The sequence below is a fragment of the Acinetobacter terrestris genome (genome assembly GCF_004331155.1).
Taxonomy (GTDB): Bacteria; Pseudomonadota; Gammaproteobacteria; order Pseudomonadales; family Moraxellaceae; genus Acinetobacter; species Acinetobacter terrestris.
On record NZ_SJNZ01000027.1, the window covers coordinates 1 to 48,043 of the forward strand.

General features: G+C 42.5%; 43 protein-coding genes and 1 riboswitch. Of the genes, 16 read left to right on the forward strand and 27 right to left on the reverse strand.

The annotated features are described in order from the left end of the window. The 3 genes from E0H81_RS13240 to E0H81_RS13250 form a co-directional block, all read right to left on the reverse strand. Positions 1–288 (reverse strand): aldehyde dehydrogenase family protein (locus E0H81_RS13240; protein ID WP_131319532.1); only part of this gene is annotated, 288 nt, incomplete at its 3' end. Between the two features lie 10 nt (positions 289–298). Continuing rightward, positions 299–1,297, reverse strand: a complete 999-nt coding sequence (gene araD1, locus E0H81_RS13245; RefSeq protein ID WP_131319534.1) for an AraD1 family protein — start codon at positions 1,295–1,297, stop codon at positions 299–301. A 12-nt stretch (positions 1,298–1,309) separates the two neighbouring features. Beyond that, positions 1,310–2,614, reverse strand: coding sequence for an MFS transporter (locus tag E0H81_RS13250; RefSeq protein WP_205677726.1), 1,305 nt, complete (start codon positions 2,612–2,614; stop codon positions 1,310–1,312). Positions 2,615–2,781: 167 nt separating this feature from the next. On the opposite strand from E0H81_RS13250, the gene E0H81_RS13255 reads away from it, so the two are divergent. The 3 genes from E0H81_RS13255 (at position 2,782) to E0H81_RS13265 (ending at position 6,305) form a co-directional block, all read left to right on the forward strand. Further along, positions 2,782–4,515 carry an IlvD/Edd family dehydratase gene (locus E0H81_RS13255; protein WP_131319536.1) on the forward strand — a complete coding sequence of 578 codons (1,734 nt, stop codon included), beginning with the start codon at positions 2,782–2,784 and terminating at the stop codon, positions 4,513–4,515. An 80-nt stretch (positions 4,516–4,595) separates the two neighbouring features. Beyond that, complete coding sequence (locus E0H81_RS13260; protein WP_131319538.1) at positions 4,596–5,312, forward strand: FadR/GntR family transcriptional regulator; 717 nt, start codon at positions 4,596–4,598, stop codon at positions 5,310–5,312. Between the two features lie 42 nt (positions 5,313–5,354). Beyond that, positions 5,355–6,305 (forward strand): D-2-hydroxyacid dehydrogenase, encoded by a 951-nt coding sequence (locus E0H81_RS13265; protein WP_131319540.1) that lies wholly within the window; start codon positions 5,355–5,357, stop codon positions 6,303–6,305. Positions 6,306–6,706: 401 nt separating this feature from the next. On the opposite strand, the gene E0H81_RS13270 is transcribed toward E0H81_RS13265, so the two are convergent. Genes E0H81_RS13270 through E0H81_RS13280 form a run of 3 tightly spaced genes read right to left on the reverse strand, consistent with a single transcriptional unit; the run spans position 6,707 to position 9,853 of the window. Further along, the gene (locus tag E0H81_RS13270; protein WP_131269022.1) at positions 6,707–7,414 is read right to left on the reverse strand and encodes an ABC transporter ATP-binding protein; all 708 of its coding nucleotides are present in this window, start codon (positions 7,412–7,414) and stop codon (positions 6,707–6,709) included. Continuing rightward, complete coding sequence (locus tag E0H81_RS13275) at positions 7,407–8,630, reverse strand: ABC transporter permease (RefSeq protein WP_131269023.1); 1,224 nt, start codon at positions 8,628–8,630, stop codon at positions 7,407–7,409. The genes E0H81_RS13270 and E0H81_RS13275 overlap by 8 nt, the downstream gene beginning before the upstream one ends. Continuing rightward, positions 8,627–9,853 carry an efflux RND transporter periplasmic adaptor subunit gene (locus E0H81_RS13280; protein ID WP_131319542.1) on the reverse strand — a complete coding sequence of 409 codons (1,227 nt, stop codon included), beginning with the start codon at positions 9,851–9,853 and terminating at the stop codon, positions 8,627–8,629. The genes E0H81_RS13275 and E0H81_RS13280 overlap by 4 nt, the downstream gene beginning before the upstream one ends. A 376-nt stretch (positions 9,854–10,229) precedes the next feature. On the opposite strand from E0H81_RS13280, the gene E0H81_RS13285 reads away from it, so the two are divergent. From E0H81_RS13285 to E0H81_RS13305, 5 genes are all read left to right on the forward strand, one after another. Then, on the forward strand, positions 10,230–11,174 hold the full coding sequence (locus tag E0H81_RS13285) for an ABC transporter permease (RefSeq protein ID WP_131319544.1): 945 nt from the start codon (positions 10,230–10,232) through the stop codon (positions 11,172–11,174). Then, entirely contained in the window at positions 11,174–12,067 is an 894-nt protein-coding gene (locus tag E0H81_RS13290) for an ABC transporter ATP-binding protein (RefSeq protein ID WP_131319546.1), read from the forward strand. Before E0H81_RS13285 ends, E0H81_RS13290 begins: the two co-directional genes overlap by 1 nt. Before the next feature lie 71 nt (positions 12,068–12,138). Continuing rightward, on the forward strand, positions 12,139–13,146 hold the full coding sequence (locus E0H81_RS13295; protein WP_131319548.1) for an isopenicillin N synthase family dioxygenase: 1,008 nt from the start codon (positions 12,139–12,141) through the stop codon (positions 13,144–13,146). Continuing rightward, positions 13,143–14,030: a hypothetical protein gene (locus E0H81_RS13300; RefSeq protein WP_131319550.1), complete on the forward strand. Its 888-nt coding sequence runs from the start codon at positions 13,143–13,145 to the stop codon at positions 14,028–14,030. Before E0H81_RS13295 ends, E0H81_RS13300 begins: the two co-directional genes overlap by 4 nt. Before the next feature lie 7 nt (positions 14,031–14,037). Then, positions 14,038–14,367: a DMT family transporter gene (locus E0H81_RS13305; RefSeq protein WP_131319552.1), complete on the forward strand. Its 330-nt coding sequence runs from the start codon at positions 14,038–14,040 to the stop codon at positions 14,365–14,367. A gap of 111 nt (positions 14,368–14,478) precedes the next feature. On the opposite strand, the gene E0H81_RS13310 is transcribed toward E0H81_RS13305, so the two are convergent. Then, positions 14,479–14,868 (reverse strand): hypothetical protein, encoded by a 390-nt coding sequence (locus E0H81_RS13310; RefSeq protein WP_131319554.1) that lies wholly within the window; start codon positions 14,866–14,868, stop codon positions 14,479–14,481. 94 nt (positions 14,869–14,962) lie between these two features. Between E0H81_RS13310 and E0H81_RS13315 the strand changes: the two genes are divergently transcribed. Continuing rightward, on the forward strand, positions 14,963–16,390 hold the full coding sequence (locus E0H81_RS13315; protein WP_131319556.1) for an aminotransferase-like domain-containing protein: 1,428 nt from the start codon (positions 14,963–14,965) through the stop codon (positions 16,388–16,390). Between the two features lie 275 nt (positions 16,391–16,665). On the opposite strand, the gene E0H81_RS13320 is transcribed toward E0H81_RS13315, so the two are convergent. The 3 genes from E0H81_RS13320 to E0H81_RS13330 are packed head-to-tail and all read right to left on the reverse strand — an operon-like array spanning position 16,666 to position 19,949. Next, positions 16,666–17,688 (reverse strand): ABC transporter substrate-binding protein, encoded by a 1,023-nt coding sequence (locus E0H81_RS13320; protein ID WP_131319558.1) that lies wholly within the window; start codon positions 17,686–17,688, stop codon positions 16,666–16,668. Continuing rightward, positions 17,685–19,496: an allophanate hydrolase gene (atzF, locus tag E0H81_RS13325; protein ID WP_131319560.1), complete on the reverse strand. Its 1,812-nt coding sequence runs from the start codon at positions 19,494–19,496 to the stop codon at positions 17,685–17,687. The genes E0H81_RS13320 and atzF overlap by 4 nt, the downstream gene beginning before the upstream one ends. A gap of 12 nt (positions 19,497–19,508) precedes the next feature. Then, positions 19,509–19,949, reverse strand: coding sequence for a CopG family ribbon-helix-helix protein (locus tag E0H81_RS13330; protein ID WP_131269032.1), 441 nt, complete (start codon positions 19,947–19,949; stop codon positions 19,509–19,511). A 293-nt stretch (positions 19,950–20,242) separates the two neighbouring features. Between E0H81_RS13330 and E0H81_RS13335 the strand changes: the two genes are divergently transcribed. Beyond that, complete coding sequence (locus tag E0H81_RS13335) at positions 20,243–21,325, forward strand: zinc-binding metallopeptidase family protein (protein WP_131319562.1); 1,083 nt, start codon at positions 20,243–20,245, stop codon at positions 21,323–21,325. 632 nt (positions 21,326–21,957) lie between these two features. After that, positions 21,958–23,853 carry an AAA family ATPase gene (locus E0H81_RS13340; protein WP_131319564.1) on the forward strand — a complete coding sequence of 632 codons (1,896 nt, stop codon included), beginning with the start codon at positions 21,958–21,960 and terminating at the stop codon, positions 23,851–23,853. 43 nt (positions 23,854–23,896) lie between these two features. Here E0H81_RS13340 and uca read toward each other — a convergent pair whose 3' ends face one another. The 10 genes from uca to E0H81_RS13390 all read right to left on the reverse strand — a co-directional run bounded on the left by uca (position 23,897) and on the right by E0H81_RS13390 (position 38,030). Continuing rightward, a complete protein-coding gene (gene uca, locus E0H81_RS13345) occupies positions 23,897–27,508 on the reverse strand; it encodes an urea carboxylase (protein ID WP_131319602.1) in 3,612 nt (1,203 codons plus the stop codon). Between the two features lie 16 nt (positions 27,509–27,524). Continuing rightward, positions 27,525–28,178 (reverse strand): urea amidolyase associated protein UAAP2, encoded by a 654-nt coding sequence (locus E0H81_RS13350; protein WP_131319566.1) that lies wholly within the window; start codon positions 28,176–28,178, stop codon positions 27,525–27,527. Between the two features lie 16 nt (positions 28,179–28,194). Beyond that, positions 28,195–28,935, reverse strand: a complete 741-nt coding sequence (locus tag E0H81_RS13355) for an urea amidolyase associated protein UAAP1 (protein ID WP_131269085.1) — start codon at positions 28,933–28,935, stop codon at positions 28,195–28,197. A 28-nt stretch (positions 28,936–28,963) separates the two neighbouring features. Next, a riboswitch (guanidine-I (ykkC/yxkD leader) is annotated at positions 28,964–29,088 on the reverse strand. 433 nt (positions 29,089–29,521) lie between these two features. After that, complete coding sequence (locus E0H81_RS13360) at positions 29,522–30,895, reverse strand: amidohydrolase family protein (protein WP_131319568.1); 1,374 nt, start codon at positions 30,893–30,895, stop codon at positions 29,522–29,524. Positions 30,896–30,940: 45 nt separating this feature from the next. After that, the gene (locus E0H81_RS13365; RefSeq protein ID WP_131319570.1) at positions 30,941–31,861 is read right to left on the reverse strand and encodes an ABC transporter permease; all 921 of its coding nucleotides are present in this window, start codon (positions 31,859–31,861) and stop codon (positions 30,941–30,943) included. Between the two features lie 33 nt (positions 31,862–31,894). Continuing rightward, on the reverse strand, positions 31,895–32,989 hold the full coding sequence (locus tag E0H81_RS13370) for an ABC transporter permease (RefSeq protein WP_131319572.1): 1,095 nt from the start codon (positions 32,987–32,989) through the stop codon (positions 31,895–31,897). Positions 32,990–33,028: 39 nt separating this feature from the next. After that, entirely contained in the window at positions 33,029–34,630 is a 1,602-nt protein-coding gene (locus E0H81_RS13375) for an ABC transporter ATP-binding protein (RefSeq protein WP_171458598.1), read from the reverse strand. Between the two features lie 123 nt (positions 34,631–34,753). Next, entirely contained in the window at positions 34,754–35,854 is a 1,101-nt protein-coding gene (locus tag E0H81_RS13380) for a BMP family ABC transporter substrate-binding protein (RefSeq protein WP_131319574.1), read from the reverse strand. A gap of 413 nt (positions 35,855–36,267) precedes the next feature. Then, positions 36,268–36,753: a nucleoside deaminase gene (locus E0H81_RS13385; protein ID WP_131319576.1), complete on the reverse strand. Its 486-nt coding sequence runs from the start codon at positions 36,751–36,753 to the stop codon at positions 36,268–36,270. 221 nt (positions 36,754–36,974) lie between these two features. Beyond that, positions 36,975–38,030, reverse strand: a complete 1,056-nt coding sequence (locus tag E0H81_RS13390; RefSeq protein WP_131319578.1) for a Rieske 2Fe-2S domain-containing protein — start codon at positions 38,028–38,030, stop codon at positions 36,975–36,977. A 278-nt stretch (positions 38,031–38,308) separates the two neighbouring features. On the opposite strand from E0H81_RS13390, the gene E0H81_RS13395 reads away from it, so the two are divergent. Both E0H81_RS13395 and E0H81_RS16015 read left to right on the forward strand, forming a co-directional pair. Continuing rightward, complete coding sequence (locus tag E0H81_RS13395; protein WP_131319580.1) at positions 38,309–39,241, forward strand: LysR family transcriptional regulator; 933 nt, start codon at positions 38,309–38,311, stop codon at positions 39,239–39,241. A 60-nt stretch (positions 39,242–39,301) separates the two neighbouring features. Beyond that, positions 39,302–39,517, forward strand: a complete 216-nt coding sequence (locus E0H81_RS16015) for a hypothetical protein (RefSeq protein ID WP_205677727.1) — start codon at positions 39,302–39,304, stop codon at positions 39,515–39,517. A gap of 3 nt (positions 39,518–39,520) precedes the next feature. Here E0H81_RS16015 and E0H81_RS13405 read toward each other — a convergent pair whose 3' ends face one another. Then, positions 39,521–40,408, reverse strand: coding sequence for an EamA family transporter (locus tag E0H81_RS13405; RefSeq protein ID WP_131319582.1), 888 nt, complete (start codon positions 40,406–40,408; stop codon positions 39,521–39,523). Positions 40,409–40,571: 163 nt separating this feature from the next. After that, positions 40,572–41,729: an FAD-dependent urate hydroxylase HpxO gene (gene hpxO, locus E0H81_RS13410; RefSeq protein WP_131319584.1), complete on the reverse strand. Its 1,158-nt coding sequence runs from the start codon at positions 41,727–41,729 to the stop codon at positions 40,572–40,574. Between the two features lie 208 nt (positions 41,730–41,937). On the opposite strand from hpxO, the gene alc reads away from it, so the two are divergent. Further along, positions 41,938–42,942: an allantoicase gene (gene alc / locus E0H81_RS13415; protein WP_131319586.1), complete on the forward strand. Its 1,005-nt coding sequence runs from the start codon at positions 41,938–41,940 to the stop codon at positions 42,940–42,942. A gap of 14 nt (positions 42,943–42,956) precedes the next feature. Continuing rightward, the gene (locus tag E0H81_RS13420; protein WP_131319588.1) at positions 42,957–43,454 is read left to right on the forward strand and encodes an ureidoglycolate lyase; all 498 of its coding nucleotides are present in this window, start codon (positions 42,957–42,959) and stop codon (positions 43,452–43,454) included. Positions 43,455–43,511: 57 nt separating this feature from the next. Here the strand turns inward: E0H81_RS13420 and E0H81_RS13425 are convergent, their stop codons facing one another. From E0H81_RS13425 to uraD, 4 genes are all read right to left on the reverse strand, one after another. Continuing rightward, positions 43,512–44,231 (reverse strand): outer membrane protein OmpK, encoded by a 720-nt coding sequence (locus E0H81_RS13425; RefSeq protein ID WP_131319590.1) that lies wholly within the window; start codon positions 44,229–44,231, stop codon positions 43,512–43,514. A 129-nt stretch (positions 44,232–44,360) separates the two neighbouring features. Next, positions 44,361–45,719 (reverse strand): nucleobase:cation symporter-2 family protein, encoded by a 1,359-nt coding sequence (locus E0H81_RS13430; RefSeq protein WP_131319592.1) that lies wholly within the window; start codon positions 45,717–45,719, stop codon positions 44,361–44,363. 32 nt (positions 45,720–45,751) lie between these two features. After that, positions 45,752–46,072: a hydroxyisourate hydrolase gene (uraH, locus tag E0H81_RS13435; protein WP_131319594.1), complete on the reverse strand. Its 321-nt coding sequence runs from the start codon at positions 46,070–46,072 to the stop codon at positions 45,752–45,754. Then, on the reverse strand, positions 46,069–46,572 hold the full coding sequence (gene uraD, locus E0H81_RS13440; RefSeq protein ID WP_131319596.1) for a 2-oxo-4-hydroxy-4-carboxy-5-ureidoimidazoline decarboxylase: 504 nt from the start codon (positions 46,570–46,572) through the stop codon (positions 46,069–46,071). Before uraD ends, uraH begins: the two co-directional genes overlap by 4 nt. Before the next feature lie 424 nt (positions 46,573–46,996). On the opposite strand from uraD, the gene E0H81_RS13445 reads away from it, so the two are divergent. Further along, entirely contained in the window at positions 46,997–47,731 is a 735-nt protein-coding gene (locus E0H81_RS13445) for a DUF6973 domain-containing protein (RefSeq protein ID WP_131319598.1), read from the forward strand. A gap of 71 nt (positions 47,732–47,802) precedes the next feature. Here the strand turns inward: E0H81_RS13445 and E0H81_RS13450 are convergent. Further along, a partial coding sequence (locus tag E0H81_RS13450; RefSeq protein WP_153905093.1) for an IS3 family transposase occupies positions 47,803–48,043 on the reverse strand: 241 nt, incomplete at its 5' end.

The following is a 48,043-nucleotide window of genomic DNA, read 5'->3' on the forward strand; positions in this document are numbered from 1 at the left end:
TGCAAGGGGTAAGGCAGTTTCCTGAGAAATAATATTCAGGAAATCCTCACCAAGCGCATCCAGTTCATCTGCAATCGCTTCTAAAAACAGAGCGCGCTGTTCAGGGGATGTATGGCGATAGCTTTTAAAAGCCTGGCTGGCTGCTTCACAAGCCTGATTCACTTCTTGCTCTGTGGCTTGATGAAATTCATAAGCCAATGCTTCACCTGTCGTTGCATTAAAGCTTTGCAGCAACTTGTTCCCTTGTGCGCTGCGTGAGCCAGCAATAAAGTTTTGTCCAATGACCATGTTATATTCCTTAAAGTGTAATTACTGCACCGATCGGTAATTCAGGTTGAGTATTTGCAAGTTTATTTTTCAGAGGATGACCAAATTCTTTTATTTCAATTTCAAATTCATCGCCCACTTGTGCTTGCATACCATCGGCAAAGGACAAAGTAGCGGTACCGAAGTAATGAATATGGACATCACCAGGTTTTAGGAACTGTTGATATTTAAAATGGTGATATTCAAGATTACTCAAGCTGTGACACATATTGTCTTCACCTGATAAAAATTCTTTTTCCCAAATCACTTCGCCATTGCGACGTAAACGACTTGTCCCTACCAAATGTTCTGGAAGTTTACCTGTGCGTAGCTCGGGACCATAACTGCAAAAACGTAATTTGGAATGTGCAAGGTATAGATAGTTACGACGCTCCATAACGTGATCTGAATATTCATTTCCAAGCGCAAAACCAATACGATATGGCTTTAAATCTGGACCAATGACATATAAACCGGCAATTTCAGGTTCTTCTCCACCATCTTCTGCAAAAGGAGGTAGAGGTAATTCCATACCAGGACGCACAACGATTGAACCATCGCCTTTATAAAACCATTCTGGTTGTGCGCCAATTTGGCCTTCTGAAGGTTTCCCTTTTTCAATACCCCATTGGAACATACGCATAGTATCAGTGACTGATGCTGTATCATTTAAGTTTTGCTGATGCATTTTATCTCGTGCAGAAGCAGAACCTAAATGTGTTAAACCTGTACCAGAAATAAAGCAATGTGCTGTATCAGGATGATCTAATGGTGGAAGAACTTTAAGATTTGAAAGTAGTTCTTGATAATCATAAGTTTCATCAGCATATCCCAAGTGTTGAACTTGTTGTTCTAAGCTAAATTTATTTTGAATTGCCATTAAGGCTAAATCCCGAACTGTCTCAACTTCATTTACACGTTTAACAATATTATTTTCTATAATACCAACAGCTCGTTGTTCAGCAGTATTTTCAAACTGGATTACATTCATCAGGAATTCCTTTTACGATTGTTCACTAACATTCAATTTTTGAGATTTGTTTCTTTCTAATTTTGAATATACGAAATAAGTCAAAATTAGACCGAAGACCATAACTACAGATAAGAAGTACAGACCTGCGGCCATATTGCCTGTGTATTCTTTTAACAAGCCGATTCCATAGGGTCCAAGATAACCCCCTAAATTTCCAACTGAATTAATTAGTGCAATTCCTGCCGCTGCACTTGCACCTGTCAAGAAGCGCCCTGGAAGTGTCCAGAAAACTGCAGTAGTAGAAAATAAACAGAATGCAACAATTGATAATGCAGCCAACTGCATCACAGGAGAATGCAACCATGCACTTAAAAACATGGCACAAGCACCAACCGCATAAAGGAAGCCTAGATGTCCATAACGGTCATTTAAACGGTCAGTACTACGCGGAATAATTAATAGACCGATAATGCCGAACACATAGGGAATGCTTGATAAAAAGCCGACTTGCAAATCACTACCTCCACCAAACTGTTTGATGATGGTAGGAAGCCATAAATTTAAACCATAGATGCTTAGAGTCACAGGCAAATAATAAAGTGCAAGGGTTAATACACGTTTATCTTTTAAAGCATGTAAAGGATTCGCATGTCGAGTCTGTTCATACTCAGATTCATCTTTTATTAATTCATTTTTTAACCAATTTTTTTGTTGATCTGTTAACCAATTAACTTTATTAATATCATCTGGTAAGTATAAATATGTCGGTAGGGCAAGGATAACTGCAGGCAAACCTACTGCAATAAATAACCACTGCCAACCGTGCATATTTGCAACACCATCCATGCCGAGTAATGCTCCCGCCAATGGACCTGCAACCATCATCGCAATCGGCTGAGAAAGTACGAACATTCCCATGATTTTTCCACGATGACGCACTGGATACCATTGAGTAATTAAATACAAAACACCAGGAAAGAAACCTGCTTCAGCCACACCCAGTAAGAATCTTAATGCATAAAAACTTTTGGGCCCCTCGATCAATGCCATTGCCATGGTGATTAGACCCCATGTTAATAAAATTCGAGTGAACCACTTCCGTGCTCCAAATTTATCTAAAAGCAAATTACTTGGAACTTCAAACAGGAAATAACCAATGAAGAATAAACCTGCTCCAAGCCCATAGGCTGCATCACCTATTCCTACATCAGCACCCATATGTAAATGAGCGAAACCGACTGCAGCACGGTCAATATAAGCCACTAGATAAAGTATGACTAATGCGGGGATGAGTTTATGAGTAACCGTCCGTATAACATCCTTTTCGAAATCCATATTCGACTCCACTTTCCATTTAATTCTTAGCATCATGCTATAGGAGAAATTTTATAAAATATAAGATATAGTAATACTATTTAAATTTCAAACGCTTTTAAAAGCAATTTATTTGGTGTATTTTACTTGTTAATATTTAAATAGTAATACTATATAGGGATATAGGCATGTCGAAAAAGAAAGCTTTACGTTCAGCAGCTTGGTTTGGAACTACAGATAAAAATGGATTTATGTATCGTAGTTGGATGAAAAACCAAGGAATTCCAGATCATGAATTCGATGGAAGACCAATTATTGGTATTTGTAATACTTGGTCAGAATTGACCCCATGTAATGCACATTTCCGCAAAATTGCCGAACATGTAAAGAAAGGAGTTTTAGAAGCAGGAGGTTTTCCTGTTGAATTTCCTGTGTTTTCAAATGGTGAATCAAACTTACGTCCTACAGCAATGTTGACTCGCAACTTAGCCAGCATGGATGTAGAAGAAGCTATTCGCGGTAATCCAATCGATGGGGTCGTTTTATTGACTGGATGTGATAAAACCACTCCGGCTTTACTTATGGGTGCAGCAAGTTGTGATGTTCCAGCGATTGTAGTTACTGGTGGTCCAATGCTAAATGGTAAACACAAAGGTAAAGACATTGGTGCAGGTACGATCGTTTGGCAAATGCATGAAGAATTAAAAGCAGGAAAAATTGATCTTAACGATTTTTTATCTGCAGAAGCCGGTATGTCCCGTTCAGCAGGTACATGTAATACGATGGGTACTGCCTCAACCATGGCATGTATGGCTGAAGCATTAGGCACTTCTTTACCTCATAATGCAGCTATTCCAGCAGTAGATTCACGTCGTTATGTCTTGGCACATTTATCAGGCATGCGTATTGTTGATATGGTGAAAGAAAACCTTACCCTATCTAAAATTTTAACTAAAGAAGCCTTTGAAAATGCAATTAAAGTGAATGCTGCTATTGGCGGGTCAACCAATGCGGTGATTCATTTAAAAGCGATTGCTGGACGTATTGGGGTGAATTTGGAACTTGATGACTGGAATCGTGTCGGCCGAGGGATGCCAACCATTGTAGATTTGCAACCATCTGGTCGCTTCCTGATGGAAGAATTCTATTATAGCGGTGGTCTGCCAGCAGTTTTACGCCGTATGGGGGAAAATAACTTATTACCTCATCCTCAAGCACTGACTGTCAATGGTCAATCGATTTGGGAAAATTGTCAAAACTCTCCTATTTATAATGATGAAGTCATCCGCCAAATTGATAATCCACTTCGTCAAGATGGTGGTATGTGTATTTTACGCGGTAATTTGGCACCTAAAGGTGCAGTACTTAAACCTTCAGCAGCTTCTCCAGAATTAATGAAACACCGCGGTCGTGCTGTCGTTTTTGAAAACTTTGATGATTATAAAGCTCGTATTGCTGATCCAAATTTGGATGTAGATGAAACTTGTATTCTTGTATTGAAGAATGCAGGTCCTAAAGGTTATCCAGGCATGGCTGAGGTTGGAAATATGGGCTTGCCACCAAAAATTTTAGAAAAAGGTATTACGGATATGGTGCGTATTTCTGATGCACGTATGAGTGGCACTGCTTACGGAACAGTTGTATTGCATGTCGCACCTGAAGCAATGGCAGGTGGTCCGTTAGGCGCTGTAAAAAATGGTGACTTTATTGAACTTGATGCCTATGCGGGTAAATTACATCTAGATGTAAGTGATGAAGAATTACAACAGCGTTTAGCAAACTTAGAAGCACCTCCTGCACCTAACTTTATAGGTGGATATCGTCAACTTTATGTTGACCATGTCTTACAAGCAGATGAAGGTTGTGACTTTGATTTTCTTGTCGGGTGTCGCGGATCGGAAGTCCCACGTCATTCTCACTAAGTTGCTAAAAAATAGATGATCTTGTGAAATCATAAGGTCATCTATACCATACTAAGGTCAAATGTGATTAATTGCAGAATATGAGTAACGCCGACTATAAAAATCCTGTTCCAAGTAAAAGCCAACATGCGCTGATTGTTCAACAATTGGGCTTAAAAATCGTATCTGGTGAAATTCCAGAAAACGAAAAATTACCCTCAGAGGCTGAGTTGTGCGAGGAGTATCAGGTTAGTCGTCCAGTTTTCCGTGAAGCGATACGTGTTTTAAATGCCAAAGGATTAACATATTCCCGGCCACGTATTGGTACCGTGGTTCGTCCTAAAGAAGAATGGTATTTACTCGATCCTGATGTTTTATTTTGGTTAATCCAGACGACTCCTGAAAATGAATTCTTTAAAACTTTATCTACTGTGCGTCGTGTGCTAGAACCAGAACTCGCATATATTGCAGCGAGTACAGCTACAGAAGACGATATACAAAATATAAAGAATGCTTATGAAGGTATGGAAAAAGCCAAAAATGTAGAAGAATTTATGCAGCCTGATATTCAATTTCACCTGGCCATCGCAAAAGCAACACATAATGATTTACTAGCTTATATGTCGAAAATGTTGGTATTGCCTTTACAGCAATCCATAAAGGTCACCAGTTTACGCCCTAATTTGCAAGGTCATTCATTACCGCGCCACAAAGCGATTTTAACTGCAATAGAAAACAAAGATCCCCTATCTGCAAGACACGCTTCTTTAGTGCAATTAGATGACACCAAAATGGCTTATGACTTAATCAAAAAATAAGTTTAAGTCCCTCTTTTTAATTTTATTTAGATATATAGATTTATGAAAACTTTGAAAATTACGTGCGCTGAAAAAGGTGTATTAATTAATAAAGCATTTAGCTTTGATTTCCCAGTGGAATACACTGAGTATGAACAACTAAGTCAACAGCAATTTTATCATCAAGTCAGGGATCAAGATGTCATTATTATTAGTGATTTAAAAGTAGATGAACAAATTCTAGAAAATAATCCAAATCTTAAATTATTGGCATTATGTTCTACAGGCTATGATCATGTAAACGTAGATTTACTTAAATCAAAGAATGTGAAGATTTGCAATATTCGTGGCTATGCCGGGGATGCTGTTGCAGAACATGCTTTTATCTTAATGATGAATCTGATTAAAAATTTTGGTGTTCAACTCAATGCTGTGCAAAGTAGGGCTTGGTCTGAAGGATCAGTATCATTTTACTTAGCAGCCCCAATGCGTGAATTAAACAATAAAACGTTAGCAATTTTGGGTAAAGGAGAAATTGGTAAAGCTTTAGCAGAGAAAGCCCAAGCATTTGGAATGAATGTAATTTTCAGTGAACGTAAAAATGCTGAAAAATGTCGAGAAGGATATGTACCATTTGAGCAAGCAATCCAACAAGCCGATATACTTTCATTACATTGTGAATTAAATGATGAAACACGTGGCATGATTGATCAAAATGTTCTGAAGCAAATGAAGAAAGACAGTATTCTGATTAATGTCGGACGCGGTGGCTTGGTGAATAATCAAGACGTTGTTCAAGCCTTAAAAAATAATGAAATTGCCGGTTTTGGTGCAGATGTTCTGGATCAAGAGCCTCCTGCTCAAGATCATCCATTACTTAACATAAATCATCCCAATGTGATGATCACAGCTCATATAGCTTGGGCAACAGATGAAGCCCAAGAAAGACTATTTTCAATTATAGAGAGCAATATTAATCAAAATATTAAAGGCCATTCGCAAAATCTAATTTAAAATAGAGTCTGTAGAAATTTGTGGGCAACGAAATACCATGGGTTCACCAAATAGATATCCGCCACCGTACAAGGTTTAATATAAAACTATGAATAAAGTGTTTACGGCCGACCCCTAATATAGCAATTAGTACGAACCTGAAAGTTATAGCTGTACTGGCGGACGAAAAAAAATTGTTGAACTCCCGGTACACGATGAAGTGGGAATTAAGCTGTAAAACTTTAAGCTCTTAGAAGGATTCAAACGAGTTGGCCAATCATCCTATATGCAGCAAATCCGCTGACTTTAATTCGTGCCAGCTCCTTAATAAAGTGTGTATTTACCTGCCCGATAACTTAAACAGCAATAAAGTGATCACTTCCGCGCGCTTATCCCTGAGCATTGAAAATGACACATAGGGTTTAATTATTAAGCGAATCACTTTGAATGCGGCCATCTACTAAATTGATAGTGCGATCACAGGTCGCGGACAGGCGTGGATCATGCGTGACCAGCAGTACAGCACAATCACGTTCGCGATGTACTTTACGGAACAGCTCAAACATTTCAGCAGCGGTCTGGGTATCCAGGTTGCCTGTAGGTTCATCGGCTAACAGTAATGCAGGCTCAGTAATCAATGCCCGGGCAATGGCCACCCGCTGTTGCTGCCCACCCGAAAGTTCATTCGGTTTACGGTCAGCGAACTTTTCCAGTCCCACCGCAGCCAGTAATTCACGCGCTCGATCTAGAGCTTGCGTATCGGGCTTGCCCCGGGTCAGCATCAATGGCATGAGCACGTTATTTAAGGCGGTAAAGGCCTGGATAAGGTAGTGAAACTGAAACACAAAACCGATACTGTTGCCGCGTAGCGCGGTGCGTCTGGTATCATCCATACTACTTGTAGGCTGACCCAGTAAATAAAGCTCGCCGCTGCTGGGTTTATCCAGCAAACCCAGAATATTCAACAGGGTACTTTTACCCGAACCAGACGGACCAATCAGCGCAGCAAAGTCGTTGCGCTCAATACACATATCAATCCCATGTAATATTTCCACCTCATTGGGCTGACCAATATTATAAGATTTACGCAGTGCTTCCAGACGTAGCACTTCTTGAGACTGATCAGACATGACGAATCGCCTCCACTGGATCGAGTGCGGCTGCCCGGCGCGAGGGTACAGCTGCAGCCAGCACGCCAGTCAGTGTAGCCAGTAACACTGCCAGCATCACCAACTTTATAGAAACAGGAATATAAAACAAGCCTGGGCCAAAACTATTAAACACCCAGACCAGCACATAGCTGGCCGCACTGCCTAGAATCGAACCGAGCAAGCCAAATATTGCGCCCTGAAATAAGAAAACTCTTAAAATTTGCGATTGGGTCGCGCCCGTCGCGCGCAAAATGCCAATTTCCCGGGTACGCTGCACCACACTGACCGACATGACGCTGGCTATTCCAAAGGCCACTGAAATCGCCACAAAGACAATAATCATATTGGTCGACAGACTCTGCGCTGTAATCGCATTCATGAGCTGGGCATTGGTTTCAATCCAGCTTTCGGCTTTGAGTGAGGTCAAGCGTCCAATCTGTGCAGCAATGTCATCTGCCTCAAAAATATCTGCGATGGTCAGGTCAATCACCGTGACTCCGCCCGGCAAACTGAGCAGCGATTGTGCCTGTTTCAGGTCCAGATAGACGTAGCGCGCATCCAGTTCGCGTACTCCCAGTTCAAATATTCCGGAGATATTGACCACTGCACTGTTTTCCTGACCGGTATCCAGTCGTAACTTACTCCCGACCTGTACCCCCAGATCTTTGGCCAGCTGGCTGCCAATCAGAACATCGTCAGCACCGACGCGTAACTGGCCACTCTGCAAATATTCTTTTAGCGGAATGATCTGTTGATAACGCTCTAAATTAATACCGACTAAGGCTACCGATTCGACTGCATCACCGCGTTGCACAAAGGCAGGCCCAGACACGACGGGTGAAACAGCAGTCAATATGGGTAACTGGTCCAAGGTCTCGGTAATCTGCTGCCAGTTATTGATCGAGCGCAGCCGCTGTGCCCGTTTATCTTCCTGCAGCAACTGTACAGTGCCGGCTGCAGGCCGCACAACCTGGTTCACCTCATCCGGTGACAGCAAACGGATATGCGCCTGTGTGCCCAAAGTACGCTCGACGATATTTGACTGCAAGCCTTGAATTAAAGCGCTAATAAACACGATTACAGCCACGCCCACTGCGACACCCACAGTGATCATGATGGACTGCGCACGGCCCTCGCGCAAAAAACTGATCGCGATCGTCCACTCTGTCCAAAGCCGCCCAAAAAAGTTTTTCAATCGAATTTCACCGGTAATTCATTTTTGCTGGCTGTATCATCCGCTGGATGATTCAATGCTGTTTTTTGAAGTTTTAAGCGTACCCGCACTCCATCTTTTAATGAAGATTCGGCATTAGCCAGTACTTGGTCGCCCTGACTCAAACCTGAAACCACTTCCGACATGGCCAGACCACGTAGACCTAAGGTGACTGGCTGATGCTGTATTTTTCCATCACGCACCAGCAGCACTACGGCCTTATTGCCTTTGATGCTGCTTAAAGCATCATTGGGAATGGTTAATGCTCGCTCACGTCTGCCCGTTTCGACATTTACCGACACCGTCATATCTTGACGCAGAAAATCTGGCACGGGATCAACCGTTAATCTCACCTCTACCGTCCCGCGCTGTGGATCGATACTCGGTGCAATAAAATTAATACGGGCGGGAAAAGACTGGTCAGGGTACGAATCGGCAATCACGGCTGCATTTTGCTGCAAGGCAAGCCGGGATAAGTTTCTTTCATCCAGCGGCACCCGAATTTCGGTATTGCCATTCAGTGCAATGGTAAATAAGGTCCGGCCGGGCTGGATCAGATCGCCCGGCTCCACATCGCGGGTCAGCACCGTACCTGCAACACCAGCACGTATTTTTGTTTTGGCCAGCTGGGCCTGTGCTGCGACAAGCTGTTCGCGAAGCTTCGCTTCCTCGACTTGACCTGGGGCCAGTGCGGCTGCTTTTAAGCGTGTTGACTCAAAATTATTACGCGCGACTCGTTCCGCTTCTACCGCCTGTTCTATTTCTTCAGCCGACAGTATCCCGGCTTCTGCATTACGTCTACGCGCTGCTTCCCGGCTGGCCTGTTCCAGTTGCGCTTTGGCACTGGCCAATTCTGCCGCTGCCTGTGGACGTCTGCTGCTTGCCAGTTCGGTCAGTGCAACTTCAGCTTGCCGCACCTGGGCAAGCAGTTCATCCGATTTCAGCACCACTAGCAGGTCACCTGGTGAAACCTGATCCCCTTCCTGTACCAGTCGCTCAAGGACCACACCGGTAATTTCACTGCCCACCTGCGCACGTGATACTGTCGCTACTCGTCCAGTTGCCACCACGGTTTGCACCAGAGGCGTCGATGCAATGCGATAACCTGTCAACAGCGGTCCCTGCCACCATCGAAACAGAGCAAATCCCGCTGCAAGTATGAGCAGTACGATAATAATCACAGATTTATAGCGAGCAACGCGCAATGAGCCTCTCCAGTTCAGTTTAAAAGCATCATACTGCAATTGGCAGAGCAGCTGTATTTCTATTGTTTTATACTTTGATAAAAACCTACAATTCTCTAATCCGTTTTGCAGCGTTTTGTAGCCTGTTAAGTTTAGACCCTAATCCAGCAGATTCCAGTCTCAGGATAAATTTTTGCTAAAGGCTGGTTTAGTGGACTGGAGAGCAGGATAAATTGATAAAGCTTGAGAAGCCATTTTTAGAGGTATTGATATCTTTTATTCAATGCTCAATCAAAGCATCAATTAAAATAGCGCAGCAATTAAATTAATATTCTGGCATTCATTTTGCTTAACAATATTACGTTTTATGAAAATAGTAATATTGGGGCAAATATAGATGAGTTATGTTGCAAAAGAACTCAGTCAAAGGAACAAGCTTTTACTCGGCTTATCATCTTTCCTGATCCCTATTCTGATTTGGTGTGCAGTCAGCTATTTGCCTTTTATTTGGCATCCACAAGTACAGATTACCCATTCAGGCAGCGTGACCTATTTACAAGCCGAGAGCCGCGTCGATAGAAATACCTTCTATCGTGAAGCGCAAAATGCCGTGAATGCCGGACTGGTCCCGCCACAAGGCAAATTGGTGAATCCGATTTATTTACCTGCCCCGCATGAAGTTGCCACAGCCTTAGTCACTGCCTTTGTTACACCACCGGTACAAGCGGATGCACCCTGGTTTCACCAAAGCTTATGGCACAGTATTAAAATTGTCTTTACGGCTTTTTTCATTGCCTCTCTGGTCGGTATTCCTTTAGGCATTTTATGTGGTTTTTCATCAAGCATTTCGCAGCTGACCGAACCCTTTGTTGAGTTTTTCCGTTATTTGCCTGCACCCGCCTTTGGTGCTTTGGCGGTTGCCATTTTAGGGATCAATGATGCACCAAAAATTGCCATCATTGTGATTGGGACGCTGTTTCAACAAATTTTGATTATTGCCAATACCACTCGGATGGTCGATCGTGGCCTGATTGAAGCCGGATACACCTTAGGCACCAATAAACTCAAAAGTCTATTTCACGTGGTCATTCCTGCTGCATTACCCGATATTTACCGAGATTTACGCGTGCTTTTGGGCTGGGCCTGGACCTACCTGATTGTATCTGAGCTGATTGGCACAACTTCAGGGATCACCTGGTTTATTACTCAACAAGCGCGTTATCAAAACTTTGACAATGTCTATGCAGCAATTTTGATTATTGGTGTGATTGGACTGTTATGCGATGTAATTTTAATGAAACTCGGGCAACACATGTTTAAGTGGAAAGCAGGAGCAAAATAATGACAACAGAATTAAAGCCAGAAGCATTTGATGCACAGCAGTATTTTGAGCGCATCTATGCTCGCCCGGTCATTTTAGAAGCAAAAAAACTCAGCCAAGTGTTTGGAACAGGCAAAGCGCAGCGCACCGTTTTAAATCAACTGGATTTAAAAATTCACAAGCGCGAATTTATTTGTGTGATTGGACCATCGGGCTGTGGCAAATCGACCTTTAGCCGGGTCGTGGCCGGACTTGATGGCTACAGCAGTGGCGAGATTCTAGTCGATGGCCAGCCGATTCATGGCCCGAGTCCAGAGCGCGGTATGGTCTTTCAAGGCTACACTCTATTTCCATGGAAAACGGTTAAAGAAAATGTGATGTTTGGCCCCAAAATGAAGGGGCAAAGTCATGCCAGTGCCGAAGCGCATGCGCGTGAATGGATCAACATTATTGGCTTAGAAAAATACGAAAACCATTATCCGAATGAGCTATCGGGTGGGATGAAACAACGTGTTGCGATTGCCCGCGCATTGGTCAATGAACCAAAGATTCTACTGATGGATGAACCTTTTGGTGCATTAGATCCACATACACGACAAAAAATGCAGCGACACTTGATGGACTTATGGCAAAACATTGATATCACCATTATTTTTGTCACTCATGATATGGATGAAGCAATTTTACTGGCCGATCGGATTGTGGCGTTAAAGGCCAATCCGGGTGAAATTAAAGAAATTATCGAAGTTGATTTACCACGCCCTCGTTCGCCGGAGCTGTTACTCACCCCAGAATTTAAACGCTTACGTGAACGGGTCGATTTTCTGGTCCATGCACAAGAAGACGAACTTGATCCTGCGCTGGAAGATCTACCGGTTATTCCACGCATGACCAAAGTCAGCACGACAAAATAAATTTTAAGGCTTGTGGGACGACCCAGAGGTTTTCAAGCTGTGTTGGACGACCAACAATTGAGGTGATTGCGATGCAAACGCACTATGTACTCCCCCTTGTTGATATATCAAAACTGCAAAGTTCTGCACGCTCCGATCGGCTTAAAGTCGCGTCAGCTCTGGATAAAGCCTGTAAAGACACCGGTTTTTTATATTTAACGGGTGAACAGTTTAATTTTGAATATGCTCAAGATTTAATTCAGGTCACCAAAGCGTATTTTGAGCAAGATCTTGCGCTTAAAATGCAGCGTTATATTGGCTTATCCAAAAACCATAGCGGTTATGTACCGGTTGGAGAAGAACAGTTTTCTGGACAGAGTTATGATTTAAAGGAAGCCTTTGATGTCAATTATGATTATCAAGGTGCAAAAACTGACTGTCCACTACTCGGGCCTACCCTTTGGCCCGATAATGCCCAATTTAAGTGCATCGTGAGTCAGTATTACCAGCATTTACGGGGTATTAGCCAACAGATTTTCCGCAGTTTTGCTTTAGCATTGGGTGTCAATGAAGATTTCTTTGATGCCAAAATTACTGATGCGCCGAGCCAGTTGCGCTTAATTCATTATCCCTACAATCCCGAGATCAAGGATGCCGCAGGAATTGGGGCGCATACCGATTATGAGTGCTTTACCTTGCTTTTACCGACGGCGCCGGGTTTACAAGTATTGAATAAACAAGGTGAATGGCTGGATATTCCGCTCATTGAAAATACCCTGGTGATGAATATTGGCGACATGATGGAAATTTTGTCCAATGGTAAATATTTGGCCACCAAGCATCGGGTTAAAAAAGTCGGTGAAGAGCGTTATTCCTTCCCGCTGTTTTGTGCCTGCAATTACGACACCGTGATTGAGCCTATTGTGGAAACAGATGTTCCTCGATATTCCGCTTTAATTGGGGGTGAGCATTTATTTAATCAAACGGCGCAAACCTTTCAATATTTAAAGCAACGGATTGCATCGGGCGAACTGATATTAAAAAATGCAGTACCGCTGTCTTCATTCGGTTTAGATGAAATAGCGGAGGGAACGGCATGAACCTGTTCGACGTTCTCCAGAAAATCCCCGAAAGCCAAACCACTGCTGGCCCGATCCCATCTTACTTGTATGGTGCATTCAGACGGAAGAGTATTAGTTTTTTTAATGGCCTGACAGATGAAGATAGCATTGTGTATTGGTTTCAATCGCGCAGTTTCACCATCGATTTACGCTTAAAACATCGTACCGAAACACCTGCACATGAACGTCAGGGCTGGATTGGCAACACGCTTTGGGATGCCGAGCAAGCATTGCTTTCATGGCAGGTTGCTGACACTGCAAATTACCAGAACCATGTGCAATGGCCTGAGCCAGCAAAACTGCATGCCATCGGTAACTGTATTTTGGAGTTTTCACCCAGCAATGTATATGTGGAAGACTGGCGTCAGCAAGTCCATTCAGGTCTGTATTTAGGCCTTCGATTAAAAATGGCAGTTGATGTTGAACATGGCGAACAGCTGAAAATGGATGGCGGCTTGATTATCTGTGATCGACACGTAGCCTATACACTGACGCGTTTACCGGAAATACAAAATCTCGTGAGTCATTTGGATCTAGCTGCAGAGGGTCTGGAAACCCATATGATTGAACAGATTGAAAGCTTTGAAGTATCTATAGGCACTGATGGTCACACGAAATCTTATTCAACCTCATCTGAGCAAAGCGATCAGCCATTTAATTTTGACGCTTTTGACATCATCAATGATTCCACTTTAAAGCAACGTACGTGGTTAAACGGGCGTCAAATTGATTTGATTTTTGACATTGATATCTATCAGTCAAATTACCTGTTTCAACAGCAGACGTGTACTACGCCAGAGAGTGAACACTGGTTAAATTCTGAACAAAGTCACCTCTTACATCACGCTCAATTGACCCTGTAGGCGGCCTATGTCTTTTATATATTTATCTATTGCGATTATTGCAGAAGTCATAGCCACTTCTGCATTAAAAGCATCGAATGGCTTTAGCATTTTATGGCCTGCGATCGCCACGATTATTGGCTATGCCATCGCCTTATTTTTCCTGTCACTGACCATGAAAACCATCCCGATGGGCATTGCTTATGCCATCTGGTCAGGTGCCGGCATTATTTTAATCTCAACCGTGGGTTTGCTGGTCTATAAACAACAGCTCGATATTCCTGCTTTAATTGGTCTGGGTTTTATGATCGTGGGGATTATCATTATCAATGTCTTTTCCAGCAGTACAGAACTTTAGACGTCACGCGACACAAGGTTTGGCAATTACGACACATTGTTTGTCATAAAAAAACCGCCATTGATGGCGGTTTTTTATCAAGTCAAATATTAATTTTAGAAAACTAAAATTTCATGGATTTCGATAAGCTGTAATTTTTTTTAATATTCGAGTATCTAATTTAAGTATCTGCAAGATAGTAAATGTATTTTTACCGTCTAATAATATAATACTAATCGTTTGATCGGGGTTTTCATAACATTGAAAATTTAAGTTTGCTCTTGTAGGCAAGACCTTAAAATGAATATTTTTTTCAGAACGATAGTGATATGTATAGTTTTTCAAAAAACCTGATGCTACTTGCTTATTTAAAAGTTTGTACTCTTCTAAATTTTGGGTTTTGAGAAAAAATGAGATAAGTCCTTCACACATATTATGGTGGTGCAGCACTTGCTGAGCAGGCTTTTCTAATTTACAGGCATTTAATCCAAATAAAGTTAAGACTATCAAAATAATTTTCACACTAAGTATCCGTTTTTCATCTGAAAAGAGAATATCTCTGTTAAAGTAATGGATACAGATACAAAAATATTTAAAAAATGGGTACAGACTAGTAATGTTTCAATACCAGATTTTAGCAACTCAATTAATCAATAGAATCAAAAATCAAGAGCTAAAGTCTGGACAGAAGATGCTGTCTTTACGTCAGTTTTCTAGACAACAAAACATTAGTATTAACACGGCAAAAAGTTGCTATGACTTACTAGAAGCTAAAGGCTTTATTTATGCAGTAAATAAGTCAGGATATTTTGTTCAAAATGTTAAAAAAGCAATAAAAGTTTTTAATTTAGCTTTACCTCAACACTATGATTTTACTCCTGATGTTCAAGAGGTTTCTCATTTGGATCTACAAATTCAGATCCAAGAAGCAGCAACTAAAAAACAAGTAGCTCAATTAGGCTCAGTTCAACTTTCTCCAGATTTAATCCCAATCACTCTTTTACAACGATCCCTACTTAGGGCAATTAAGAACAGTAAAGCTGAAGATTTTCTCTATAGTGATCGACAAGGCCATGCTCTATTACGTAATGCCCTATCTGAGCACTGGGCAGAAGATGGTTTTTATATTGCACCAGAACATATCTATATTAGTAATGGGTGTATGCCTGCGCTATCGGTCATAGTTCAAAGACTGACACAAGTCGGAGACAGTATTATCGTGCCAACTCCCAGTTATAATGGTCAGCTACAATTATTAGCTTTGTTAAAACGTAAAATTGTGGAAATTCCTGCAAATATAGAAGGCTTTGATTTACAACGCTTAGAACAAGCAATGCAACAATCAGGGGCAAAAGTCTGTTTACTTACTGCTAATTATCAAAACCCTTTAGGATTTTGCCTATCCAATCAAGATAAAGAAAAAATTGCACAATTAGCGGCTAAATATCAATGTTATGTTATTGAAGATGATATTTATGCTGAATGTTGTTTTGATACTCCACGTCCTTTACCAATTAAATATTGGGATGAAAATGGCTATGTCATTTATTGTGGCTCTATTTCTAAAACAGTATCACCTGCGTATCGTATAGGCTGGTTTTGTATTCCTCAAACTCTCAATTACTTACATGCCAAACTGATCACACAGAATATAAATGTAAATACCCCCTTACAGCTTGCACTAGCGGATTTAATTTATAGCCGTGCATATCGACAGCATTTAAGTGCCTTACGCCCAAAACTATGTAAACAAGTCGAAGAGTATCGACAGTTCATCGCTGAGGCTTTTAAGGGCATTACTTTCGGTTTAACCAATCCTCAAGGTGGATATATCTTGTGGTTACAATTTGCAGAAAAAATAGATAGTTGGGAGATGTATTGTTTTGCTCAACAGCAAGATATTAATATTGTGCCAGGCTTAGTTTTTGGTGTAGGGAGTCGCTATAACAATTGTATAAGAATTAATGTAGGGCATTCTCTAACTAATGAAATTAAACAAGCGATACATATACTCGCAAGTTGGGTAAGACAACAATTACTATAATTGGGATTATGTGAGTTTCAGCATCGATTTAACACGTAATGAAAACTTATTCTTCAGAAAATGACATTGGTTGTGTCGTTGCCTAATGACATTAGATATCGCAATAGTATCTAAATTACTGAATTCTAATTACTGGAAATGACAAACAATGCGTCGCATGACGTTAGATTTTGCATGCAAATAATAAAAATCCCCAACTTGGGGATTTTATAACGATGACTTAAAAATCAAAGCATCCCAAATTAAGCTTTGGGATGCTGAACTTCAGGCCATACTTATTTCAGTTCTTGCACCAAAGTAGGCACAATCACGCTGTCGACATTCATTTCGGTGCTGTAAATACCATTGCTGACATTGAATTTATTGACGTGATAACTCGATCCGTAAATTGAATCAAACCCGGTTCCTTTAGTGAATACTTTTTTGTTCGCCTCTAGATCAAGCAAGTGCGTACCGTTAATAAACTGTTCATAGACTTTTGCATCGACACCGACCCGTTTAGACATAATGGCCGCTGCATCGGCACGTGTAGCCGGATCGTTAATGTATTTAACCGTTTTATCCCAGACCTGAATCACCTTTTTCCATTGTTCTTTATTGGCTTCCAGATGAGTCGGATTCACAGTTAAGGTATCGTAAATTAAACCGGGTTTGTCTTTAGAGGTGAAAATCACTTTGGCACCCGCCACTGAGCTCAACGCCTGATTGGCCACAGGTTGCCAAACTGCAATGGCATCAATATCGCCTGTTGCAAAGACCTGAGGCAATTCATTGGTCATGCTATTGACCAGTTTCACATCCTTTAAACTAATTTTTGCATCATCTAAAGCGGTCGATAACAGCAAGTGATCGACTAAGCCTTTTTCAGTGGCAATGGTTTTGCCTTTTAAATCCTGGATGGTGTTAATGCCGTTTTTCGCAATGATCACATCATTCCCTGCAGAATAATCCGTTGCCATGATCATCACGCCCTTGCTACCGCCAGAACCTGTGACCAGGTTATCGCCGTTGGTGACCATGACTGCATCCAGTTGATTCGCTGCAAAAGCAGACAGGGACGCCGAGTAGTCAAACCATTTAAAGTCTGCATTGACACCTGCCTCCTTCAGCCAGCCCTTCTCAATTGCCACTTGCCAAGCCACAAAACCTGGCCAGTCACTATAGCCAATGGCAATCGGTTTAGTATTCACGCTGCCTGCAGCTTTGGCTGTAGGTTCTGGAATCTTGGCGGTGTTGTCACAACCACTGAGTAAAATAGCCGATACAACAGCTGACGATAAAAATGCTTTCTTCATCATTGCGCAACTTCCCCTATACAATTGCATTTAAATTTTGTGTTCGTCGTTTTGGTCGATTGAACATAGTCACGCCATCCGCCGAAATGGCTGATATCCGTGGCATCTGCCAAGGCATAACCCTCGCAAATAAAGCCTTTCACCCAGTTCCCATCTGTCAGTTGCACATTGCCAATCCCCAGGGGTGCAGGAACTTCCGCCACAATCTGTCCAAATAAGGCAAACGGAATATCCCAGACCTCAACTTCAATCGCTTGACCGCCCTTTTGAGTGCATTGCAAGCCTGGTTTTGGCGGCGTGGTATTTTTTAGTGCATACAGTTTGTAGTTGGATGCCGTTTTGGTTTTCTGCAATAAAGTGCCACCGCGGCTGCTGAGCTGAAAATTCAGCGGCATACCACTAAGATGGGCACCGACGACTGCCAGTTTGACTGAATGTTGAGAAGCTATATTTTGAATTTTTTCATAGTGCAGATTGGATGTGCCCAGTGGTAGATTTAGCGCCTGTTGCCAGGTTTGACCAAAATGCGCCAGAGCCTGATCCATCCATGCCTGAGCAATAAAGGTGACACCGCTGGGTAAGCCATCTTCTCGAATTACATTGGGTAAAGCTAAGGCGGAAAGATCTGCGAAATTCACAAAGTTGGTATAGGCACCCATATGTGAGTTTTTCACAATTGGATGGGCTTCAACCTCAGCAATGGTATAGATGGTCGGTGCAGTGGGCACCATCAAGGCATCAAAATCTGATAACACCAGATTAATCTGGCGCGCCAATTGCGCCCGTTCATATTCAGCCTCAATCATATCTACAGCAGTAAACTGATCTGCCTGAGCAATGATTTGGGCAATCACAGGATGTGCCTGTTCACGTGGCACCATTTTTTCTACGGCACTGGTACGCTCAGCCACCCAGGCTTTGTTATACAGTGCGGATGCCAGTTGATTAAAAACACTAAAATCAATTGCTTCAACTGCATAACCCAATGATTGGGCGTGTTTTACAGCCAGTTCAAAAGCTTTTTGGCTGTCGACATCACCATAAAATTCAAGTTGTGCCGGAATGGCAATTTTTCTTTTTGAAAACTGGCTCGATACATTCTGAGGATGTACCCGGGAATATTCATCGGTTTCGTCATAACCTTGCATGACTTGAGCAACTTGCCATGCATCATCGACAGTCAATGCAAAAATCGAAATTACATCAATGCTACGGCAAGCCGGAATTAAACCTGTCGTTGAGAACCAGCCTTTGGTTGGCTTTAGTCCGACAATATTGTTGTGTCCGGCCGGGACACGACCTGAACCTGCGGTGTCTGTGCCTAAACTAAATGGCACTTGGCCATTAGCCACCGTAACGGATGATCCCGAGCTTGATCCACCACTGATATATTCCGGATTAAAACTGTTTTTTACCGCACCAAAAGGTGAGCGTACACCCACCAGACCCGTGGCAAACTGGTCCAGATTGGTTTTACCCAGCACAATGGCGCCTGCAGCTTTTAAGCGAGCGACCACACTGGCATCTGCTGTTGCCAGATAAGCAGCTTCTTTACAGGCTGCAGTGGTATGAAAACCTGCAACATCAATATTGTCCTTAACCGCAAAAGGAATGCCGTAGAGCGGTAAATCTTGTGCAGACCGATCTTTTAAGGCAGCAATTTGTGCCTGAATATGTGCGGCTGAAGCAATTTCAATCCAGGCATGATCATCGTTATTAAATGTTTCGACATACTGAATTAAATCGCTGAGTTGCATCTTTTGCGTTAAATACGCGGTTTTCCAATCCTGAAGGGTCCATAACTTTGACATGGTCAGTCTTCCTTATTTTTCATCATTTTGTGGAATGGGCGGCATCACGGCATCCATCATCTCCAAATGCCCTTTGATGACCCCTTTTAAAGCAATAAACTGTTGGCTGATGTGCTGTAGTTGATCACTGACACCCTGCATCAGCATCACTTGTAAAATTTTTTCGTCATCGAGCTGAATATGCAGTGAACTAATGACTTGGGATAAAAACTGTTGTTGCAGGTCAATCAGTTGTGTACGCAAGGGTTTGAGGCTCACGTCATAAAGCAGGGTCAAGGTGCCGACCATCACCGCGTTATGTTCGATATGATCGGCAATTAAATGTTTATTGATCATGTCGACAATGGCCTGTGAACGGCTTTCGTAGTGCTGCTCTACAAATTTTTGATCGAGAGCACTCAGCGTTTGTTCAGGCACGGTAATACTGATGCGTGCCAGTTTCTGTTTAGGCACGGTGTTATCCTCGCGGCTGATCCTGTTTCACGTATAGACCGGCACGTGCAGTTAAAAGTTCGATTAAAAACTGTTTCCATGGATGCAGTGCTTTTTTGTGTTTTGCAGCGTTCATGTGCATCTCCTGTTGGGTATTACCAAAACTTTGTTTTGTATTACTGAATGAAATGCAGAAAGCGTGCCAATTCTAGAAACAAGAAAACCGTTGAAATAGCACGTAAAGTAAAAAAAATATGTGCAAAAATAAGCGTATGTCCAAGCTCAGGACTTTATGATCATAAAATGGACATGTTATGAAGTATTTTGCGTGCGCAACTTGTAATAATCAGGTGTTCTTTGCAAATTCAGTTTGTGTGAAGTGTCAAACTGTATTGGGCTATGCGGCGTGTGAAAAAGAAATGGGCAGTTTCCGGCCAGAGGCGGATCAGCTCTGGATCGCATTGAATCCGAGTTTTAAGAGAAAACGCTTTAAGCCTTGTTATAACTATATTAATCATCAGGTTTGCAACTGGATGCTACCCGCAGAGAGTGAGCAAATTTACTGTGAATCCTGCCAGCTGACCCATACCATTCCAGACCTGAGTATCCCTGAAAATATTATTTATTGGGGAAGGATTGAGCATGCCAAACGGCGTTTTCTGTATTTGATGCAGCGTCTGAATATTATGCCCCGGCCTAAACTTTCACCCGATGACCGTTATGGTTTGTGGTTTAACTTTAAAAAGCCAGAGCATGGCCGGCCGGTGATGACCGGTCATGCAAATGGCATTATCACCTTGAACGTTAATGAAGCGGATGTGGTCTATCGTGAAACCACGCGGATCAAGATGGGCGAAAACTACCGGACACTTTTAGGGCACTTCCGCCACGAAAGCGGGCATTATTATTTTGATGTGATGCAGTATATGCATCCGGAAGTCATTGACGAGTTTCGCGCTTTGTTTGGCGATGAACGTCAGAATTATGGCGAAGCATTAAAGTACCATTATGAACAGGGAGCGCCAGCCAACTGGCAGGATAACTTTGTCAGTTCCTATGCCAGTACGCATCCATGGGAAGACTGGGCGGAAACCTGGGCACATTATCAGCATATGATGGATACGCTGGAAACTGCATACTATGCAGGACTTGTGGTAAAAACCGATAAGCAAGACCTGTCTGATCTGGAGTTTATTGAAAACCCGATTGGTGCACAGGATTTTGAAAAGGTATTGCAGAACTGGATGACGGTCACATTTAACCTGAATGCCTTAAACCGGAGTATGGGCCTGGATGATGCTTATCCGTTTACCCTGTCCAATGTGGTTTTGGATAAATTCAGGTTTATCCATCGGCATGTGCTAGATAAAGTGTTGAAAAAAGCGGTGTCTGGCTAAATGTTTATTAATTTGGTTTAGCCTATATTGTGTCGAGCTGTGTGACGTTGCGGATTGAGCTATGGGGACGTAAATTTAAAAAAAAGCCCCACTGCGCTGAGATGGGGCTTGCTTGGAATTAAGCTGAGTTGATTGATTCACCGGCTTATTTCATTTTATTGCTCATGTGCTGTAATTTTTTTTATACATCATGGGTTAACCGATGATTTTGTTTGAGTGATCAAGTGAATTGCTCTCCTCTGTTTATGTGGTATATAAATAAAAGCAGAAAGCATGCCAAAATATGAAATTAAGTGAATTAAGTCGCAATGGCATATAAAAAGCCCCACTGAAGCGGGGTTGGAAAGAATGAGGGCTATTTTCATCACTCAAAAGTGCCTAAAAATTATACTCCATTGCACCATTCAGGTTCGCTAGTGCATCAAAGGGTGGCTGTGACAACAAAGTTGAAGCAACTCAAAAAAATGTGATTGATGTAAACGCTTAAAATCTCCAAGATAAGAAAGACTTTCATGAGGCTGTTTTTATTAAACTGCAAAATTATAGATAGATACAATGATTCATAAGGTTTAAAAAATAAATTTTTTCTTATAAAATCATCAATATATAAACCATTAACAATGCAGAATTTGATGACAGAAAAATTATATTATTGGGCTGAAAATTTGGAAGGCTATACTTCAGATAATGATACTGAAAAAAATGACGATGAAGTGATAGAAATTAAAAGACTAAATTTCTTTATCGGTAAGAATAATGCTGGTAAAAGTAGGTTTTTAAGAAACTTATTTATTAGTAATTATCCAAGTGGATTCTATAATTTTCCAGAATTAGTAAAAAATTTAAAAATTCTGAAGCATCGTTTGCCTGAGTTAGAAAGGGAATTAGGATACAGCTCTAGCCTTTCAAATATAAATAATAACTACAAAGATTTAATTCGAGATTTAGAAGAAAGTAAGGTAAATCAGTTAGTATTTTTAAACTCTTCTATTAAAGGAAATTTAGAGCGAGATAGTAATATAGAAGAATTATTAAAGGACTATAGTCTTTTCGAAATAAACGATGAGCAAATTTCTAAAATTTCAGCAGTATTTCTAAGTCGATTTTATATACCTATTTTACGCGGTATGCGCCCTGTATCTGAACAGGAAAATAAACAACCCTATATCGAACGAGCCCAAAAAGATTATTTTTCTGATCCCAATAAATTTAATTCTAAAAATATTATCACAGGTGAATGTCTATATTACGAGCTTAAAATTCATCTCTTAGGTGAACCTGAGCAACGTGACCTCATTAAAAGTTATGAAGAAAAGTTAAGTCAGTATTTCTTTGATAATGAACCAGTTTCACTCATTCCTAAACACAATCAAGATGTTGTTAATATCAAAATTGGAAAGGATGCTCAACGTCCTATATTTGAATTAGGTGATGGTTTACAGCAAGCAATTATTTTGACTTATGAAGCATATATCAAAAGTAAAGACAAAAACGGAAATACAGAAACCCATGCATTTTTTATAGAAGAACCAGAACTTCATATGCATGCTGGTATGGTTCGTCAGCTCATGAATTTCTATTTAAACGAAACTAGTCATTATTATTTCTTCACAACTCATTCAAATCATTTACTTGATATGGCAGATGAATCTGATCAAGTCATGATTCAAAAATTCGTAAAACAACCTAAACAAGATAACCCCAAAGAATTCGAGTTTAAGATTCATCGTTGTGACCGTGATCGTGACTTACTCGCTTCATTAGGGGTGCGAGCTTCTTCTGTCTACTTAGCCAACTGTACGATTTGGGTTGAAGGCATAACAGATCGTTTGTACATAACAAAGTATATGGAAAAATACCTAGCGGAATTAGAAAACTCTAATAACGATCTTTATAAAAAGTATCGTCGTTTTATGCCTAATTATCACTATACCTTTGTGGAATATGCTGGAAGCAATTTAACGCATTGGTCTTTTGATGATGACTACCCAAAAACAAGAGAAGAAAGAATTAAATTTCTTCAACAAGATAGAGGTCAAAGTGCAACAGCTGTTGCAAGTGATATGTTGCTAATTGCAGATGGTGACATACAGAAAAATCCTCAAAAAATTCAGTTACTCAGAAAAGAATTAAATAAAGAAAATTTACTTATTTTAGAATGCAAAGAAACAGAAAATACACTTCCAAAAGATTCTATCATTCGAGTCGCTAAAGCTAAATTCCCTCGACTCAAGAATGTTAAACAAAGTTATGATATTGCATTAATAAAAGGTATTACCGATGAAAACCATTTCGATAATCCTAAATTTGGCATCGGTAAACTCTTGGATGATCAAATTATAAAATCAGGTTCTCAAACAACTAAAACAGCATTTTCTGACGGTACAGGCGTAGGCACGATTAAGGATAAACTCAAATTTTGCCGTGAAATCATTAATGATTTTGATGAAAACCCTGATTGGCAACTAACACCCAAAGCTAAAGAATTATGTGAAAGAATTTTTAAACATATCGAGAAATGTAACTGATGTAAAAAAGACCGCCTAAGCGGTCTTTTTTACATCTAGGACATCAAGCCACTGGCGCCAATGTAAACAACACCTGCCCTGTTTTCACCGTTTGCCCTTTCTCAATGGTAATGGCATCAACACGCATACGTTCAGGCGCAATAATTGGAATCTCAATCTTCATCGCTTCAATCACGGCGAGCGTTGCACCTTCTTCCACAATATCACCCGATGCACATTCAATCTTCCAAATAGAACCCGGCATATGCGATTCCACCGCACAACCACCTTCGGGAATATCTACACCTTCACCGTCATCCACAGCATCCAGGCTTTCAGTCATATACTCCGCCAAACCTGCTTCATGCCAGCGACGGCGCTCCGCTTCAAAATTGGCTTGTTGGGTTTTTTTAAAGCTGTGAATGGTATCGCTATTGTCTTTTAAGAATTGATTGTATTCTTTCAGGTTCAACACACCTTCTTCAATACGCAGCTTTAAACGACCGGCTTTAAAGTCCTCACGCATCTGCATCAGTTCAGCTTCAGAGACTTCATAAAACTTGATCTGGTCAAAGAAACGTAACAGCCACGGCATGCCTTGTTCAAAGTCCGGGTTTTTACGGTAGCGTGACCACATTTGTGTGGTACGGCCAACAAACTGATATCCGCCCGGGCCTTCCATACCATAAACACACATATAGGCACCGCCAATCCCGACGGCATTTTCAGGGGTCCAAGTACGCGCAGGATTATATTTGGTGGTCACCAAACGCTGACGTGGATCAAGCGGCGTGGCCACAGGTGCACCCAGATACACATCGCCCAAGCCCATCACCAAATAATGGGCGTTATAGACTACATCTTTTACTGCCTGTTTATCTTTCAGGCCATTAATACGGCGGATAAATTCAATATTGTCCGGACACCACGGCGCGTCACTTCGTACAGTTTGTACATAACGCTCAGTTGCCAGTTGGGTCTGTGAATCTTCCCAAGCCAGCGGCAAATACACGGTACGTGATGGCACTTGCATTTCCGTCACATCAGGTAATTCCGCTTCTGCGACCTGCAATAAGCGCAATAAATCCAGTTGATCGAGTTTTAATGAATCAAAATGGATTTGTAGCGAACGAATGCCCGGAGTTAGATCAATAATGCCGCGAATGTTTTGATCTTTGACCCATTGCATCAGGGCATGAATACGGAAACGTAAATTCAGATCCAGTACCAGATCGCCATATTCCACCAGCATATAGTTGTTGCCGGCAGGACGATACACCACATCAGGCGCGCCATCTTGGCCTTTTAAGGTATCAAGAACAGCATTTTTGAGTGTGCTCAGTTCAGGATAGAACGATTCATCAAATGTGACCTGTGCTGTATCCGTTGCCTCTAACATCGCATGATATTTTTCATTCAAAATTTTGGCTTGGTGATAGCTGACGGGCACAAATTTGACTTTGTCACCGGCTTTGAGTTGTCCCAGTTTCCAAAGCTCAGAATTGATCACCACCGCAGGACAGACAAACCCACCCAAACTTGGACCGTCTGGCCCGAGAATAATCGGCATATCGCCAGTAAAGTCGATTGCGCCAATGGCATAGGCATTGTCATGAATATTGGATGGATGCAGACCGGCTTCACCGCCGTCTTCACGTGCCCATTCCGGTTTTGGTCCAATCAGGCGGATACCGGTACGGCTGGAGTTAAAGTGAATTTCAAAGGTATGGGCAAAGAAAGTATCAATGTCGCGTTTGGTAAAGAAATCCGGTGCGCCATGCGGGCCGTACATCACCGCAATTTCCCAATCATGGGAGAAGGTGGGAACTTGATCTTGCGCTAAAGCGACTGTTTCAATTGAACTATATGCTGTGATTGGGAGCATATCGCCAATCAGCAAGTTACGTCCTGCATGACCGCCAAACTGACCTAAAGTGAAAGTCGCTTTAGAGCCTAAATATTCAGGGACATTCAGACCGCTTTTAATGCCGATATAACTACGGCAACCGGTGCTAACTTTGCCACATTTTAATACCTGACCTTTTTTAATGTTGATGGTCTGCCACATGGCAACCGCCACGCCATCCAAGGTCGATGGCATATCACCACCGGTAATGACAATTTGACTGTCACAGTGGAATTTCAGGCTTGGCCCTTGTAAGGTACATTCCAGACCTGCTGTATTGGGTGCATTGCCCAAAAGCTGGTTCGCCACATTTAAGGACAGTGGATCAATCGCTCCCGATGGTGGTACACCGACATTCCAGTAACCGAGTCGTCCGGTGACATCTTGCACAGCGGTTTGAATACCGGCTTGCAACACTTCAATCTTTTGGGTTTTCCACTCAAAGGTATTTAAAAAGCGTGTGGTCTGCGTACCGGCTTTAAATACTTCACCGGCAACAATGTTTTGTAAATATTCAAGATTGGTTTCGATGCCCGCAACTTGGGTTTTCGCCAAAGTGTCTGTCATGGCTTGAATGGCAGATTCACGGGTCTCGCTTGTCACAATGATTTTGGCAATCATCGGGTCATAGAATGACGAGACATTGGAACCGGTTTCGACCCAGGTTTCATTACGTGCGTTGGCATCAAACTCTACAAAAGTCAGTAAACCTGCGCTCGGTTGGAAATTTTTAATCGGGTCTTCCGCGTACAGACGCACCTGAATCGAATGACCTTTGGATTCTAATTTTTCAGTGGGTGCAGCCCACGTACCTGCGGCAAGTGTCACCATCCATTCCACCAAGTCCACGCCAAAGACTTGCTCGGTCACGCCGTGTTCGACTTGCAGACGGGTATTTACTTCCAGGAAATAGAATTCCTGGGTGTCGGTGTCCATCACGAATTCAACTGTCCCTGCAGAACGGTAGTTCACCGATTGCATCAATTGAATAGCCACATTTTGAATATAATCACGTTGTTCGTCATTGAGATGTGGTGCCGGAGTTTCCTCAATCACTTTCTGGTTACGGCGTTGCACCGAACAATCACGTTCACCCAGTGCCAAGACTTTCCCGTGACCATCACCAAAAATCTGCACTTCAATATGGCGTGCGTTTTGGACAAATTTCTCTAAATACAATCCGGCATCTTTAAAATTGGCTTGGGCCAGATAAGATACCGTGACATAGGCATCTTTCAGTTCAGCTTCGTTCCAGACCAGACGCATGCCGATTCCGCCACCGCCTGCGGTACTTTTCAGCATCAGCGGATAACCAATACGCGCCGCTTCGGTTAACGCTTCTGCTTCATCCGCCAAGAGTTGACTGCCCGGAAGTAATGGTACATTGGCCTGAATCGCAAGTTCACGCGCGGTGTGCTTTAAACCAAACTCCCGCATCTGATTTGAATTTGGACCAATAAAGGCGATTCCCTGTGATTCACATAAATCACAAAATTCAGCATTTTCAGACAAGAAACCATAACCCGGATGAATTGCTTGTGCGCCGGTTTGTTTCGCCACTTCCAGGATTTTTTCAACGTTTAAATAGCTTTGGCTGGCTGGTGCTTCACCGATATACACCGCTTCATCAGCCAGTGTCACATGCAATGAATCACGATCGGCTTCGGAATAAACCGCAACAGATTGAATGCCTAGTTTTTTTAAACTACGAATGACACGGCAAGCGATGGCACCACGGTTGGCAATTAAAACTTTAGTCAATTGAGGCATAGGATTATTTTTCATTTTAAGCTTCCTCACCGTCACGAACCACTAACTGGATTTGCGTCGGGTTGTAGGCATTGCATGGGTTATTCAGTTGTGGACAGTTGGAGATCAGCACGATCAAATCCATTTCCGCCTGAATTTCAACGTATTTTCCCGGTGCAGAAATACCGTCTTCAAATTTAAGCGCACCTTCTGCAGTCACCGGTACATTCATAAAGAAATTAATGTTCGGTCCAATATGACGCACGTTTAAGCCATGTTTTTGTGCAATGGGATGCTTTGCCAGTGCATACATAAAGTTATTACGGCAACTGTGCATCGGATAGGTTTCATGTGCATAACGTACGCTATTGCTTTCACAGGAACATGCACCGCCCAAAGTGTCATGGCGACCGCAGTTATCATCATGAATGATGGCCATCGGACGACCCACGTTGCTGTATAAGGTGGTGCCTTTTTCCAGATAAATATATTGGTTAATCGCCAAGGTATCGGTTGCGCTATAACGCTCGGACGGATTTTCTGCCGAGATAAATAGCGTATCTACCGCCTGGTTGCCTTCTAAGTCAATAATGCGGAAATACTGGCCTTTTTTGACTTCGCACATCCATGCTTCACCCGCAGGGCAGACTTCGCTTAATACTGTTTTTTCAAAATTTTGTAGTACCGTCATGATGCTTCTCCTGATCTTAGATGCTGCTTAGCGCGTAGTAACGGGCATTGTTGGCAAATGCACGCTGGTTTTGCGGACAGGCATCACGACAAATATCGCTTTCACTTAAAGGATTGGCTTTGAATAAAGACAATTGAATATCTGCAGGACTGTAGCTCGCACTTGAATCCAAAGCATGTGGCGCGGCTGACAGAAACAGCAGACAGTCCATTTCAAAACGCAGTTCTACAATTTGATCACTGTTATCTGCACTGGCATAAGACAGCTTGCCCGTAGCATCTGGGGCAACTTTAGAGAAAAGATTCACGGTGGCGCTGAGATCACTTTGGTTTAAGGAAAATTTCGCCATTTCCACCAATAAACCATCCACACCGCTTTGGTACATCTGATTGCGGGCATCTTGAAAGGTACGTGTTCCAAATTGTTTTTTAATTTGTTCAGGACGCGAAGCACCGCAAAGCGTGTCATTCCAACCATGCTCATCAGTGACAATAGAGGCCATGACACGTCCCAAATCTGAATACAGCACATTGCCCGTGCTTAAAAATGCGGTGTGTTGACCTTTCAGGCTGTCTGGCATGTTAAAGCGTTCCAGCTTGTCATCAGCATTGACACAGAACAGCGATACATTGGCATGGGCAGAGCGTGCTTTAAATTGCAGCAGCGCACCTTTTTGAATGCGTCCCGACCAATGATGCCCTCCAGGCAAAACCTCAGTCCAGAGTATCTGATTATTATGATAGTTGCTTAAGCCCATTGCGGTTACCTCTTCGGTTGTTGGCATGACCTCCCGGGCTTTTATCCCTCCGTGTAGCTCTATTTTTTATAAAAAACAGGCCGTGAACTCTCGGTCTCAGGCATACGATTTTCTAACTTTTGAAAATGTACCGGAACCCTAGATCACTTTTTTCATGTCATAGATAAAGCAAAGGCTGTGCCAACTTGGTAATACGATTTTTTGTTTTAGTCATACTGTTTTGCTTCAAAAAGCATGCATTTAAGAGCGTTGTAAAAATCAATGCACCAGAACTAGTCAATTTATTCCCAAATTGACTAGTTCCATTTTTAACAGTAAATTATTAATCATAAAGAGCGGACCTTATTAGGCTTTTCCCTAGGCGGTCCGCTTTTTTTAAATCAAGACTGGTTAAATCGGGCTCTTCCTGACAAACCAGTCTTTTTTATGCCTAAATTTTAAAATCAGTCCTAAAGCCATTGTTTAGTATGTCTACCACTGACAAAGATTTTTTTTAGGACAAAGTACCACTACATTATGATTTTCTATGCAAGCAGGATCTATTGATGTTGCATAAAAGATAGCGTCAACAGATTTTAATAGAATATTAAGATTCTTCACGCTGTAATTCATTGACGGCTTGACCTTGCTGGGCAAACCACTGATCACGACGCTTAAACAATAGCGGCGCAGCTTGATTGACTTGATCAATCAAGGCCTGTAAATCGGCATTTACCAGGCGGCCATTTCCCACCACGACTTGTCCTGCGACCATAGTCATCAACACATCTTGTCCTTGTACCGCATGCACGAGGTTGCTGTGTAAATTAAATAAACGACCGTGATCAATCAGCGGCGTCATGCGTGGGGTATCCAGTTTCACTGCAATCAGGTCTGCCTGTTTGCCGACTTCTAGCGAACCGATGTCATGCTGCATGCCCAAAGCCTTTGCCCCTGTAATCGTGGCCATCTGACATACCGACCAGGCATCCAGTGCGGCTGCATCCAGGTTCGAGAGTTTCGCCAATAACGAAGCGGTTTTCATTTCCTCAAACATATCCAGATTATTGTTTTCTTTTTCTCCATCGGTGCCTAAACCGACCGCAATCCCCTGACGCAGCATTTCAACAATGGGCGCTGCGCCAGAGGCCAATTTCATATTGGAAATCGGGTTATGTGCCACACCCACTGCATGTTGTTTTAAAATTTGAATCTCGTTGGCATCCGCCCAAACGCAATGTGCCAATAAAGTTTTCGGTACATCGAGCAGTCCCAATTTTTCTAAACTTTCAATTGGACGCATGCCAGAGCGGCGTAAATTTTCCTGTACATCAAACTGGCTTTCGTTGCTGTGGGTATGAAAACCGGTTTGATACTCATGACACAGGTTTTCAATGCGTTTTAATGCTGAATTCTCGGCATAAAACAGGTGCTCCAAGCCGACCCAGACCTGAATTCGCCCATTAGCCTGTTGATGCCAGCGCTTGATTAGGGCTTCATTGCTTTTTAAGCTTTCAAAATAATGGTGATCCGGATGCTCCGCAACATAGGGCACAAGAACGGCACGAATCCCCAAGTCTTTTGCCGCCTCGGCACTGCCATCCATATAACGCCACATATCGACTATGGTGGTGGTCCCCGACAAAAGCGCCTCGGCATAGCACAAGTAAGATGCAATTTTGGCATCTTCAGGGCTGAGTACGCGGTGCATCGGGTCAATAAACTGCTGTAACCAGTCCCAGACCGCCAAGCCTTCAGCCGTACCGCGCAGGAAACCGGAATGGCAATGGGTATTGATCAAGCCCGGCATCAGCAGGGTCTGTGGATAATGCTCAATAAGTACCTCGGGATAGCGCTGGCTTAACTGCGCCAGTGTGTCTACGGCTTTAATTGTGTCGCCATCAATCAGTACAGCGCCATTTTGAATGCATTGGTTCTGCACATTCATGGTCAGGACATAGGCCGCGGTTAAAATTTTCATTATTTGTCCTCAAATCTATGCTGTTTTATTCATTAGCGCATGCCCTTAGGGCACGAAGGTTTTGCCCAAAGAAGCAGGTAAATTCATTTTGAGTAATTTTTTATCGCGTGAAATCATCACCAACACCACAATGGTGGCTAAATACGGCAATGCTGCAAGAAATTCATTCGGTACATTGATGCCCAAGGCCTGCGCGTGAAATTGCAAAATGGTTACACCGCCAAACAGGTAGGCACCGAGTATTAAACGGGTGGGTTTCCACACCGCAAACACCACCAGGGCAATGGCAATCCAGCCACGTCCGGCAACCATATTTTCAATCCACATCGGGGTATAGACCGTCGATAAAAATGCCCCGCCAATACCCGCCATCATGCCGCCAAAAAGAACTGCGCCATAACGAATCGCCAACACGTGATAACCCATGGCATGCGCACTTTCCGGTGATTCACCAACTGCTTTAAGCAGTAAACCCAAACGGGTTTTGGCCAAGACAAACCACACGGCAAAAAATGCCAAAATCGACAGATACACCACATAGTTTTGTTGGAATAAAATCGGGCCAAGTACCGGAATATCGGCCAGCAGTGGAATATTAAAATTGGCTAGCCCCGGTAGTGCGGTACTAACATAGTTCTGCCCCAAAAATGCGGAAATCCCCAAACCAAAAATGGTTAAAGCCAGGCCGCAAGCCGACTGGTTGGTGCTTAACGACAGGGTGAAAAAGGCGAAGATCAGTGCCATCAACATGCCCGCCAAACCACCGATCAGCAGCGCGCTAAATACGCTGGCATCGTATTGTGCAGCAAAGGCAAAACCGGCAATGGCACCGACCAGCATCATGCCTTCAACCCCAAGATTAATCACACCGCTACGCTGCGTGACCAATTCCCCCAAACCGGCAAAAATCAGCGGTGTTGCTGCGGCAACAGTACCTGCAAGGATTGCGGTTAATTCTAAAGCCATATCATGCTTCCTTTTACTGTAGACAACATTGGGTTAAGGGCTGGTCGCTGCGACTGGCTCAGGCGGCAGCGTTTTTTTGGCAAAACGGTAACGGTTTTCAATCAGGGCGTCAGACGCCAACAGAAAGAACAACAATAAGCCCTGGAAAATGCCGGTAATCGCCACCGGTAGTTGCAGTTGCATTTGTGCCATTTCCCCGCCCAAATAAATCAGCGCCATAAAGCAGCCGGACAGCACAATGCCCAGCGGATTCAGACGACCCAAATACGCCACAATGATGGCTGCATAGCCATAACCCGGTGACAGATTCGGATTCAGTTGTCCAATCGGGCCAGCGACTTCACAAATACCGGCAATGCCTGCCATGGTGCCGGAAATCACCAGACTCATCCAAATGGCTTTTGAGGATGAAAAACCGGCATATTTTGCCGCCAAAGGCGCCTGACCGCTGACTTCCAGTTTATAAGCGGTCAGGCTCTTGCGCATAAACACCCAAAACAGCACGACGGCAAAAAGCGTGATAAAAAGTGACGCGTTAATGCGGGTCCCTTCCATAATCAACGGCAGCGTGGCACTGTCATTAAACATCACCGATTGTGGAAAATTCATCCCATCGGGATCACGCCAGGGTCCATTGACCAAGTACAGCAGCACAAACAGCGCGATATAGTTCATCATTAAGGTGGTCAGGGTTTCTTCGGCATTAAAGTGGGTTTTCAGCAAGGCAGGAATCGCGCCCCAGAATGCCCCGCCCAATGCACCCATCAGTACCATTAGGGGTAAAATCCATCCACCCATTTGCTCGTGGAATAAAATGGCAATACCCCCGCCAAAAATTGCGCCCATGGTGAGCTGACCTTCGGCCCCAATATTGAATAATTTGGCCCGAAAGCCAACCGCCAGACCCAAGGCAATCAAAATTAAAGGACCGGCTTTAACCGCCAATTCGCTCCAGCCATACCCAGATGCCAGCGGTTCAATAAAAAAGATGTACATGGCTTTGCCAGGCTCGACGCCCAACATTAAAAATAAAATGCTGCCGACAATCAGCATGGCCACAAGTGCAATCACAGGAGAAAGCCACTTCATCATTTTAGATGGATGTTCACGCGGTTCTAATAAATGCATTGCATCCTCCTGTAGACCTCAATAGAGACTAAAAGCGTGTTAAGCATGAATTTGCTCCTGTGCGCTGTGTTCTGCTGTCAGCGGGCGATGGATTCCCGACATCAGCACCCCGATATTTTCCGCATTGGTCTGATCAGTGTTGACCAGTTCAGATAACTCGCCATTGGCTAACACGCACAGCCGGTCACTCATTTCAAACAGTTCTTCGAGTTCTTCTGAAATCACCAAAATGGCAACGCCCTGACGTGATAAATCAATCAGGGTTTGCCGGATAAACATCGAGGCGCCAACATCCACGCCCCATGTCGGCTGCGCCACAATCAGGATTTTTGGATTTTGTAGAATTTCACGGCCGACAATAAATTTTTGTAAATTTCCACCGGATAAGGAACGTGCTTCGGCCTCCGCACCACTGGCTTTGACGCCAAATTTTTCGATACATTGCTCGGCAAAGGCTTTGCATGGGTCAAATTTAATCAGTCCCCAACGGGTGAATCCCTGGCGAAAAGCCGTCAGTAAGGCATTTTGTGACAGGGTCATATTCGGTACTGCACCGCGTCCAAGCCGTTCTTCAGGAACAAAGCCCAGTCCTAGGTCGCGGCGCTGCCCTGCGCTTAGGCTTGAAATATCCTGCTGTGCTAAACGGATTTTTCCTGTTTTCAGCCGCTGTTCACCAGACAGCAAAGACAGCAGTTCGGCTTGACCATTGCCCGAAATACCGGCAATACCAACAATTTCGCCGGCCTGAATGCTTAAATTGATATTTTTCAGTGACACGCCAAAAGGATCATCGGATTCGGCATGTAAACTTTCAATCTGGAATAACACCTGCTCTGCCCCTTGATAGTCTTGGCGGACATAGCTCGGTAAATCACGGCCAATCATCAAGCGCGCTAAATCACTGGTGCTGTTGTCTTTGGGATCGACATGTCCACTGACACGGCCATTACGCAAAATGGTCGCTTCATCACAGAGTTCTTTAATTTCATGCAACTTGTGGCTGATATATAAAATCGAAACCCCTTGGGAGGCCAATAAGCGTAAAGTTTTAAACAGTTGACGTACCGCTTGTGGCGTCAATACTGAGGTCGGTTCATCTAGAATAATTAAAGCGGGATTTTGTAATAGACAGCGAATAATCTCGACGCGCTGACGCTCCCCCACCGACAGGGAATATACCTCACGCCGTGGATCGACCGGTAAACCGTATTGTTCAGAGACTTCAGTAATTTTTTGACTGAGCAGGGCTAAATCAATTTTTTCATCCAAACCCAGTGAAATATTTTCCACCACAGTCAGGGTTTCAAACAAAGAAAAATGCTGATAGACCATGCCAATACCCAGTTTTCTCGCCATCGACGGATTGTCAATTTTGACTTCTTTACCGTTCCAGAGCATTTGTCCCTGATTGGCCTGGGTTGCCCCATAAATGATTTTCATCAGGGTACTTTTTCCGGCACCGTTTTCACCCAGGATGGCGTGAATCTGTCCGGGTTGAACGGTTAAATGTATCTGGTCATTCGCTTTCAATGAATTGTAGCTTTTGCAGATATTGATCAGCTGTAAACGCGCTACACTCGAAGCAGATCCTGGGTTCATCTCTCGCGTATGAGCAGATAGATCGTGTGGATGAGTCATCATGGGCACTCTATTTAATGCTGCGATATGTGGCATCCACCTGAACTGCGTTATGCATTCAGATGGATGAAAAATAAAATCAATCGCGTGAATTCAAGGTCATTTCATTGCTGAATCTCGCCCCCGCTACTTCGGCAATGCCCCTTCTACGCCTTTAACGTAATAGTTCATTTTGCTTAAAGCCGCATCATCCAATGATTTGCCTTTAGCCAGAAGCAATGCGCCATCCTGTTTGTAAATTGGACCAGAAAAGGGATGTAAGCTACCTTTTTGAATGGCGTCACGAACGCTTAAGGCCTTGGTTTTTGCCGCGGCCGGTACCGACGGGCCAAAGCTCTCAATATCCACCGCTTTTTGTTTTACGCCATACCACATTGAACTGGGTTTCCAGGTTTTGTTGCTGATCTGGGTCATTACCGGGCTATAAATTTTTTCCCAATGTAAAACCGAGGCTGCAAGATGGGCTTTCGGGCCAAATTTGCTCATGTCAGAATCCCAGCCAAAGGCATAGACGCCTTTTTGTTCTGCTGCCTGCACCACAGCTGGAGAGTCGGTATTTTGCATCAGTACATCGGCACCTTGGGCAATCAATGCCAAGGCAGCATCACGTTCTTTGCCCGGGTTAAACCAGGAATTCACCCAGATCACTTTGGTTTTAATTTTTGGATTGACACTTTGCGCGCCCAAAGTGTAGGCATTGATGTTGCGTACCACCTCAGGGATCGGGAAAGATGCCACCACACCGAGTACATTTTTTTTGGTTTTATGACCGGCGACCACACCCAGCATATAAGCGCCTTCATAGGTACGGACGTCATATACGCCTAAATTTTTCCCCTGCTTATAACCGGTTGCATGCATAAACACCGTATTTGGAAATTGCTTGGATACCTTTTCCATCGCATTCATATAACCGAACGAGGTGGCAAAAATCACCTTGTTGCCTTGCTGCGCCAAGTTACGGATCACACGTTCAGCATCTGCCGTTTCCGGTACATTTTCGATATAGGAGGTTTTATATTTTCCAGCGAGTGCTTTTTCAGTTTTAATACGCCCCTGGTCATGCGAATAGGTCCAGCCATGGTCACTGGTTGGGCCAATATAGACAAACGCGGCTTTATCTTGGGCTTGAACATTGGTTAGGGCCACAATGCTCATCGCACCGCTCGCCATTAACCCCCCGACTAATTTTTTAAACCCTGTTTTGAATGCATTTTTTTCTTTCATTATGGTCTGCTCTTGCTGTTCTCTGTGTCCGCTGACACACGCCTTTAAAATGGCCTCACTCGAATGAGCTCAGTCTGTTCATTTATATAATTAGCAATAACTATTCCAACTTTTGGAAAAAATAATAAATAGATGCGGTTTAAATAAAATACTTTTGTTTTAAACATTAAATGAGGCATTTCTATATTAAATTTAGAGGTCTTGAATTTATATTTTTGCATTCTATGGAAAGTGATATTTATTTTAAAAGATTTATTTTTTAAATATGCTTATCATTGGTGCATTTAAATAAAATGCATTAAATTTGAACATTTAATATATAACTTCAATATTCAGCAACAAAACCCAAATATTAAAAATCCCTCTGCGTGAACAGAAGGATAAGATCATGCAGGCAGAGGGATTAAAATAATTTAGCGTTCTGTCCAGAAGGCCTGTTGTAATGCCGCTGTTTGTTCTTCAATTTCTGCAACTGGACCGATCAAATCAATATTTTTCTGACCATGGGCAAAGACATAAGCAGATGAGACACTCATGGTCGGATTTTCCTGATGATTTCCCGTACATTCTAATAGCCGTTGTTCGGTCATGCCATACACCACGCGGCCAATATTGGCCCAATAAATCGTTCCAGCGCACATGCAGCAAGGCTCTACCGCGGTATACAAGGTACATTGCCATAAATATTCGGCCGGATAATTACTGGCGGCAATGCGTGCCAAGGTTGACTCGGCATGATTTACCGTATCAATATTACACTGGGTGAACAGCACGGTTTGATGATCCGGTGCCACCAAGACTGCACCAAAAGGGTGATGCCCCAAAGCCATCGCCCTTCGTCCTACCTCATTGGATAAGCTTAAAAACTGGATGATTTGGGCTTGATTGGGTCGATCCATTTTATTTATTTTCCTCTACTGGTTTTAGCCTGAATTTATTATTAGACAGCTCAATTAAAATAATCCTGAAATTTAAAATATAATAAAGATAAAAACCTGGTATTATAAAATACAGCATTATAAAGCTTAGAATTGCAAAGCTTAGAATTATAAAACCTAGAATCATGAAATTTGGAATTTATATTTTAAGCTTTAACTTATATTGATTAAATTAAAATAGCTTAAACAATATAACGTTTGCTTAAGCCCCACTCGGCTAATATTCGACGGTAGGTGGTTGAGGAGCGATCTGCTTCAAAATGCGCTTCCATGGAAATATCCAGGGGTAACTCTTCGGGTTTTTGACTTTCCACCATGTCCTGATCTTCCGCAAAAATTTGTGCATTAAAGTCATATACGGCTTGTAAATCACCGGTGGTATCGAAGTTGCGTGTCAGCGGCACGAATAAACGGGTTTTATTATGAGAAATCGGACAACAGGCATTGAGGATTTTTAACAGCCCTTGTTCAGGAAAATGTACCGTCAACACCGCAGAAAATGGCGGATAGACATCAAATACCCGTTTCCACAAGAAACCTTCCGGCGCCAAATGTTGCATACCATGCGGATAGTTGCTGACATCACTGAGATATTCGGTATGTAAACCATACTCAGTCCGTTCTGTTGAATATTTGGGCACCACCTGATTTTCACGATCAGCAAATGAACCCTGATGCACCCAAGCGAAATGCGCCACATCAATAAAACCTTCCAGCTGACGGCCACTGGAGCCGCCAATATCAACAAACGGCGGTAAGATCGATTGCTGCCCTGCAGTATCCCAGGTCTCCAGTTCAGGAAAATTGGCTTTCGATTCATCACGGCTAAAAATGCTGGTCCAGATTAAGCCATATTTTTCGACTACTGGAAATTTAGTCAAGGAAAAGCGTTCAGAAATCTTGGTCAGTTCAGGTTGTGCCGGAATTTTGATGCATTGCCCTTCAGCATTGTAATGCAGGCCATGATAGGGACAGACAATATTTTCACCCGATACCCAGCCTTTGGTTAACGGTACACCGCGGTGCGGGCAGAGATCACGAACCAGTTGAATAGCGCCACTTTGTGTTTTGTACAGTGCAAGTTTGACATCAAGCAGCGTCACTTGTTGCGGTTGGGTCGAAACGTCCTGAATACGTGCAACCGGATACCAGTGATGTGTCAGAATGTCCCAGTCCTGATCATCAAACTGGCTATAACAAGGCTTGTTGAATAAATTGGTGACTGGAATTGCGTTCATATCAGACCTATATTATTTCTTGATGTCATGTCTTTTTACCGGCCTTAAAACTGTATATTCATACAATTTTGGCTTTGCTTGTAATTGAAATTACTTAATTTTTTATCATTCTGTCTATTAGAATGTTTGGTATAAATCATTCTAAAAATTAGAACACTTCAATGTTATGGGGATGTATTTATCTATAAAACATCATCATTTGGCATAAAACTCGCATAAGGACGTTTATCTAAAATGTTGATATGAATAAAAGTGGGTTGCAAGCTTTGACTAAATTGATGAATACGCCTTTTTCCCGATTTTCTGAATATTTTATCGCTGTGGCGAAAACGGGCAGCCTACGCAAAGCCGCGGATCAATTATTTATTTCCGTGTCTGCGGTACATCGGCAAATTGCTTTGGCTGAAGAAGAGCTGGGCATTATTTTGTTTGAGCGTTTGCCGAGCGGCTTAAAACTGACCCTTGCCGGTGAATTACTCTATGCCGATGTCTTGAAGTGGCAAAAGGAATTCCAGCAAACCCGGATCCGTTTTGATGAAATTCAGGGGCTGACACGTGGAAGCATTGAGTTTGGCTTAATCTCTGCCTTAAGTGATGGTTTTGTCATGCAGTCGGTGCAATACATGTATCAAAACTATCCATGGATCAATTTTAATATTCGAGTCGCAGACAGTGAGGTGATCGCCAGGAAGATCATCGATGCAGAATTGGATTTTGGTTTAATCCTCAATCCCAAAGCCCATCAACACCTTGAAGTGGTGCATTTTCTAGAATTGCCTTTAGGTTTTGTGATGGGCAAATCGCATCCGCTTGCAGAAGCCGAAAAGATTTATTTTTCAGATACCTTAAATGACAACCATTTTATTCCCGCAGAACCCCTGATTATTCATGACTATGTGCAAGCCATGTATAAACATCATAAATTTACCCCTGCACGTAAAACGGAATCGAATGATATTCGCCTGATGAATAACTTAATCAAAGCCAATACCGGCATCGGTATTTTAAGTTATCTGGACGTTTTTCCTGAGCTTGAGCGTGAGGAATTAATCTTTAAGCCTATTTTGGACAAAGGACTGCATCCGCTGACCATTGCGCTGTGTGTTGCGCCGAAACGACAAATTTCACGCGTTTCCCAGCTGATGATTAAAAATATTATTGAACAAATGGAAGACTTAAAAACCAAGGTTAAAGATGTTTTCTGTGCCTAAACCCGTTATTGGTATGGCTCTTGCTATTTTGATTGAAATTTCAATTGTTAAGGCAAGGTGATGTCGACTATTTGGATTAAACAACCACTGGCTATTTTTACTGAAAATACAAACGATGCACGTGGTGGCATGGTCATTTCAGAGGGGAAAATCGTTGAATTGGTTGCTTTAGGGCAAACATCCATTCGCCTTATTGATGAAACTTTTAATGCTCAAAATTTAGTGGTTATTTCTGAAATCATTATTAGATATGATATGTTTTTCAGGGATTCATGATAATTAAGCCCAGATGACCAGTATTGCAGCAATAATCACCAGTAATAATCCCCAATGTTCTGCCCTGGCAAGTTTTTCCTTAAAAAAGTAAGCAGAAATTAACAGACTAAACAGGATTTCAATCTGTCCCAAGGTTTTTACAATCGCCACAGACTGCATGCTCATGGCAGTGAACCATCCCAAGGAGGCAATAAAACTGCACAGACTGACTTTGAAGGTTAAGCCCAATCTTGCCCACATGGCCTTTAAGGTCTGGCGGCTGAATAAACTCAAGTACATCAGCATACTGATACATTGAAAGCCGATGATGCTGATCAATACCCAGGCTGCCCGATGAATAAATGGCAGTTGCGGCAATTCCAGACTGGCTTCACGAACCAGCAGAGAGGTAATGGCAAAGCACAGGCCGCTGCCTATACCAATCCATAATGTCGCTAGGGAAAGCTTTTCTGCTCTGGGCCCTTTACTGAGTAAAAAGACGGCCAAACCACCTAAAGCCACCCCGAACCAGCCCAGTGCACTCAGATGGTCACTCAGCAAGGATGCACCAATCAGCGCTGCTAAAATGGCTTCACTCTTGGCCAGACCGACACCAATAGCATAGTTTTTTTGTTTAAATAATTGCACCATTAATGCCGTTGCAGCAATCTGGCTGATCCCGGCAATGACAATGTAAAGGGCATAACGCGGGGTAAAGCTAAGTGTGAGTGGTATGGACTGGCTATAATGCAGAAAGGTCAGATAAAGAATGGCCAGCGGAAAACCGAAAAGAAACCGCGCCAGCGTTACGCCATAAACATCAACAGTGGTACTCAGCTGCTTTTGAAATGCATTACGCCAAGCCTGCATAAATGCAGCCATCAGCGTAAACAGAATCCATGTGGATGCCATTACCTGCCCTTATTAAAGCTATAAAATGCAAGTAATTTACTCCTTCATCGCTGAATTAACGAATCATTTTTCAAAAAGGTTTTAAGGATTAAAGTTTTTATGGCCTGTGCGCATAAAAAACCTTCATGGCGAAGGCTTTTCAGCTAATCGGTTCAACTAAAGATCAATCCAGTGGATTACCGACAATATTACTGATAATGCCTTTCATGATATGCGGCCCCTGCTCTTTACGGAGTTCTTCATACCATTCTCTGGTGATCTGCTCATCTTTCATATGCGTCACATCGCAACGTTTACGTGCACGCAGCACCAATTCATTGGCACGTTCATTACGTTTGTTTTGATAACGCTGTAAAGCGTCCTCCACGCCCAAGGTGTTAATTTGCAAAGCTCGAGATAAATAAATCGCATCTTCCATCGCCTGGCAGCCACCTTGGCCAATATCCGGCGTGGTACTGTGCGCAGCATCACCGACAATCACCACACGCCCTTTATAAAATTGTGCAAACGGTTCAATGTCATGAATTTCCACACGATTGGTTGTTTGCTCATTGATATGGTCAATGAGTTTCTGAACTTGTGGACACCATCCTGTGAAATATTCTTTTAACAACGCTTTATAATGACTACGATTATTCTCTAGGCCCACAGCTAAAGGGACATCAAAGAAAAAATAGAAACGATGATCGGCCACTGGCATTAACGAGACACGCTTGCCCTCACCGACATAGGTGGTCCATTGATCAGCAGGTGCATAATCCTCTGAAATTTCAACTAAACCATTCCAGTTGACATAACCGGCATAACGGCGCTCAACCTGTTCGCCCAATACATACGCCCGGGTAATCGAATGGGTGCCATCTGCACCGACCAAGAGTTGGGTTTGTACTTGCGTCCCATCCGCAAATTGTACGGTGACTACATCATTGGCTTCTGTAAAAGACAGCATTTTTTTGCCCAGATGAATATTTTCACGGCCGAACTCATCCATCAGCATATTTTGTAAATCTGAACGCGACACCGGATATGGACGTTGTCCAACTTCTGCTATGAGGGGATGCAAGCTGAACTGTGTCATCACGTCACCGGTTAACCCATCCATATAGGCCAAGTAGTCCATTTGCCCGCCAAGCTTCGCGACCTGATCCGTTAATCCTAGATAATTTAAACATTTAACCCCATTTGACCATAAAGAGATGGCTGCTCCCATCGCCAAGATTTGTTCTGCTTGCTCATAGATGGTGACTTGATGTCCAAACTTTTTTAGTGCAATTCCTGTGGTCAAACCGCCCATACCTGCACCAATAATTGTAATTTCCATCTATAACTCCTTTTGTATATTTAAGTCTCTGCACCACAAAATGCTAAAAACGTGCCATTTTTTCGATAACGCAGTTAAAAATTTCAAAAGTTGGCACACGCTGTGCTTCTAAACATATGTAAAAGCTTGTTTTTATCAATTGTTCAAAATGGATCAGCCAACAAAACAAGTCTATTCATTTGATTAATAAAGTTAATGGAAGATATTTATGGCAACTTTGTTTGCACCAATTTTTGATGTTCCTTCCTATATACAGCAACTGACGAATTTGGCAGATGACCGAATTGGTGCAGAAATTATTGATTGTTCGGATGATTTTTTTGCTGAAGCAAAACGCATGTTGCAATTCACTGCTCCAGTATTTGTAGAAGACAAATTTGATCAACATGGCAAATGGATGGACGGCTGGGAAACCCGCCGTAAACGCCATGCAGGTTATGACTGGGCCATTATTAAACTCGGCGTGGCAGGCAAAATTAAAGCCCTGGATATCGATACCACTTTCTTTACAGGAAACTATCCCGCTTCTGCTGCTGTAGAAGCATGCTATGCACCAGATGGAGAACTGGGTCATATAGAATGGCAAAATATTTTAAAAAATAGCCTTCTCGGCCCAAGTGACCATCATATTTTTAATATTGATACCGAACAGGTGTTTACCCATATCCGTTTAAATATTTATCCAGATGGCGGTGTGGCACGTTTTAGAGTCTATGGTGAGGTGCAAATTCAAGTAAAAGATAGCACTCAAACTCTGGATTTATTGGCTTTAGAAAACGGTGGCCGCGTGATTGCTTATAGTGATGCGCATTTTGGTCATCCACGCAATCTGATTAATCCGGGTCGTGGCATAAATATGGGCGATGGCTGGGAAACCAAACGTCGCCGTGCGCCTGGTTTTGACTGGTGTATTCTGGCTTTGGGTCGAAGTAGCCATATTGAAAAAATTGACATCGATACTGCCCATTTTAAAGGGAACTTTCCTGCACAGGTATCCATTCAGGCGATTTACGTAGAAGATGCAACAGACCAGCAGCTGATTCCGCAAAGCATGTTCTGGCCTTTCCTGCTAGAAGCCCAAGAGATGCAAATGGACCATATTCATACTTTTGTCGAGGAAATCTTAGAGCAGGAAAAAATTTCCCATATCCGTGTCAACATGATTCCTGACGGCGGGATCAGCCGGATTCGCTTATGGGCTAAAGTCACTTAATCGATATGAATACTATGACCATGCAAACGATAAAAATACAGCCTTTAGATGCGGAAAGTTTTGCGTCTTTTGGCGAAGTCATTGCCTGTAAAGGCAATGACTTTTTTCATATCAATGACCAACATACCGAGCGTTATCATGCTTTGGCTGAAGCACAAACCGATGCAAAAGTTGGGCTGAGCATTTTTAAGAATATTCAAATCACTGAAATTCCTTTTGAAATTTCAATGCTGGAAAGACATCCCCTCGGTTCACAAGCTTTTATTCCGATGCAGGGACAACAGTTTTTAATTGTGGTCGCGCCGGGTCTGGATCATGAAAGGCCGGATCTGAACCAGATTCAGGCATTTATTACGGATGGTTCACAAGGCGTGAATTATCGTGCCGGGACATGGCATCATCCTTTGCTCACCCTTGAAGCACCGAGTGACTTTGTGGTGGTGGATCGGATAGGCACCGGACCGAACTGTGATGTTTATTCTTTTCCAGAAAAAATTCGTATAGATCATTAGGCAAATAAAAAAGCCCTTGTTCACAAGGGCTTTTAAATATCTTGACAGGTAGCGTATTTAAAAATGATATTTCACTAAAGCACTGACATTGTTTTCATCCGCATCTGGAATGCTATATTTGTTGTTCCAGATTGAATGCTCAATACCTACATATAAGCGCGTGTCTGGAGAAATGTGTTTACCTAGATTCCATTTCCATTGTGTAGTCCAGTTCATTTCACTGGCGTGATTTTCACCTTCATCAGTAGACCAATCCAGGAAACCATCAATCAAGAAATCTTCCGAACCTAATTTCAGCGGGATACCATATACAAAGGTCAACTGGTAATCATCAATCGAGTCATTATTTGCACGGTATAAATTCACTTGTGCATACTGGAAATAAGGAATCGCCAAGTCAACACCTACACCATACAAGAAGTTATTAAAACCAGTGCCTCCTTCCCAGGTGGTGGCCAGCAAAACATCTTTAATCGGTCCAAGCTCGAGTTTTTGACCTGTGACTGCGCCCAGGCTTAAACGCGGTGAAGCTTCAAAATAAGTTTCTTTACCACTGACGTCATTGTCGGTACGGTCAGCAAAACCAAAGAAATCACCGTATTTTAATTTTGCCGTATATTCAAAGGTCACGGTTGACTGCTTATCTTCACGTGCAATCAGTTCATAGTCATTACCATACAGACCTGAAATACTGAAGTCTTGCCAGATCGGTGCTGCCTGCGCGCCAATGGCTGTCGTTGCCAATACAGTTGCAGTTAATAATTGTATTAATTTCATAAAAGCCTAGCCCCAAGAGAAAGAAGATAATTACAAGATTAATTAAGCAAAAATGAAGCCAATTTTTTAATTTCTGGTATAAAAAAGCCCATAGATATGGGCTTAAATGTAGCGTAAACATCTACAGAATTAATGCTGTGTATCCACCGCTGCTTTAGAGCTGACAGATGGATTGCCTTTAAACACATTCAGGTGATTAAACAGAAGATTAAGAATAATCGCCATCAAGCAGGTAGAGCTAATACCTGAGTGGAATAAGGTTTGCACCCATTTGGGGAAGTTGGCATAAAATGAATGATCAATAATCGGGATCATGCCTGCAGCAATTGCGGTTGCCACAATAATCAGGTTTTTTTGTTCGTTGTAATCAATTTTAGCCAGAGTACGGATCCCACTCGCTGCCACGGTACCAAACAGCACCAGACCTGCACCGCCCAATACGGGAACGGGAATGGCGGCAATTAAACGCCCCATAATCGGGAGCAGACCCAAGGCCACTAAAATCATCCCGCCTGCTGCCACCACAAAACGGCTTTTCACCCCGGTAATAGCAACCAAGCCAACATTTTGTGCAAACGCACTTTGCATGAACGATCCAAAAATAGGTGCAACAGCACTCGACAACATATCGGCACGTAGACCATTGGAAATACGTTCCGAGTCGACTTTTGTTCCGACAATTTCCCCGACCGCGATAATATCAGCCGTGGTTTCAGTCATGATCACCAAAGTCACGATCAGCATGGAAATGATCGCGGTCAATTCAAAAGTCGGTAGCCCAAAAGTAAAGAAGCTTGGAACTTGTATCCATGTACCACTTGCCACTTTAGAGAAATCACCAAAACCAAATAAATAGGCCAATACCGAGCCGAATACAATCGCCAGTAAAATTGACAAGCGACGGATAGCTGCATGTCGGCTTAAATTCAAGCAAATCACCAGGCATAAGGTCATCAGTGCCAGCCCAATATTTTCGATGCTGCCCCATTCTGGCGCTTTGCTGTTACCGCCCATCATCCAACGTACCGCCACCGGAAGCAACGACAGACCAATCACGGTAATCACACAGCCCGTCACTACAGGCGGGAAAAAGCGGATAATCTTGGAAAAATAAGGCGCAAGCAAGAACCCCATTAAAGATGCAATGATGACTGCGCCATAAACTGCCGATAGGCCGCCACCTGTCGTCACAATCGCTACCATTGTCGCCACACCGGCAAAGGACACACCTTGCACCAGCGGCAATTTGGCTCCAACATATTTCACGCCAATGGTTTGCAGAATGGTGGCCAAACCACCGACAAATAATGCAGCAGCAATCAGCAAGCCAATTTGATAGGCGTCCAGACCTGCTGCTGTTCCCACAATCAAAGGCGGTGCAATAATACCGCCGTACATGGTCAATACATGCTGTAAACCATAGGCTGCACTTTTTCCAGCACCTAAATATTCATGTTCCGGTGAAATTGTTTTGCTTTGTTCTGCCATTCTTTTTCTCTCCCTCAAAGTCAAAAATGAAATCAGCTTCCGCGATATGTGGAGTATGCGAATGGGCTAATCAGCAAAGGAATATGAAAATGCTGTGATGCATCTTTCACATAGAAATGAATGACGGCTTTGGGAAAGAAAGTATCTAATCCCAAGCCTTGAAAATAAGCAGAGGTGGCAAATTCAAGGCTATAAGCCCCTGCTTTAAATTCGGTTAAACCAAAATCGGTCACCCGGCCATCTGTATTGGTCAATGCTTCCCCCAGTAAAGTGCCCGCTTCGGAAAAAAGTTTGATCGCGACCTGTGCCGCCGGTTTACCCAGATGGGTATCTAAAATATGAGTGCTGATCATGGCTGAAGCTCCTGAGACAGTCTTAGCAAGGCAATTTCCGTCAATTGATTGTGGACAATACGTTTTTCAATTTCTGGATCATTGACCAAACGATATTTCAGCGCTTGCAGTACGTCTTCGCTGCTGAGTCCTGAGGCTTTAATCAGGAAAATGTGGCCATATTTTTTTTCATAGGCAATATTGCCTTTGAGTAAAGCAAGCTGGGTTTCTTCATCCGCTGTAATGGAGGATTGCTCACGGTTAGAAAAGTTCTTTTCGATTTCACTCAATTCAGCCTGTGCTTTTTTCTCGCCAATACGTGGATGATTATCCAGTGCCGCTTTAATTTCCTCCCAGGTCCAGGTCGCTGCCTGCTGTTTGGCTGACTGCATAACCGCTTCAATGGATGCATAAGGACGCTGGGCTGCAATCTCGGCTGACCAGCTGGGTATTTGCACACAGTGCTTTAAAAAGCGAATGGCATCTTGTAGTGATGCTTGATTAAATTCAACGAGTTGCACTATTAAATCGCCTGATTATATTGAATGTCTGTTCAAAACTGGTTTTGCAATAACAATGCCAAATCTGATGGATCTGGCATTTTTATATCGTCCTTAAATTAAAAAAGAGAACCCAAGGCTCTCTTTTTAAATATATTTTTTTAATTACTGTGCGAGAGTAAAAAAGTATCATACTGGGTTACTCTCAACCCTTTGATTTTACATAGTAAGACCTAAGCTAAAAAAATAAAGACTCATACTGAAGCAATCCAACATGACCTACTAAATTTTTTTAGAGTAATAAAGTTTCATACTTATATGAAGCTTTAGGCTCAATGAGTTAATTTCATCTTATAAGTCTTATAAAAATTAAATAAACAAAAGATTACTTTGTAAGGCAGAAAACATTCTAAATTGGAATATTAATCGAATTAAAAGGATACTATTGAAAAATGAAAAAACTTATATTCTTGCTTTGTCTTTAATAACAGTCCAGTTATACGCTGCTGATAGTAATACTGCTTCTCCTGAACCTGTAATCACCTATAATGCTTCTGTTGCGAATTCAATTGATAATATTGCTGAAAAATTACGTGAATTTCAGAATAAAAATCCTAATGCTAGTGAAGCTGAATTAAATGAATATGCCGATTCTTTATTGAAAACAGAGGTAGTGCAAACTCCTTGGCGCTCATCCAGAGCTACAATTTCTTCTGTATATACCGATATGGACGGATATATAAATGGTTATCTAAATGCTCAAGAACAAGCACTTTATAATGCAAACCGAGCTAAGGGTTTACTATGTATTGCTAATGCCAAAACTGCTATAGATCTTACTAAAGCGAGATATGTAAATACTAGTTCAGTTATGCATAATGGAAATGGTGATGCATTTAGACATGCTGTTTGGAACTTTGGCATGACAATAGATGTGGGAGCCGATTTTGCAAAAAAATGGAGTGATGCACATGAGTTCGGTTCTACTGGACAGCCTGCAACAGAACGCTCTATGGATATTTATAATAACTCGATAGGTATCAGTTTAGGGAAAAACAATCCTACGACGCTTTTACAATCATCATTTGCGAATTTAACTCAAGCTCAAGTAAGGGCAGGAAGATTGAAAATCATATCAAATGGCAACTTGGTATGGTCAAATTCAGTCGGTGAAAAATAAAAAATTTAGGATTTATAAGGTGAAATGTCTGATATGTGCTGAATTAGCAGGAGACTTTCACTTGGGATATGCTAGGCAGCTAACCGATAAAAGTTCTCTGCTATTTGATTTGGCGTTTTAAAATCCAAACTCTTTTGAATTCTTCGCTGATTATAAAATAACACAATGTATTTTGTAATATCTGCTTTAGCTTCATCTCTGGTTTTATAGTTGCAATGATGCACTAATTCATTCTTGAGTATGCCCCAGAAACTTTCAATCGGTGCATTATCGTAACAGTCCCCACGTTTGCTCATTGAACCTTGAAAATCA

Coding starts and splice junctions, on each gene's coding strand:
- E0H81_RS13300 (WP_131319550.1), top strand. CDS start 13,143: ATGAACCTGTTCGACGTTCTCCAGAAAATCCCCGAAAGCCAAACCACT.
- E0H81_RS13305 (WP_131319552.1), top strand. CDS start 14,038: ATGTCTTTTATATATTTATCTATTGCGATTATTGCAGAAGTCATAGCC.
- E0H81_RS13390 (WP_131319578.1), bottom strand. CDS start 38,030: ATGAACGCAATTCCAGTCACCAATTTATTCAACAAGCCTTGTTATAGC.
- E0H81_RS13265 (WP_131319540.1), top strand. CDS start 5,355: ATGAAAACTTTGAAAATTACGTGCGCTGAAAAAGGTGTATTAATTAAT.
- E0H81_RS13395 (WP_131319580.1), top strand. CDS start 38,309: ATGAATACGCCTTTTTCCCGATTTTCTGAATATTTTATCGCTGTGGCG.
- E0H81_RS13380 (WP_131319574.1), bottom strand. CDS start 35,854: ATGAAAGAAAAAAATGCATTCAAAACAGGGTTTAAAAAATTAGTCGGG.
- E0H81_RS13335 (WP_131319562.1), top strand. CDS start 20,243: ATGAAGTATTTTGCGTGCGCAACTTGTAATAATCAGGTGTTCTTTGCA.
- E0H81_RS13290 (WP_131319546.1), top strand. CDS start 11,174: ATGACAACAGAATTAAAGCCAGAAGCATTTGATGCACAGCAGTATTTT.
- E0H81_RS13365 (WP_131319570.1), bottom strand. CDS start 31,861: ATGGCTTTAGAATTAACCGCAATCCTTGCAGGTACTGTTGCCGCAGCA.
- E0H81_RS13270 (WP_131269022.1), bottom strand. CDS start 7,414: ATGTCTGATCAGTCTCAAGAAGTGCTACGTCTGGAAGCACTGCGTAAA.
- E0H81_RS13420 (WP_131319588.1), top strand. CDS start 42,957: ATGACCATGCAAACGATAAAAATACAGCCTTTAGATGCGGAAAGTTTT.
- E0H81_RS13285 (WP_131319544.1), top strand. CDS start 10,230: ATGAGTTATGTTGCAAAAGAACTCAGTCAAAGGAACAAGCTTTTACTC.
- E0H81_RS13360 (WP_131319568.1), bottom strand. CDS start 30,895: ATGAAAATTTTAACCGCGGCCTATGTCCTGACCATGAATGTGCAGAAC.
- uca (WP_131319602.1), bottom strand. CDS start 27,508: ATGCCTCAATTGACTAAAGTTTTAATTGCCAACCGTGGTGCCATCGCT.
- E0H81_RS13295 (WP_131319548.1), top strand. CDS start 12,139: ATGCAAACGCACTATGTACTCCCCCTTGTTGATATATCAAAACTGCAA.
- E0H81_RS16015 (WP_205677727.1), top strand. CDS start 39,302: ATGTCGACTATTTGGATTAAACAACCACTGGCTATTTTTACTGAAAAT.
- hpxO (WP_131319584.1), bottom strand. CDS start 41,729: ATGGAAATTACAATTATTGGTGCAGGTATGGGCGGTTTGACCACAGGA.
- E0H81_RS13430 (WP_131319592.1), bottom strand. CDS start 45,719: ATGGCAGAACAAAGCAAAACAATTTCACCGGAACATGAATATTTAGGT.
- E0H81_RS13370 (WP_131319572.1), bottom strand. CDS start 32,989: ATGCATTTATTAGAACCGCGTGAACATCCATCTAAAATGATGAAGTGG.
- alc (WP_131319586.1), top strand. CDS start 41,938: ATGGCAACTTTGTTTGCACCAATTTTTGATGTTCCTTCCTATATACAG.
- E0H81_RS13425 (WP_131319590.1), bottom strand. CDS start 44,231: ATGAAATTAATACAATTATTAACTGCAACTGTATTGGCAACGACAGCC.
- E0H81_RS13250 (WP_205677726.1), bottom strand. CDS start 2,614: ATGGATTTCGAAAAGGATGTTATACGGACGGTTACTCATAAACTCATC.
- atzF (WP_131319560.1), bottom strand. CDS start 19,496: ATGTCAAAGTTATGGACCCTTCAGGATTGGAAAACCGCGTATTTAACG.
- araD1 (WP_131319534.1), bottom strand. CDS start 1,297: ATGAATGTAATCCAGTTTGAAAATACTGCTGAACAACGAGCTGTTGGT.
- E0H81_RS13320 (WP_131319558.1), bottom strand. CDS start 17,688: ATGATGAAGAAAGCATTTTTATCGTCAGCTGTTGTATCGGCTATTTTA.
- E0H81_RS13315 (WP_131319556.1), top strand. CDS start 14,963: ATGTTTCAATACCAGATTTTAGCAACTCAATTAATCAATAGAATCAAA.
- E0H81_RS13255 (WP_131319536.1), top strand. CDS start 2,782: ATGTCGAAAAAGAAAGCTTTACGTTCAGCAGCTTGGTTTGGAACTACA.
- E0H81_RS13385 (WP_131319576.1), bottom strand. CDS start 36,753: ATGGATCGACCCAATCAAGCCCAAATCATCCAGTTTTTAAGCTTATCC.
- E0H81_RS13405 (WP_131319582.1), bottom strand. CDS start 40,408: ATGGCATCCACATGGATTCTGTTTACGCTGATGGCTGCATTTATGCAG.
- uraH (WP_131319594.1), bottom strand. CDS start 46,072: ATGATCAGCACTCATATTTTAGATACCCATCTGGGTAAACCGGCGGCA.
- E0H81_RS13340 (WP_131319564.1), top strand. CDS start 21,958: ATGACAGAAAAATTATATTATTGGGCTGAAAATTTGGAAGGCTATACT.
- E0H81_RS13260 (WP_131319538.1), top strand. CDS start 4,596: ATGAGTAACGCCGACTATAAAAATCCTGTTCCAAGTAAAAGCCAACAT.
- E0H81_RS13350 (WP_131319566.1), bottom strand. CDS start 28,178: ATGACGGTACTACAAAATTTTGAAAAAACAGTATTAAGCGAAGTCTGC.
- E0H81_RS13355 (WP_131269085.1), bottom strand. CDS start 28,935: ATGGGCTTAAGCAACTATCATAATAATCAGATACTCTGGACTGAGGTT.
- E0H81_RS13375 (WP_171458598.1), bottom strand. CDS start 34,630: ATGATGACTCATCCACACGATCTATCTGCTCATACGCGAGAGATGAAC.